We start from the raw sequence: 57,082 nt of genomic DNA, 5'->3' as shown, positions 1-57,082 counted from the left end.
CTCGGCCCCCTCCAGCCGCCGTATTACTTAACTATTAGGTATGAAAAAGCTGTTTCTACTACTGACGGCCCTTGTTACCACTCTTGCTGTTATGGCTCAGAACCAGACTGTAAGCGGCACGGTTACAAGCGCCGACGGCGAGCCTCTGATAGGCGCGACCGTATTGGGAGCCGGAACCCACACGGGTACGGCGACTGACATCGACGGTAATTTTACCCTGACCCTCCCGGCATCTGTCAAAAAACTTCATGTGTCATATGTCGGCATGAACACCAAAGAGGTCAATATCGTCCCCGGTCAGAAAATGAACATCGTCCTTGATGGCTCCAACATGCTCGACGAGGTCATCACCGTGGCCTACGGCACTGCCAAGAAATCATCATTCACCGGTGCCGCTTCGACCATTTCGGGCTCTACAATCGAGAAACTCCAGGTTTCAAACGTGTCAAAGGCTCTTGAAGGCGCCGCTCCCGGCGTCCAGGTTGCCATCCAGTCAGGCCAGCCCGGTTCGAGCGGTACTATCCGCATCCGTGGTATCGGTTCTATCAACTCAAGCTCCGCGCCTCTGTATGTGGTTGACGGTATGCCTTTTGACGGTGACCTCGCGTCGATCAACCCCAATGACATCGAATCAATGTCAGTGCTCAAAGACGCAGCTTCAACCGCTCTCTACGGCTCACGTGCGGCCAACGGTGTGATCGTCATCACCACCAAGAAGGGTAAGGAACAGAAGTCACGCGTTTCACTCGATGTGCGTATCGGTTCCAACTCACGCGGTATCAGCAACTATGACATCATGACCGATCCCGGCATGTATCTGAAGACTTACTGGAATCTTCTCAAAAACCAGTCTGACGCAGCTAATGCAAGCGCCAAACTCATCGACCGTCTTGGCTACAATCCTTATGACTGTGCCAACAATGCTGTTGTAGATGAAAACGGCAATCTCACAGACGCCCGCCTCCTCTGGAACGACAACTGGACCGATGCCGCTATCAGCAACGGTCTGCGTCAGGAATACAATCTTACTGTCACCGGCGGCAACGAGAAGAGCAATCACTTCCTCTCTTTAGGCTATCTTGAAGACGAGGGTATCATCAAGAATTCAGACTACAGCCGTCTGTCGTTCCGTGCAAGCGGCGACTATGACGTGAACCGCTGGATCAACGTGAGCGGCAACATCGCCTATTCACGCGGCGAGCAGAACGCTCTTCAGATCTCAAGCCTTTCGAACTATTCGAATACATTCGCATTCATCCAGAATATTGCCCCGATCTACCCTATCTATGCCTATGACCGCCAGGGCAACCGTCTCTACAACGAAAACGGCTCTCCCCTCTATGACTTCGGCGACGGCGTGTATGGCACTCGTCCTCTGTATTCCAACCAGAATGTTGTGGCTTCCGATGACGAAAACCAGAACCGCTATCTCCGCGACAATATCAGCAGCCGTTTCGGCGTGACTCTCAAAATCATCGACGGTCTGCAGTTCCGTGCAAACCTCGGCTATGACGTGACAAACCTGTCACGCGACCAGTTCATGACTCCGACTTTCGGTGACGCCCAGACCGTTGACGGCCGTGCCTACAAGACCCGCCAGCGCAACGAGACCTATACCATCAACGAACTTCTCTCATATGACAAGGACTTCGGCGAGAAGCATCACTTCGACGTACTTGCCGGCCATGAGTCATACAAGATGAATCTCAACTACCTCTATGGCGAAAAGTCACACTTCTTCGATTCATCAATTCCTGAGTTTGACAACGCCATCACGATGGACGAGCTTTCGTCAAGCGCTGACAAATATACCATCGAATCATGGCTCGGACGTGTCAACTACGACTATGATGACAAGTATTATCTGTCAGGATCTATCCGTGGCGACGGCTCTTCACGCTTTGCCAAGAACAACCGCTGGGGTACCTTCTGGTCAGTAGGCGCATCATGGCGCATAAGCAAGGAAAACTTCATGGAGAACCTTACCTGGCTCGACAACATGTCAATCCGCGCAAGCTACGGTAGTGTAGGTAACGATGACATCTACTACCCCAACTCTACCATAAGCAACTACTATCCGGCAATTACACAGTATCAGCTCACCAATGCCAACGGCAGCTACGCCCTCTCCCGTTACTATCAGGGAAACCCCAACATCACCTGGGAAACTTCCTATAACTTCAATGTGGGCTTCACCGCACAGCTGCTCAACAACTTGCTGAACATCGACTTCGAGTACTTCAACAAGCGTACCGAAGATATGCTCTACAACGTACCTCAGTCACCCTCGTCAGGCGTAAGCTACATTTCCGAGAATGCTCTCACAATGACCAACAAGGGCGTTGAGTTCACCCTCGGTGTCAACATCCCCATGCCCAAGGACTTCACCTGGAACTGGACATTCACCGGCACCCATTACGTCAACAAAGTTACCGACATCCCCGCCGACAAGCGTGTCGAAGGTATCACCCACGACGGTTACTACAACATCCGCGAGGGCCGCAGCGTATGGGATTTCTACTACTACAAGTTTGCCGGACTTGACGAGACAGGTCACTCTACCTGGTGGGCTGACGTGAAGAACGAAGACGGAAAGGTTGTAGGCCGTGAAGCCGTTTCCGACTACACCAACGCAACCAAGTACTACATCGGCACCGCTATCCCCGACTTCATCGGCGGCATCACCACCAACTTCACCTGGAAGGGTCTTGACTTCTCAGTAGCCATGAACTACCAGATCGGCGGCGACATCTATGACGGCATGTATGCACAGCTCATGGGCTCAAGCAACGCCGGCCACAACTGGCACAAGGACATCCTCAATTCATGGACTCCGGAGAACACCAACACCAACATCCCTGTTCTCGACGGCGACCAGAACGCCAACACATTCTCTGACAAGTTCCTCATCGGCGCCGACTTCTTCAACCTGCGCAACATCACTCTGGGCTACACCTTCCCCGGCAAGTGGCTCAACAGAGCAAGCATCGAACGTGCCCGCCTCTATGTCAACGCCGACAATGTGGCTCTCTGGTCGAAGCGCAAGGGTATGGACCCGCGCCAGTACATTTCCGGTGAGTCTGCTGCAAACTACTCGACAATCCGCACCGTATCAGTCGGACTTTCATTAACTTTCTAAAGATTACAACATGAAATTTCACAATATCGCATTAAAAGGGCTCGCACTCAGCGCCCTGATCGTGGCATCTTCATGCTCTGACGATTTCCTCGACACCAAACCCGACGGACTGATCGACGCGGAAGATGTGAATGCCACCATGCAGAAAGACCCCTCTCTTGTGCAGTCTTATCTCACCGGAGCATACATGAACTTTTACAACGGCGGCGAATGGCGCACCAAACATGATGTCTATGGCATCCAGGGTTTGAGAATAGCCCTCGACATGATGACCGACGACGTGACTCTTCCGACAAACGCCCAGTGGTTCAGCTTCGACTATCAGCTTGACAACCGCATGTCAGGCTACCGCCGCACCACCGCTACATGGCGCGAACTCTATCAGGTGATCAATGACGCCAACACCGTGATCGAGTTCCTTAAGCCGGCAGACGACTCCGAGCCCGAAGGCGATGCCCGTAAGATGCTCGGTCAGGCATATGCACTCCGCGCGCTCAACTACTATTATCTGATCAACATGTGGCAGCAGCCCTACAGCGTTGATCCGGATGCCCCCGGCGTGCCTGTCAAGACCGAAAGCGAATACCGTCCCGAACGAGTGCCTGTCAAGGAGGTCTATGACCAGATCATCTCTGACATCACAACCGCCTACAACTATCTTGAAGGACAGAACATCACTGACAAGGGCAGCATTTCAGAATATGCAGCGGCATTCATCTATGCCAATGTACTTATGTTCACCGGCGACTATGCCGGAGCTGCAGAATGGGCCGAAAAAGCAATCAAGGGCGGCCAGCTCAACTCCAATGCCGACATGCTCAGCGGTTTCAACTCGCTCGACATGCCTGAAGTGCTATGGGGCTACAAGGTGGATACAGAGAACACCTGCTACTACGCATCGTTCTTCTCTCACGTAGACACTTATATGCCGGGCTACGGCGGCCAGGTAGGCTTCCGCAAGCTCATCGCTTCGGAACTCTATGACCAGATCGCCGACAATGACATCCGCAAGAAGTGGTTCGGCTATGAGGAAAACTATAATCTTCTCGAAATAGACTTCTCATATGAAAAAGGCTACAACTGGCTTCCGTATCTGTCAAACAAGTTCCGCGACAAATACATGACCTCTCTGGGTGCCGAAGGACCGTTCACCTCTGATGTGATCTACATGCGAGTGGCAGAAATGTACTACGTGGCAGCCGAGGCCTACTACCTGAACAACCAGCCCGACAAGGCCAAGGAAGTACTGACAACCATTATGTCGAACCGCGTTCCGGGCTATACCTGCACCTCTACCGGCGAAGCCCTCTACAAGGAAATCTGTGTCAACAAGCGAATCGACATGTTCGAGGAAGGTTCACGTCTGTTTGACATCAAGCGCCGCAACGAGTCAATCGACCGTTCGCTCAGCGTCAACGCTCCTATCTCAGAACTTTCATATATCAACGCTGTGAAGTATAACGGACAGGACAACAAGATGATCTATCAGATTCCTGACGTTGAAATTCAGAACAACCCTGAAATCACTGTCCAGAATCCTTAATAAGACTGATTAATAGAGTCCGCGCACTGTCAGCGGACCGACTACACCAGAGCAATCCCCGGTTTCATTTGGCTGAGACCGGGGATTTTCCGTAGGCGGGCAAAGGCAATTCCGGTTTTGTCCATTCGATTTTTAAGTTTATATTTGCATTGACAATTGCATTCCGACAATCAAGATTTGGATTTATGACTCAAGAGGAAAAGGACGAGAAGTTCATGCGCTTGGCTCTGGCCGAGGCGCGGGAGGCTATGGAACGTGACGAAGTGCCGATAGGTGCGGTGATAGTGTCGCCGCGTGGCATGGTCATAGGCCGTGGCCACAATCTGACGGAGGCTTTGGCTGACGTGTCGGCCCATGCCGAGATGCAGGCCATAACCGCCGCGGCGCAGACGCTTGGCGGGAAGTATCTTCAGGACTGTACGCTCTATGTCACGGTGGAGCCTTGCCTGATGTGTGCGGGCACCATAGGGTGGGCGCAGATAGGCCGTGTGGTCTACGGGGCTGCGGATGAGAAGCGCGGCTACCGGACGTTCACGTCGAGATCGCCTTTCCACCCGCGGGCCACGGTCACTGCCGGGGTGCTCGGCGATGAATGCAGCGAGCTGATGCGCACTTTTTTCAAATCCAAGCGTTAAGAATCTATGAGAGGGGTCAAAACCATCATCTATAATAAAAGACCGTCTGACATAAAGACCGTCTAAACCTATAAATAAAGCCTGACAGTGAAACCGAAACTCGTAATATCGTCCGGAGCCGGAATTTCGGCAGAGTCCGGAGTCTCGACTTTCCGCGATGCGGGAGGTCTGTGGGAAAACTATCCTGTGATGGATGTGTGCAGCGCCGAGGGCTTCGTACGCAATCCGGCCCTCGTCCACCAGTTCTACAACGAGCGGCGCAAGGGTCTGATGAAATGTCAGCCCAACGCGGCCCATGCCGGCCTGGTGGAGCTTGAAAAATGGTATGATGTCTATGTCATCACCCAGAATGTCGACAATCTCCACGAGCGGGCCGGAAGCTCCAGAATACTGCATCTCCACGGCGAATTGATGAAGGTCAGATCCATGCGCGACGAGACCCGCGTCTACACCCTCGACGAGGAGCATCTTGAGACCACACCCGACACCCGCGACAGCCACGGCGATCCGGTGCGCCCCCACATTGTTTTCTTCCAGGAAGCCGTCCCAAACATCGAACGGGCCATCGAATGGACCCGCGAGGCCGACATCTTCGCCGTCATCGGCACCTCGCTCGCAGTCTATCCCGCCGCGAGTCTGCTCAACTATGTCAGACCCGGAGTTCCCGTCTACTACATCGACCCGCGCCCGGCGGCTGTGCCTGAGTATGTGACAGTCATTCCCCGCCCCGCAACGGAGGGTGTCGCAGAGCTTATCAGGCTTCTGCGGCCTGAAGAAACAGCCCGGAAATAAACAAGAAGCATGTACAAGAATCATATAAACAAATCATAAATGTGATAAATTGTTAAAGGATTAACCTAATTTTAAGAGTTTTTCCTACCTTTGCGCACTGAATCGGACCGGGCAACCGGACCAAACGAAATGGTGGGCGGAGTGTCCGTAGGCGGCGCGCTACCCATAGTGTTATATACAATATGTTGAAAAACCTCGTCATAGTAGAGTCTCCGGCCAAAGCCAAGACCATTGAAAAATTCCTCGGCAAGGACTATAAAGTCATGTCGAGCTACGGTCATATCCGTGACCTTCGCAAGAAAGATATCAGCATCAAGGTTGATTCTGACTTCCAGCCCGTCTATGAAATTCCGGCAGACAAGAAGAATCTTGTCACCGAACTTAAGAAAGCTGCCAAGGAAGCTGAAACCGTCTGGCTCGCATCCGATGAGGACCGCGAGGGAGAAGCTATCGCCTGGCATCTCTATGAGGTGCTCGGACTGAAGCCCGAAAACACGAAGCGCATCGTGTTTCACGAAATCACCAAGAACGCGATTCTTGAAGCGATCGAGAACCCGCGCGACATCGACCTTCACCTTGTCGACGCCCAGCAGGCGCGCCGAGTGCTTGACCGCCTGGTCGGCTTCGAGCTTTCGCCGGTGCTCTGGAAGAAGATCAAGCCAGCTCTGTCGGCAGGCCGTGTGCAGTCGGTTGCAGTCCGTCTGATCGTGGACCGCGAAAACGAGATCAACGCTTTCAGCTCAGAGCCATATTACCGCGTGACGGCGCTTTTCACCATCCCCGGCGGCGCCCAGTTGCGCGCGGAACTGTCAAAACGACTTCCCGACGAGCAAAGCGCCCGTGAATTTCTCGAAGCATGCAAGACAGCTGCGTTCACCGTTTCGGACATCAGCGTCAAACCGCTGAAAAAGTCGCCGGCACCGCCATTCACCACCTCTACCCTCCAGCAGGAGGCAGGCCGGAAACTCGGCTTCACCGTGTCGCAGACCATGATGGTGGCCCAGAAGCTCTACGAAGCAGGTCACATCACATATATGCGTACCGACTCGCTCAATCTCTCCAAACTCGCCATCGCGACCATCTCGAATCTCATCACCGAAGAACTCGGCGAAAAATATCTCAAGGTACGCCGTTACCACACCAATTCCAAAGGCGCCCAGGAGGCACACGAGGCCATCCGTCCGACCTACATCGACAAAGAAACCGTTGAGGGAACCTCACAGGAAAAACGGCTCTACCGTCTGATCCGTCTGCGCACAATGGCCTCACAGATGGCCGATGCCGAACTGGAAAAGACAACGATCGACATCACGCCGTCAGGCCGTCAGGAACATTTCACCTCCAGCGGCGAGGTCATCAAATTTGACGGCTTCCTGAAAGTCTACCTCGAAGGCAATGACGACGACGAAGCCTCATCGACCGAAGACGACGATATGCTTCCCGCAGTCAACGTCGGCGAGAAGCTGACGGCAGACAACATCACAGCCTCCGAACGCTTCACCCTCGCGCCGCCCCGCTACACGGAATCGTCGCTCGTGAAGAAGATGGAGGAACTCGGCATAGGCCGTCCGTCGACCTACGCGCCTACCATCTCGACCATCCAGCACCGCGAATACATTGTCAAGGGCGAGAAGGCCGGCGAAAAGCGTCCGTTCAAGGTCCTGACCCTCAAAGCCGACGGCAAAATCTCGTCGTCGTCCAAAAACGAGAATGTCGGGGCTGAGAAAGGCAAACTCATACCGACCGACACCGGCATCATTGTCAACGAATTCCTCACAGCGAATTTCCCTGACATCCTCGACTATGACTTCACAGCCGACATGGAGCAGAAATTCGACCGCATAGCCGAAGGTGAGAGCGACTGGAACAAGGAGATCGCCCGCTTCTACGGACTCTTCCACCCGGAAGTGGAGAAAGCCAACGAGATGCGCACCGAGCATAAAGTCGGCGAACGCCAGTTGGGCACCGACCCTGCAAGCGGCGAACCCGTCTCCGTGAAGATCGGCCGCTTCGGACCCGTGGTGCAGATCGGCTCGGCTGATTCCAAGGAAAAGCCCCGTTTCGCCTCGCTGCGCAAGGATCAGAGCGTGTTTGACATCACTCTCGAAGAAGCGCTGAAGCTCTTCGACCTGCCGCGCACCATCGGAGAACTCGAAGGCAAGACCGTGGTTGCCGCCATAGGCCGTTTCGGCCCCTACATCCGGCACGACGGCAAATTTGTCAGCATCCCCAAGGATCTCTCCCCCACTTCGATCACCCTCGAAGAGGCTGAAGAGCTTATCCGCGCCAAGCGCGAGGCCGACAGCAACAAGGTTGTCAAAACCTTTGCGGAAGATCCTGAAATCCAGATTCTGAACGGTCGCTACGGAGTCTACATCTCCCACAACAAGAGCAACTACAAGATTCCGAAAAGCGTCACAGATCCTGCGGCTCTCACTCTCGAAGAGGTGAAGGCGATCATGGCAGATCAGGAGAAAGCGCCCAAACGGACAGTGCGCCGCAAGAAATAAGATCCGGCTGACGCACCCTCTCGACCTCCACCACCCTATTCCAACCAAACAGATCCACCATCTACCCCATAATGGCCAAAAGAACCTATTCAACCAAACCGGGAGCCGAGCGCAACAGCTTCAAGCCCGATGTCATCGAGACCTACAAAGTGGCCGAAGCCGCCACTCTGCTTGACTTCCTCATCCAGTCAATGCCACAGCGCAAACGCACTGCGGTCAAGAATCTTTTGAGCCACAAGCAGATTGCAGTCAACGGAATCCCGTCGACACAGTTTGACATGCCTCTGAATCCGGGCGATGAGGTGAAGGCCAATCTGACACGCGAATTCCGCGTGTTCTACAACCGCCGCCTCAAACTGGTCTACGAGGACGACGACATCATCGTGGTCAACAAGGGCTACGGCCTGCTCTCAATGGGTACCGACAAGATCAAGGAGGGAACGGCCTACAACATTCTGCGCGAATATCTGAAATGGCAGGATCCGCGCAACAAGCTCTTCATTGTCCACCGTCTCGACCGCGACACCTCAGGTCTGATGGTGTTCGCCAAGAGCCAGGAGGCCAAGGAAAAACTCCAGCACAACTGGAACAATATGGTGATCGCCCGCAAATATCTCGCGGTGGTCGAGGGAAAACCCGATCCTGAAGAGGGTGAAGTGCGCAGCTATCTTGCAGAAAACTCACGTTTCGAGGTCTATTCGACCGACAAGCCTGAGGAGGGTCAGTTAGCAGTCACCCGCTACCGCACCCTGCGTTCGCGCAACGGCTATTCGCTCATGGAAGTCTCGCTTGACACCGGACGAAAGAACCAGATCCGAGTCCACATGAAAGACCTCGGACACCCCATTGCCGGAGACCGCCGCTATGGAGCCAAGAGTTCGCCGATCCACCGCATGGCGCTCCACGCCCAGACCCTGCGCTTTGTCCACCCGATCACCCGTAAGGACATGAACTTTTCGACTCCTGTTCCGGCGTCGTTCGCCCGCATGGTCGGGATGTGATTTCTCACTGCTTTCCACATTTTTATTTTCAACTGCGGCTTTTTCTTTAGCCTCACGCCTACGCCGGGCAGTCTCGCGGGCACGGCGTGAGCGGGTTACCGCTTTGTCTATTTCAGGCCGCAGCAGATAGAAGATCAGGATGACGTTCGCCGGCATATAGCCCGGCGGCTCTTTTCCACTTATCAGGTAGAAATCGATTGCCTGCATGGCTTCATAGAAAGAGACTCCGAGACCTCGCCAGGCAACGGCGCTGATGGCCGCGCGGACAGTCTCACACAGTCCGTCATAGAATTTCGCCGAAACCGGCAGCTTGCTTTTCTTTGAATTTTTCATAGTCAGGGGAATTTTGCGGGATTACTCTGCAAATATACAATCCCCCACCCCCGAAAAGAGTGCGATAATACGGCGTCAGGGCAGAAAATTAATCAGATTTATTTGATAGAAAAACCTGAATAAGCCAGAACTATATTTGACTAAAGACAGTTGATATATCAATACGCGACACATAATGCTTTCGAGATTGCCATCCGGTTAATACTCATTACTACAGACAGTTGCTTATTGCAGTCTTGATTGCAAAGATGCTGTAAGTACGTATTGATGTATGAACGTATTGACGTATGAACATTTGAACGTATGGATGTACAGACAGACGTATGCACTTTTGAACAGATGACTGAATGAACTTTTGAGCAAATGGATGTTATGCCTTATGGATGAATGACATAAAGGATTGCCGTTTGAACATTACTAACTATCTGTATTTCACTAAGCCTGCCCAAAAATCAAATTGCTTATAAATGCTAAGAAAGCAATTGCAAGTGCTGTGTATGACACAAATCTACTAATTCGTGTTGACAGTAAATTTGCCGCCAATATTTGGAACTTTTGTTCTTGATAGGATTCAAAGCCTTTCTTGCTGAGAGAGTATTTGAAGCCAAGATGTTTTTTTATCATCGAGGGCTTTGTTTTATCAAAGCAATATGCTGGATTCTCAACAGTTATTTCGCCAATATCCTCACGATCCAAAAGTTCAAGTCCATCCGACATTTCGTATAACAGACATGCTAATATTTCTTGAGTCTGAGTATGACTCAGGATATTGGATGATTTACATACAGCATCAATGATTATTGAGTCTGGTATCTGAATAATTTTAGAAAATATTGCATTCTCCGCCAAATAATCAATTACTTTAGCAATAAATAAGATTCTGAGATATGAATTGTGTAAATGTTTTCCTTTGCCAAGAGTGGGAGTTAGAATGGAAGAATGCGTAGAAATCAGTTTCTTGCGAAGTTCCAAATATTTTGATACCTCATCTTGTTCAGCCATTGTGTTTTAAATTGCGTGCTATGTGGCGAATAATTAGTTTAAAAGTAACTGACTTAGATATTCCAGCTAAAATATCTGTTTGGCAATTTCCTTGATGGCACTGATAGTATCATCTTTTGCATTTATTGCTTTTGCAAACACAAGTAACCCATCTACAAACTGCCTAACTGTAATTATTTTGAGGTCGCTGATTCTCAGTTTGGCATAATTAAGTATTGATATGAGACAACAATAATGCCCCTCTCTACCAATAGATTTTAAAGTATGGAATATAGCGTCTTTGTCATAAACGACATTCTTTCCATAAATGAACATACTTGAAGTTAGATGTGCGGCTCTAAATTTATCTATCGCATGTACGACATCCTGCTCGCTAAAGTTTTTATCCTTGACTTCAATTGCTTTGACAAGATTATTAGCATTATCATAAACATCAATATCCCCAATTTCTTTAGAGGATGAACCGCTTTGATTTACTTTGTGTGCTTCTACTCGATAATCTTTACCCAAATACATCTGTTCAAGTTGAGCAACGACTAACGGACAAATCTCTCCTTCAAATGAATGCTCGGTAATTTTATAGATATAATCAAGAACCAGCTGTGCAAATTCGCTGACATCAATAAGACTATCCCCTACAGAATATTTTGCAATATAACTTTCGTGAATAGTTACCATAACCGACAATGCGTGTTTTAGGTAACGGTAAGCATTTTGGCTGTCAGTAATAGTAGAAAGGATATCAATTACGTCTGACAATGTTTGGTAATCTTTTCCTCTTCGTACCGCATTGTCCAAAGAAAGCATTACAAAACGAGCCGGTTTATTCAAGAATGGCTCATTAGAATTTCCGAGGCATCCTTGTAGCTTCATTGTTTCAAATGGCACAACCACATTATGACATAATGAACGTGCGTCATATTTTCCATTAGTACCATCTCCTTTTTGCAAGCTTAGGGCATTGACAGATTCATTAGTAGCTTTAGCAAGCAATCCCGTAACAAGAATATAGCGATACGTTTTATGTGTCCCATTAAGCACCTTGGTAATCAGATCTGCAATGGGATCGTTGTATTCCTTAGCTTCAACCCAAGCTCGTTCAAGTATTAATGATGCTGTTTTGAAATCAATATTAGGCATATCAATTGAATAATCCAGAATAAAGGATTGGGGTTTTAGAATTTAATACATCAATAACCATTGAACAGACAGCCTTTGCAAGATTGCATGGCACAGCATTCCCAATTTGAGTGTATTGAGCACACTGACTCCCACAAAATTCATATTCTAATGGGAATGTTTGCAAAACTCTCGCTTCATCAACTGTGAGGCGTCGCATAGAGGAAGGGACAGTTTCGGTTTTTGCAATTTCAGGATTAAGCATAACCCTTTCGTGATAGCCTTCAATCCAAGGACGTTCATTATCATATAGTGCTGCCTCATCAATTATTGGTGTTTTATTACCTCCCATAGACGCTGGAAGGGTTGCGCTATATCCGTCAAGCTTAAGAGGACGTCCTAATCCATTAAAAAGCATCCCTGCATAAGGAGATTTACGCATTACAGGATTTGGTGTAAGAGTGATGCGAGCGTTACATCTCGAGGTGTTATTCCCTTCTCCTGCCCGGTCAAGTACTGATAATGCTTCACGGACATTTTGTGATTTATGTCTGTAAGGTTTAATCATAGCCAACAAATCAGGACCAGCAAAAGAATTGCCGATAAATCCAATAAAAAATACCCTTTCTCTCGCTTGCGGAACATCAAAATCAGATGCATTTAGAACCATGAAGTTGACAGAATATCCAAGTGTTATGAATTTTTCCATCAGAGCAGTCCGTATTGAAGACCATCGTTCAATAGCGCCCAAAGCTTTGACATTCTCCATTATAAATGCTTTCGGTCTCACTATTTCAATGACCTTAGCATAACTCCAAATCAGCTTGCTGCGTTCATCGTTTTCATCCATTTTTCCTGCCACGGAAAAACCCTGACATGGCGGTCCTCCTATTACTAAATCCACCGTGCCACGATATTTCTCCAACGATGGGATAAAATCATTTATATCCCCATAATGTATATGTTCACCAATATTTTTCTTGTATGATGCAACCGCCTCCTTTTTAATATCATTGGCCCAGATGATTTTGGCTCCTGCATAAATTGCACCGATATCCAAACCACCAGCTCCCGAAAAAAGGGATATGGTAGTAACTGTATTTGAGGCTAAAGTTTCCTTTATGCTTTGCATCTTAAAAGCAAGAAGCTCTTCCATAAGCTGACAGGCGACCAAACCTTTTGCAACTACGAAAGAGTTTTTAATATATGGTAAATGTATTAATTATATTTGGGTGGTCTTTGTCAGCACAAATTGCGATGGAGTACAAAGTTACGAAAAATCTTTAAATTGACAGCTATTCTGCCGAGAGAATTTATCTACAAGGAATGGGGAAGATCTGAAGAAGGGAACAAAGAGGTAAGGGTATGGACTAATGAAGCGTGAAAAGGAGCAAATCGGCACAGTTAAAAATCTCTAACGGATGATAATTATTTCAAATTCATTTGCTCCGGCTTGCCTAAATCTTCCCCCAAAGTACACTATTAGTACACTGCAATCTGTAGATGCGTCTGCCGTGGCTATTATTTTCCACAAAACCGTTTTTTTAATCCGGATAATCCAAGAAGCGATTTTGAGGCAAGGACGGCTCTGTCAATTTTCCGATTCGTAACCTTCGTAATAATAGGATTGCTCGATTCCGTGGAAAATCACGTCGCGGTCATCTGTCTCATCACTGAGTGCCCCATGAAGCAATACACGCAATTCAAGATCGTTGACCGGACTGCGTTCCATTGCCATCATGTAATCCTCACGCTTTATCCTGCGCCAGTCAATGACCTTGCCGAGCGAATGTTTGAGAATCATGTCAAGCCATATCCTTGTGGCACGTCCATTGCCCTCCATGAAAGGGTGGGCAATGTTCATCTCAACATATTTCGCCACGATTTCTTCAAAAGTCCTCTGCGGCATACGCTCGATGGCCTCAAGCGCCGGAAGAAGATAAAGCGAGTTGGCAAAACGGAAGCCACCCTTGGATATATTGAGTGTACGGATGCAACCTGCAAACGGATACAAACCGCCGAACAAAGCGGCATGAATATCCTGCAAGCCCCGCGTTGTGCCGACTTCAATCAGGTCGATGCGGCCTGAAATGAAAAGATCCTTTGCCTTTTCAAGACTCTGGCGGTCAATCTCGTTTTGTGTCAATTTCATAAAATCTGCTGATGTCCGGTTAGCGAAGCTGGAATTAGAGGCTGATGCCGTCGCGGGCGAGGAGGGCGTCGATCGAGGCGTCGCGGCCTCGGAAGCGGCGATAGAGTTCAGCCGGGTCTTCCGTGCCTCCACGCATGAGGATTTCCGAGCGGAATGAATCGGCGGTCGCGCGGTCAAAGATTCCGTGCTCCCTGAAACATGCAAAAGCGTCCGCGTCGAGGACCTCGGCCCATTTGTAGCTGTAATAGCCCGCGGCATATCCTCCGGCAAAAATATGGGAGAAGGTTGAGCCGACAACCGATCCGGGGATGTGGTCGAAAATGGCGACCGACTCTCCGGCCTCCCACTCGAAGGCCTCAGGATTGTCGACAGGGGCGGTGATGCTGTGCCAGGCCATGTCTATCAGACCGAAATTCAGCTGACGCATGCAGGCATAGGCGGCACCGAAACGCGATGAGGCGATGATACGGTCGACCTGTTCGGCAGGGATAGGCTCACCGGTCTGATAGTGGCGGGCGAATCCGTCAAGAAATTCCTTTTCGGTCAGATAGTTTTCATTGAACTGCGAGGGCAATTCGACAAAATCACGCAGCACATTTGTGCCGGAGAGGGAGGCATATTTAGTAGCGGCAAACAGACCGTGGAGGGCGTGGCCGAACTCATGGAGGAAAGTCTCGACCTCATAGGGGGTGAGCAGCGATGGCTTGGTGGCGGTCGGTTTGGTGAAATTCATGACGATGGTGACATGGGGGCGGATGCTTTCACCTTCGGGAGTGATCTCCTCGCTGCGGAACTCGGTCATCCATGCGCCGGGGCGCTTGCTCTCGCGCGGGAAAAAGTCGGTGTAGATGACTCCGAGGAATGATCCGTCGCGGTCGATGACTTCAAAAGCCTTCACATCGGGATGATAGACGGGAATTGCGGAGTTTTCGCGGAATGTGACCCCATAGAGCCGGGTAGCGAGGCCGAAAACACCGTCAATGACGTTGCCAAGTTCGAAATAAGGGCGCAGCTGCTCCTCATCGTAGGCATAGCGGGCGTTTTTGAGCTTGTTGGCATAGTAGCTGTAATCCCATGGACAGAGCACCATCCCGCGGCCTTCGAGCTGAGAGGCATAGTCGGTCAGCTCCTTCAGCTCGGTCTCCAGAGCCGGACGATAGGCATCGCGCAGGGAGTGGAGCAGAGAGTAGACCTTCTCAGGAGTCCCTGCCATTGATTTTTCCAGGCGATAATGGGCGAAAGTCTCGTGGCCGAGGAGACGGGCAATGTGCATGCGGGTTTCGGCGATCTCCTTCATGACGGGGATATTGTCGAACTCGCCGCGGACGTTGCGCCCGGTGTAGAGACGATACATCTTCTCACGCAGATCGCGGCGGTCACTGTATTTCATGAACGCCATGTAGACCGGCTGGGCGAGGGTAAAGAGATATTCCCCCTCGCGGCCTTTCTCCTTTGCGGCAAGGGCGGCAGCCTCGACCGAGCTTTCGGGAAGACCGGCAAGGTCATCGGCGGTGAGCCAGATCTCGTAGGTGTTAAGTTCTTTCAGCACGTTCTGGCCGAAGACCGTGGTCAGTTCGCTCAGGCGGCTTGAGAGCCAGGAATATGTCTCGCGGTCGTCACCTTCGAGCAGAGCGCCGCTGCGCACAAACGATTCATAGGTGCGGCGGAGAAGCATCGAGTCCTCAGGATCGAGGTCAAGGGATTCGCGGCTGTCATAGACGGCCTTGACGCGCTCCCAGAGACCGCGGTTGAGAGAGATGGATGTCGAGTAGTCCGACAGACGCGGAGTGACCTTGAGCGACAGTTCCATCATCGCATCGTCGCTCAGAGCCGACAGGAGCGGATCGAACACCATCAGCACCCGGTTGAGGTCGCGGTCGGCATGTTCGAGAGCCACGATGGTGTTGGCGAAGGTCGGAGGCTCAGGATTGGCGACAATAGCGTCGACGGCTTCAAGTCCGAGACGGAGACCGCGGTCAATGGCCGGCTCATAGTCGGCGAATGAAATACGGTCGAAAGGAGCTGTGCCGTGGGGAGTAGAGGTGAATTCAGCGAAAAACGGATTCTGTGTCTGTGACATATTCTTTGTATATGAAGGCCCTGAGGGCGCTGAGAGTTCAGTAAAAATGGGGATAGCTAAGATAGTAATCAGCCGATGCTTTGGCCGAGTTCGGAGGCACGGCGGAAGGAATCGTCGAGCAGGAGGCCGAGGGTCAGACGGTCAGGAGCGGGAAATGTCTCGAAAAGATGACGGTCGGCCTCGAAATCGCGCATGAAATCATCACGGTCGAAATTGCGCGCGGCGATCGACGAGGCATAGCGCTCGACAGCCGTCTGCAAGTTTCCGCTCAGGACTTCAAGATGGCCTGCGGCAAGAAGATCGGAGGCGGCAGGCTCGCGGGAGAGGATCAGCCCGGAATAGCGGCGCGCACGGTCGAAGTCGCCTGACAGCAGCGAGCAGCGGACAATAGGCCGCGAGGAGCGGTCCGACTCTCCGGCGAGGAATTCTACTTTGTAGAACAGCTTCAGTGCCTCTTCATAGCGACCGCAGAGCATGTGGCAACGTCCCATGTTGAGGGCGAGAGCCGCATCGTCGGGGCGCGAAGCAGCCACACGGACATAATATGACAGAGCCTTTTCCCAGTCGCCGTTCTGACGGTGGCAGAAAGCGAGACGCTTGACAGTCCATTCGCTCTGTGAGTTCAGCAGCTCGCTCTGCTCATAATAGCGGATGGCCTCGGCGAGATTGCCGCCCATCTGCATGCAGTAGCCCATCTTCTGGAAAAGTTCAGCCGAGGGGGGCATCTTGAATGACAGACGGTCGAAGAGATCGAAAGCGTCGGCATAGTGCTGGTGACGGAAATAGAACTCGCCGACCAGACGCAGGGTGTCGGCATCGTCAAACACCTCGGAAAGCTGCGGGAGAGTCACGAGATTCAGTGACGAGGCCACGGCAAAAGGATCGCGGAACTCCCCCTTGCGGCGGAAGAGCCTGAAGAAGCGGTAGATGTCCTGAACGTAGCTGCGGGCCACTCTCTCACGGTCCTGCATCGGACCGCCTGACAGATCGCCGGCACTCATGGCAGCCATCTGGGCCGAGTGGGCTTTCAGCTGCGAGGCCATCATCTCTTTCTGCGAGGCAGGCACATGGGAAAGCGACAGCACGATGGAATATTTATCGCCGTCACAGAACATCGGGGCCGAGTCCATGATCTCGCCGAGGAACCTGACCGAAGCATCGCCGCTCGAAGCGACAGCCGAATGGGAGGAGTGGAAAGGCAGGAACCAGTTGGAAATATCGTTGAAGAAGGGGAAGGTCTTGAGATTGCTGAAAGTCACCATCATGACATCGCCGCCCTCTTCCTGGATCTCCTGAAGCTCTTTCAGCTTGTCGGAAATACCTGATTTGTCGAGGAGTTCGGCCCATTCGGGATTTTCCTCCATAGCCTCCGGATCGAGGGGTTTCTTTCCGAGTTTCTCGATCTCCGGGCGGAGTTTCATCATTTCGGGGATCACCTCGTCAGTCAGCTTGCGGCCTATGCGCTCGGTGTCACGCGCGCGGATGAACTGCATGAAAGCCATGCGCACGTCAGAGTGCCAGCGCGGCTCCTCGCGCAGCGAATCGAAACGGCGCAAGAGCGAGGGGGAGAAGGGACGGTCGCGGCGCACCGACATCACGATCAGCAGCGAGCAGAGCGCGCGGACAGAGACCTCGTTGTCGTCAGCCGTATAGGCATCCATCAGCAGACGCAGACGGCGCTCGTCGTGATATTCAAGCTCGCCCATCATGACAGCGGCAATGCAGAGCAGCTTGAAATGGCGCGGAAGCGAGGGGTCGGAAATGACGTTACCGATGGCGGCGGCATCGTCGACAGTCAGCGGCGCCGTGGTCCAGATGAAGTTGAAAATCTCCTTTTCGAGCGACTCGGAACGGGCTGTCAGCTCGCGTCCGGCCTTTTCGACATCCTCGGTGAGCATCGCCATCTGAAGACGGCGGTTGACACGGTGGTACTCGCCGATCAGGGCAGCTACCGTCAGGTCACGGCGGTTGAGCTGATAGCGCAAAGTATTGAAATACAGGGTCGGCGCATCGGCTATGCGAGAACGGCGGTGAAGATCGTCGGCCAGAGAGCGCACCGAGCCGCAGAGTTCGGCAAACAGCTGCGGACGCGACGGATCCGGGAAGCCCTGGAGAGCATAGTGGGTCATCAGCCGGTAGCTTTCGCGCAGACGCGAGGTGGCGGAATTGATCTCGGCAATGACACCGAGCGAAGAAGCGGCATTGTCGATGAGGTCAATGGCATCGTTGACACGCCCTGAGGCAAGGAGACGGTCAATGTCTCCGGAAATATCTATATGATGGTTCATAGTGTTCGAATATATGCAAATTTACTATTATTCCCGCAAAAATCATGCCAAAATAAGGATTTTTCCGTATTTTTGCAGTTCTTATATGCAGTGCATCCATAACACTAAAGAAATTCTATGCCACATAATATAGCAATCCTCGGCTCTACGGGATCGATCGGAACGCAGACACTTGATGTGATCTCCCATTTTCCTGAGCGCTTCAAGGCTACGGTGCTCACGGCAGGCTCGAAAGTCGACGAACTGATCGAGCAGGCCCGCAGACACCGTCCGGCTCTCGCTGTCATTGCCGACGAGTCGAAATATTCACGCCTTCGCGAGGCCCTTGCTCCCTTAGGGATCGAGACCGCCGCCGGAGCCGATGCGATCGCCGACGCGATGGACCGCGACGATTTCGACACCGTGGTCACGGCCACTGTCGGTTACAGCGGTCTGCTGCCGACCGTCCGCGCAATCCGTTCGGGCAAAGAGATCGCCCTGGCCAACAAGGAGACTCTCGTCGTGGCCGGCGAGCTTGTCAGCCGCCTTCTGGCAGAGTCAAAATCCAAAGTCATCCCCGTCGACTCAGAACATTCAGCCATCTACCAGTGTCTTGTCGGCGAAGAGAAAGGCTCTGTCAACAAGCTGATCATCACCGCCTCCGGAGGCCCCTTCCGCACGATGGACAGCGCACAGATAGCCGGAATGACCGCCCGCGAGGCCCTTCTCCATCCCCGCTGGCAGATGGGAGCCAAGATCACGATCGACTCTGCCACCATGCTCAACAAGGCCTTTGAAATCATCGAAGCCCGCTGGCTTTTCGACATCGAGCCTGAAAGGATCGAAGCCGTCGTGCATCCGCAGTCGATCATCCACTCGATGGTAGAGTTCATCGACGGCGCCGTCAAAGCCCAGCTCGGCATCCCCGACATGCGTCTTCCGATCCGCTATGCGCTCGGCGACGCCTCGCGTCTGCCCTCCTCCGAGCGGCCCCTCAGCCTCGCCGACTACTCATCGCTGACTTTCGAGAAGCCCGATTCAGAAAAATTTCCCTGCCTGACACTGGCACCCTACGCCCTGAAACGCGGCGGCAACGCGGCCTGCATCATCAATGCGGCAAATGAAGTGGCCGTCCGGGCCTTCCTTGAAGGACGGATCACCTTCCCGGCCATCTATCGCAGCATCACCGACGCACTCGAAGCAATCGACTTCATAGCCACTCCGTCGCTCGATGACTATGTGGCCACCCACAACGCGACAATCAAATTCACCGAAGAAAATCTGAAAAAAGTCTTTGCCGGCGCATGATCCAAGACCGCGGCATCCATAATTTCAATTAAAACATAATGGAAACATTCCTCATAAAAGCTCTTCAGCTCATAGTGGCCCTGGCCTTTCTCGTGATCATCCATGAGTTCGGCCACTTCATATTCGCCCGCATTTTCGGCATCCGTGTCGAGAAGTTCTACATGTTTTTCGACCCCTACTTCTCGCTGGTCAAGTGGAAACCAAAAGCCAAAAAGGACGCCGATCCCAACAAAAGCTCATGGCGCGACACCGAATACGGCATAGGCTGGCTCCCGCTCGGAGGCTACTGCAAGATCTCTGGCATGATCGACGAGTCGATGGACACCGAACAGATGAAACAGGAACCCAAGCCCTGGGAATTCCGCACCAAACCGGCCTGGCAACGACTGCTGGTGATGCTCGGCGGCGTTCTCTTCAACTTCATCCTCGCCATCCTGATCTACGCAGGCATCGCCATGCACTGGGGATCGCAATATATCCCATTTGAAGCTGCCACAGAAGGCTTTGACTTCGCACCCGCAGCTCAGAAAGCCGGATTCCGCAACGGCGACATCCCCTATATGGCCGACGGCAAACTCCTCGACGCATCCAAAGGAGACTATCCCTATCAGATGGCTGACGCCGACGTGGTCACTGTCATCCGCAACCACCGCGACACAGTCGACATCCGCATTCCCGATGACTTCATCTTCCGCCTGAACGACGACAAAGGCTTCCTGGCCTACCGTCTGCCGGTCTACATAGACCGCATCGTCCCCGGCGAGGCCGCAGCCAAAGCCGGACTCGAAGAGGGGGACCACATTGTGGCCGTGGGACAGACCGCGACCCCGTCGTTCACCGAACTGACCCCGGCCCTTGTCGAAAGCGCCGGAAAGGAAACCACTCTGACCATCGAGCGCGACGGCAAGACCCTCAGCATCCCGGTCACTCCCAACGAACACGGCAAACTCGGCTTCCAGCTCAGACCGATCACCGCTGTCTATGAGCCTGTCACCGTCGACTACGGCTTTTTCGCATCCTTCCCCAAAGGCTGGGAAATCGGCACGACTACCCTCTCCAACTACGTAAGCTCGATGAAGCATGTCTTCTCGCAGGAAGGCGCAGAGAGCCTCGGCGGCTTCGGTGCGATCGGCAACATGTTCCCCGAACGCTGGAACTGGCTCAGCTTCTGGGAAATCACAGCCTTCCTCTCCGTGGCGCTCGCCTTCATGAACATCATTCCGATCCCCGGACTTGACGGCGGCCACGTCATGTTCCTGCTCTGGGAAATCATCACCCGCAAACAGGCCCCTGAAAAGGTGCTGATCGTGGCCCAGTACATCGGCATGGCATTCCTGCTGCTGCTCCTGCTCTACGCCAACGGCAACGACATCTTCAGAGCCTTCTTCAAATAAGAGGTTGTTTAAAAACAACCTCTAAAGGTATATCCAAGGCCTGATTCTCTCCCACTTCACCCCACCCCAACCATTGTCACGATATGTCATCATCCCAACTTAAAACAATAACACTGAAGCGCGGAAAAGAAGAATCACTCCTGCGCTTCCACCCCTGGGTATTTTCAGGAGCGATAGCCTCACTCCCTGACGGTCTTGAAGAAGGAGAGACCGTCAGAGTCGAAGCTGCCGACGGCCGCTGTCTCGGAACCGGCCACTATGAAATAGGCTCCATAGCCGTCAGAATGCTCGAAAACACCGATTCAGCCATCGACAGCGACTTCTATGCCTCACGTCTGCGCCACGCCTGGGAGCTGCGCCAGCGCCTGGGGCTCATCCGCCCCGACAACTCGACCTTCCGTCTGGTCCACGGCGAAGGCGACTTCCTGCCCGGATGCGTGGTCGACATCTACGGTGACACCGCCGTATTGCAGGCCCACAGCCCCGGCATGCACTATGCCCGCAAGACCATAGCGGAAGAACTCACCCGCCTGCCCGGAGCCGGAATCAGGAACGTCTACTACAAATCCGAGACCACCCTCCCCTTCAAAGCGCGTCTCGACCCGGTCAACGATTACATCATCGGCGGCTACAACACGAACATCGCCGTTGAAAACGGTCTGAAATTCAACATCGACTGGCTCAAAGGACAGAAAACAGGCTTCTTCGTCGACCAGCGCGACAACCGCTCGCTGCTTCAGAAATACAGCAAGGGAGCACGTGTGCTCAACATGTTCTGCTACACCGGAGGCTTCTCGGTCTATGCGATGCGTGGCGAGGCCGAACTGGTCCACTCCGTCGACAGTTCAGCCAAAGCGATCACCCTGACCGACGCCAACATCGACCTGAACTTCCCCGGCGACTCACGCCACAAATCCTACGCCGAAGACGCCTTCAAATATCTTGCCAAAGTTGAAAAAGGCGCCTATGACCTGATCATTCTCGACCCGCCGGCCTTTGCGAAACACCGCAGCGCCATCCGCAACGCGATGATCGGCTACCGCCGCCTCAACGCCGCCGCATTCGAGAAAATAGCCCCCGGAGGAGTGCTCTTCACCTTCTCCTGCTCCCAGGCCATCAGCAAGGAGCAGTTCCGCCTGGCTGTCTTCACGGCAGCCGCCATGTCGGGCCGCCGTGTGCGCATCCTCCACCAGCTCACCCAGCCCGCCGACCACCCGGTCAACATCTATCATCCCGAAGGAGAATATCTCAAAGGACTCGTAGTCTACGTTGAATAAGTAAAAAAACTCTTAACCAATCTCAACCATGTCATTAACCAAATTTTTTGTTCCAGCAATGGCAGCAATGGCAATCACAGCCTGTGGCTCCAAGGCCACACAGGAAACGGCTGACGACTTCAACTATAACGTCGACAGATTTGCCGATATCGAAATCCTTCGATACAAAGTGCCCGATTTTGAGAAACTGACCCCTCAGCAGCGCATATTAATCTACTATCTGACCGAAGCGGCCATCACCGGTCGTGACATGCTCTGGGATCAGAACGGAAAATACAACCTCGCTATCCGCGACCTGATTGAAAACGTCTACACTTCCTTTGACGGAGACCGCGAAAGCCCTGAATTCAGCGCGCTCGAACTCTATCTGAAGCAGATCGAATTTGCCAACGGCATCCATCACCACTACTCGATGGACAAGTTCACACCTGCGTTCAGCCGCGAATTCCTTGCCGCCCAGGCCGCTAAACTTCCCGCCGAGCAGCAGCCCAAAGACCTTGAGACACTTCTGACCGTCATTTTCGACCCGACAGTGATGCCCAAGCGCGTCAACCAGGCCGAAGGCCAGGACCTCATCCTCACCTCGGCCAACAATCTTTACGACGGAATCACCCAGGCCGAAGTCGAGAACTTCTACAACGCTCTTAAAGACACCACCGATGCAACTCCGGTTTCATGGGGTCTCAACACCCGCCTCATCAAGCAGGACGGCAAAGTCATCGAGCAGGTCTACAAAGTCGGCGGTCTCTATTCTGAATCAATCTCGAAAATTATCGAGCTGCTCGGAAAAGCCGCTGAATATGCAGAAAACGACACCCAGCGCGGAATCATCAACAAACTTATCGACTATTACCGCACCGGCGATCTGAAAACCTTCGACAACTACTCCATCGCATGGGTTGAAGACACCGATTCACAGGTCGACTTCATCAACGGCTTCATTGAAAGCTACGGCGATCCCCTCGGCATGACCGGCGCCTACGAATCAATCGTAAACTTCAAGAATCTTGAAGCCTCTCACCGCACTGAGGTCATCTCAGGCAACGCCGAATGGTTCGAACAGAACTCTCCGGTAGATCCCCGCTTCCGCAAGGACAAGGTCAAAGGCGTGAGCGCCAAGGTGATCACAGCAGCAATTCTCGCCGGTGACGCCTATCCCGCAACCCCGATCGGAATCAATCTCCCCAACGCCAACTGGATCCGCGCCGCCCACGGTTCAAAATCGGTGACACTTGAAAACATCACCGACGCCTATGACAAGGCTTCTCACGGCAACGGATTCAACGAAGAGTTTGTCATCGACAAGGAAACCTCCGACCTCATGGACAAATACCTCTTCATCACCGACAACCTCCACACCGACCTTCACGAATGTCTTGGCCACGCCTCAGGCCGTCTGCTCCCCGGAGTCGACCCCGATGCACTGAAAGCTCACGGATCAACACTTGAAGAAGCCCGTGCCGACCTCTTCGCGCTCTACTATCTTGGCGATCCCAAACTTCTTGAGCTCGGCCTGCTCGACAATCCTGATGCCTACAAGGCCGAATACTATAAATTCATCCTCAACGGCCTGATGACCCAGCTGATGCGAATCGAACCGGGCAAGGATGTGGAAGAAGCCCACATGCGCAACCGTCAGCTCATCTCCAAATGGGTCTATGAAAAAGGCAAAGCCGACAACGTCATCGAGATGGTCAAGCGCGACGGCAAGACTTTCGTCAAGATCAACGACTACAACAAGCTGCGCGAACTCTTCGGCCAGCTCCTCGGCGAAGTGCAGCGCATCAAGAGCGAGGGTGACTATCAGGCCGGACGCGATCTTGTGGAAACCTACGGTGTGAAAGTCGATCAGGATCTCCACAAAGAAGTCCTCGACCGCTACGCAAAACTGGACATCGCTCCTTACAAAGGCTTCGTCAACCCCGTCTACACCCCTGTCACCGACAAGGACGGAAACATCACCGATGTCACTGTAAGCTACGAGGAAAACTACCTTCCGCAGGTGCTCCGCTACTCAAAACAATATCGAACATTGAAATAAACGAATATCACGAAACAATCAAACATAAAGACTTCATATAAATGCTTATGAAACGTCTGTTCCTACTGCTGCCGCCATTTTTAATGGCGGCAGTTCTTTGGGGGGCCGCTCCCTCCGGTTACTATGACAAATGTGAAGGTAAGAAAGCCGCCAGCCTACTGTCCACTCTGTGTGAAATTGTCGGCCCTCACACCGCTGTAAGTTACAGCGATCTGTGGGATGTCTACGGCTCTTCCGACCTTGACGAAAACGGCAAGGTCTGGGACATGTATTCGACCAAACGCTGGACCTACCGCAAAGAACAGTGTGGCAACTACACCGCTATCGGCAGCTGCTACAACCGCGAGCATTCCTTCCCTAAAAGCTGGTTTGACGATGCAAAGCCGATGTACACCGACGCCTATCACATCTATCCGACTGACGGAAAAGTCAACGGGCAGCGAAGCAACCATCCCTTCGGCGAATGTGCCAACGGCACTTCAGAACCCTCGGCCAACGGAGTCAAGGCACTCGGCAAACTCGGATCTTCGACCTTTCCCGGCTACACAGGGACAGTCTTTGAACCGGTCGATGAATATAAAGGTGACTTCGCACGTTCTTATTTCTACATGGCTGCCGCCTATAACGACCGGATCGCAAGCTGGAACACCAAGGAGGCTCAGGCCATGCTCGATCAGAACAGCTATCCGGTGTTCGACGAATGGGCCGTCAAACTTCTGCTGAAATGGCACCGTCAGGACCCGGTCAGCCAGAAAGAAATAGACCGCAACGAGGCTGTCAGCAAATATCAGAAGAACCGCAACCCATTCATCGACCATCCTGATCTTGCCGAACACATCTGGGGCGACAAGAAGACCGAAGGCTGGCACTCGTCGGCCTCACAGACTCCCGTGATCAATCTTCCGACCGACGGCTCAACCATCAACTTCGGAATCACCGCTGTCAGCTATCCTCTCCAGATGCCGGTCAGAATCGAAGGCAGGAACCTGACTTCAGCCGTCAGCCTCTCTGTCAGCTCAGCAGACTTCACACTCTCGCGCTCATCCGTAGCCGCTTCGGAAATCAACGGATCAGGAGCGACAGTGATCGTGACATTCAGATCTCAGACTGTCAAGAACGCAAGCGCAGTGCTGACACTGACCTCCGGACAGCTGGTCACCAAAGTCAACCTTTCGGCCAGTGCCATTGACGGAATTCCGGCTCATGAGCCATCAGACGTGACCGAAACATCATTCATGGCCTGCTGGACCGCACTTCCCGGCGACTCTGACTATCAGCTGACCGTATGCCAAAACGGCACTCCGCTCAGCGGCTATCCTGTCGCTGTCCGCGCCGATGACGGCCGCTATATTGTCAACGGTCTCCAACCCGGAACAACCTACACCTACCAGCTCTCATCGGCCACAATGAAATCCAACATCGTGACCGTCACCACCGAAAAGCCCGAACCGTCGATCGTCATCATGCACTATGGCAGCGATGAATTCGTGATGCTGACCGCACTCCCCGGAGAGCCTTCTGCCGCCGAGGAACTCTGGCTGGAGACTGAAAATATCGAAGGCCGGATCACGATTGCGGTCAACTCGCCATTCGAAATCTCCACCGACAAAAACGAATGGTCGCAGACCCTCTCGCTCCAGCCGATGGAAGACCGCTTCTATATACGCATCGGGGCAACCGACCCAGGCCACTACGAGACCTTCATCACGGCCCGTACCGAAGGATATTTCACTGACGATGCCATGATCCAGGCCACTGTCACAGATCCGTCAAAGCCGAAATTTATCGAGACTTTCGAACCTTCCGGCAGCGGTTCCTACGGCAACCATGTCTACAACGGATCGGCAACCACCTGGAACTGCAAAGATGTGCTTTTCAACGCATCAGAAGGAGTTGACAAGACCGGTGCCGTCCGTTTCGGCAAAACATCGTCAAGCTCGATCACAACCGCCTCGGCCAAGCCTGACGGCATAGGAACAATCACTTTCTTCGCCGAACGTTTCGGCACTGACGGCAACGCGGCTGTCGAGGTGGAATATTCGTCGGACAACGGCGACACATGGCAGTCAGCAGGCTCAGCCGCCATAACCGAGACATCCTACAAGGAATTCATCTTCACAGTCAACGTGCCGGGCAACAACCTGATCCGTCTGCGTCAGACCTCAGGCTCCCGTGTGAACATCGACAACATCAGCGTGACCGACTATGTCAAGCAGTCAGGCATCGAAATCGTCGATGAGATCCAGAACTGGGAAGCCTACTCGCTCGGCGGACAGCTTGTCATCGAAAACCACGGCGAAGCCACACGCTTCATCGTCTACAACCTCGAAGGCATGATCCTCGCCGACCGCGTCATCAGCGGCAGCGCCGACATCGCCCTCACCCCCGGCTTCTATATCGTCTCCAACTTCAACGACATCCGCCGCGTGGTGGTGAAGTAAACACCGACATCCACTCCGCGAGGGCGCCAAAGCCGACAAAGCCCCGGCACCCTCCGGATATATTCTAAAAAAAGCGCCTTCAGAACTGATACCTGATCCGGTATCGCCTCTGAAGGCGCTCTTCTTATATCTATTATATTCGGTCATGCCCCGGCGTCTCCGCCTGGGCGCTGACTATTTCTTTGCCGCAGGTCTCACCTGACGGTGGCGGATTTTCCAGACAACGGCGTCATAGGGGGGGATCATCGTGCGGAAAGGTTCGGTGCTGCTCAGCTGCTTGGTGTCCTGATCGCGGGTGATAAGTTCCGTTGCCACGGCCTCGCCCTCAGGGATGCCGAACATTTCGAATGCATGACGGGGAATGTTTATGCCAAGGTCACAGGAGTCAGCCGAGAAATTCACAGCGATAATGATTGTCTCGCCATCGCAATGACGGATGAAAGCATACTGACGGTGCGGATTGAGGGTCGGATTCTGATAATTGACATACATCAGGTCAAAGAAACGGCCCTGGGAAATGGCCCGTTCGCGGTTGCAGATGTTGAGAATGGTGCAATACTTCGAGCGCAACCAGCGTTCACGGGGAGTCAGGAAGGCTCCTCCGGGCTTGCCGTCATTGTACCAGCGGCGCAGAGTGCCGACACTCCAGTAGTCGAAAATCGTGGTCCTGCCGTCGTAGCCGCTGAAGCCCTCGCAGTCTGTGGCCTGCTCGCCGAGTTCCTGGCCGGCGTAGATCATCATTGGGCCTGTCGAGATCATCGAGCTGACAACGAGCGACGGGATGACCTTTGCCGGATCTCCGGCATAGAATTTCGAGCCGAAACGCTGTTCGTCGTGGTTTTCAAGGAAGTTGAGCATGTGTTGCGAGATTCCTTCGACGGTCTGCCAGCAGTTGGTGATGGTAGCGGCGGAATGGTTGTGACACTGGATGGCACGGAGTGTATCGTAGAGGTTCACCTTGTCATAAAGGTAGTCGAAGCCGCCTTTCTCGATGAAATCGCGGTAGATGTGGATGTCATAGAGTTCGGCGATGAATCTGACATGGGGATAGCGGTCCTTGACATTGGGGATGGCCCACTGCCAGAATTCCAGGGGAACCATGTGGACCATGTCGCAGCGGAAAGCGTCGACACCCTTCGAGGCCCAGAAGCGCAGGATGTGGAGCATCTTCATCCATGTGTCGGGAATCGGAGAATAGTGGGTGCTCCAGTTGCCGGGGTCGCGTCCGTAGTTGAGCTTCACGGTGTCATACCAGTTGTTGACGCCCGGAAAAGCCGAGAAGCAGTCATCGCCGGTTGCCTTCGCCGGAAACTCGATATAGGCCTGCTTGCCGCTTCCCATATCGACCGATGGAGCGAAAAGCTGACGGGTGATATAATAATAGTTGTTGTTGGGGTCGAAAAACATGTCGGGATTGTCATCCTCGCCGAGATCCTTGATTCCGGCGGGCTTGACATCGCTGTGATAGGAGCGCGCGGTGTGGTTGGGGACAAAGTCAATGATGACATCAAGTCCGGCATCGTGTGTACGGGCCACGAGAGCCTCGAACTCCTCCATGCGCTTGCCGACGTTGACAGCCAGATCCGGATCGACATCATAGTAGTCCTTGATGGCATAGGGAGACCCGGCCTGCCCTTTGACCACATGGGGGTTGTCAGGGGTGATGCCTTCGGCGCTGTAATCGGTCTTGGTGGCGTGTTCGATCACACCCGTGTACCACACATGTGTGGCGCCGAGTTCCTTGATGCCCGAAAGGACAGCGTCGGAGATGTCGTTGAACTTGCCTGAACCGTTCTGTTTATATGTTCCTCCAGGAATGCAGTTCCTGTTCGCGTTTGTGAAAAGTCTTGGTAAAAGCTGATAGATGATTGGTTTTTTATCCATTCCGAATGTATTGTATGTGACAGTCACCTATTTCGTGGACTGTCTGATCTGATTAAACTGAACCTTTGGAGAGAGTGTGTGAGGTGCTATTTCTTTTTGCGTCTGTCGCCACGGAGAGTAAAGCCCGCATCAAGCAGGGCCTGGAGAGTGTTGTCGTAGCCCGACCTGAAGACACGGGTTATTTCCTTGAGATTGAAAACCTTGTAGGAGGCTACATCGTCAATAGTTATGGCCAGGTCGCAAAGTTCCATCTGTGACTGTGAATTGTTTTTGACAAGCAGATCGTAGGTGCGGTGAGCTATGTCCATTAGCGATTTCGGCTTGCCGCGGGCCGGCATCGGGCTGCAATTTATGCCGATAAGATATTTGCACTTGTCTCTGAGCGCCCAGGCCGGAAGATTGGCGAGAACTCCGCCGTCGACATAGGTGACACCCTTGATCCTGATCGGTTTGAAGATGATCGGGATGCTGCATGAAGCGGCCACGCAGTCGACCAGAGTGCCCTCCCAGAATGCTTCGGGGCGATTGTTGTCAAGGTCTGTGGCGCAGACCACCGCCGGCAGAGGCAGATCCTCGATATTCTCGTAGGGAATCTGCCTGCGCAGAAATTTCTTGAAACCGTCCATCGAAAAGAAACCGTCACGCGGTACTCCAAGCTCGGCAAAATCACCGAACTTGGCATTACTGAACACTTTCAGGATCTCTTCGGGGGCCATTCCGGAAGCATACATCACCGTCACCACAGAGCCGGCACTGACTCCGGCCACGATGTCGGGTCTGATGCCGACCTCCTCAAGTGCTTTCAGAGCGCCGGCATGGGCAAAACCGCGGGCTCCTCCACCACTGAGGACGAGTCCGAGTTTATAAGGCTTGCGCGAAAATTTCAACATATCAAGCATAACGGTTGCAAAGATACGCAAAACACACGACTTTTTTGCCCCTGTCAGACAAGAAAGTCGTGTGTTTTGCGTAACTTTGCCTTATCATGAAGTTCAGTCAGATTCCATCACATGAAAATGTCAAGCGCCAGTTGCGCGACATGGTGGCCGACGGCCGCATCCCACACGCACTGCTGCTCCACGGCCCAGCCGGCATCGGAAAATTCATGCTTGCCCGCGCTTTCGCCCAGTTGCTTCACTGCCAGTCTCCGACACCGGAGGGCGAACCGTGCGGCTGCTGCCCGTCGTGTCTGCAAAGCGAAAGTTTCAACCATGTCGACAGCATCTACGTCTTTCCGGTGGTCAAGACCGAGAAGCTCAAAGCCCCGGTGTCGGATGACTACATGGGCGAATTCAAGGAATTTGTGAGCGCCAGTCCGTTCATGGACTTCGACCGCTGGACAGGCTATTTCGAAAAGAAAAACGCCCAGCCGGTGATCTACGTCTCCGAAAGCGAGGCCCTTGAACAGCGCCTCGCGGTGACAACCACACTCTCGCGCTACAAGACCGTGATCATCTGGCTTCCCGAAAAAATGAACGAGCAGACAGCCAACAAACTGCTCAAACTGATCGAAGAGCCTTTTGCCGACACCATCTTCATACTTGTCTCCGACAACGCCGCCTCGATCCTGCCGACAATCTACTCCCGCTGCCGCCCGATCGAGATGAAGCGCCTGAGCGACGAGACCGTGGCCCGCTATCTCGCGGAAACACTGGCGATCGACCCGCAGGACGCCCTCTCGATGGCCCATATTGCAGCCGGTGATGTCAACAGCGCTCTGCGGGCAATGGATGCAACGAGCGTCAGCCGCATGTTTTTCGACCTCTTTGTCAGGCTCATGCGCCTGAGCTACCAGCGCGATGTCAAGGGGCTGAAGGAGTGGAGTTCCGACGTGGCGGCCCTCGGACGCGAGCAGGCCGTGAAGTTCTACGACTACTCCCAGCGCCTCATCCGCGAGAATTTCATCTACAATTTCAATGTCCCGGATCTGCTCTACCTCAACCGCAACGAGGCTCAGTTCAGCAAAAACTTCGCCCGCTTCATCACCGAGAACAACGCCGAGAAAATAATCTCGGAAATGAACCGGGCGGCAACCGACATTGCCGGAAACGCCAACGGCAAGATTGTCAATTTCGATTTTGCCATCAAAATGATCATCCTGATCAAGAATTTCTGAAAATAAGCTGTCACTCACCACTCCAGCCCCCCTCATATCCACTCCAATGATTCCATTTCTCCGTCAAGTGGCCGGAGTCTATGCGGCCAACGAACTGAACAAGCTCCAGGACTATTGCTTCGTCTTCCCCAACAAACGAAGCGGGGTGTTTTTCACCCACTATCTTGCAGCCGAAGCCGACGGACAGCCGTTTCTGATGCCTGAGATCGCGACAATCGCGGAGGTGACACGCAGTTTTTCGGCTCTGACCGAAGCGCCTCGCCTCGACCAGCTCTTCATACTCTACAATGAATACCGCAGCCTGAGCGGAGAAAATGTCGCAGACTTCGACCGCTTCCTCTTCTGGGGCGAGATGCTGCTCAACGACTTCAACGATGTCGACCTCTATCTTGTGGACCCACACAAGCTCTTCGTCAACCTCCAGCGCTTCCGCGAAGTCAGCGCCAACTATCTGACCGAGGAACAGGTCGAAATCATCAACCGCTACTGGGGCGAGAAGTTTGTCCACAGCAGTCCCGACGAATTCTGGAACCACATACACAGCACCCCCACCCCTCTCGAAAACAAATTCCTGCAACTCTGGGAAGTCCTTGACGAGCTATTCGACCGCTTCCACAAACGCCTGCTCGACAACGGCATGGCCACACGCGGCATGTTTGCCCGCAACGCCGTCAATCTTCTGAGCAAGGGGAGCGATTTCAAGCTGCCGTTCAAACGCTACATATTCGTCGGCTTCAATGTGCTGACCCTTTCCGAAATCAGGATCTTCGAGAAGCTGCGGGCGCGCGGCTGTGCCGATTTCTACTGGGACATGGCCTCGCCTGCATTTCAGGCCAAAGGCAACCGCGCGGCACTGTTCATGCAGAACAACATCCAGTGTTTCCCCTCGCTCTACGATCTTGGCGAGCACTACTCCGAAAAGCTCTCTTTCCCGAAAATCCACATCACCGGTGTGCCGAGTGCTTTCGGACAGACCAAACTTGCCGGACAACAGCTCACCCAATGGCTTTCAGAGGGCGCGGTGACGGATACAGCCGACGCTATCGACACCGCCGTGGTGCTGCCCGACGAGAATCTTTTCATCCCGATGGTCCACGCCGTGCCGCCGCAGATCAGCGCGCTCAATGTCACTATGGGTTTCCCGCTGAAAAACACGGCTGTCTCATCGCTGATGTCGACCATTGTCAATCTCCAGCTCCGCAGCTCGCTCTCACGCGGCGAATGGTCGTTTTTCTATGAGGACATGCGCGCGGTGCTTACCCACCCCATGCTCCAGAGCTATGCGCCTGAGGGCTGCAACGCACTGCTGAGACTGATGGTCGAGCGGCGCCTCTACATGGTGCCCGCAAGCCTGATCACCCGGACGGCGCCGGAACTCAGCTTCATCTTCACCCCTGTCACCGACACCAACGGCATCGAGGAGGTCCACAACTATTTCTTCACGCTCGCAAGCACCCTGCGCGGATTCACTGCCGGAGACCGCGAACGGATGATCGAAAACTACTTCCTTGACACCTATCTGATCGAACTGGAAAACATCCGCCGCTCATGCAGCCGCTGGAAGATCAGCATGAAGGACACCACCTTTATCCAGCTGCTGCAATCGACAATCTCGTCAGTCAACATACGTTTCACCGGCGAACCGCTCAAAGGCCTCCAGGTGATGGGTGTCCTGGAGACCCGCGCCCTTGACTTCGACAATCTGATCATCCTCTCGATGAACGAGCGTGTCTTTCCGCGCAAGCAGTATTCGAGATCCTTCATCCCGGACTCTCTGCGGCGCAGCTACGGAATGGCCACAACCGAACTCCAGGAGTCGATCTTCGCCTATTCGTTCTATCGGCTGATCTCCCGCGCCACAAATGTCAGACTGTTTTACGACGCGCGGACCCTCAGCGGAAAAAACAGCGAGATCTCACGCTACATCGCCCAGCTGCTCTATCTCTTTCCGGAATGCGAGGTTGACCATGATCTGGCATCGTTTTCAAGCGTCACCACCGAGGAAGAGAGTCTGACGGTCGTGAAGACTCCTGAGATCATGGCGAAGCTGAAAGAGTTTACGGTCCCAGGCGGGAAGACTCTGTCGGCCTCGTCGATCAATGCCTATATCAACTGCCCGCTCTCGTTCTATCTCAAACGCATCTGCGGACTCGACCTCGACGAGGAGGTGATGGACTACATGGACTCCGGGACCTACGGTGACATCATGCATGCCGTAGCCGAACGGCTCTACAAGGAGTTGCGCGGAAACCACAGCGAAGTGAAGATCACGGCCGAGATCCTCGACTCGTTCATCAAAAATGAGGTCAGGCTCGACACGGTGATCACCGAGCTCATCAACGAAAAATATAACCGCTATCCGGCGGGCGACCGCACTCCGCTTGTCGGCGAGTGCAAGGTGCTGGGACGGGTGATGAAACACTTCCTGATCCTCATGTTCAGAGAAGAAAAAAAGATTGCGCCCTTTGACTTCATTGACGGCGAACACAAACTGACCGGCACCATGCGCATCAGCGATTCACTGAGCGTCAACATCTATCAGATCATCGACCGAATCGACCGCGTCTATCCTTCGGGCCGCTATGCCGAGGGGGCAGGACTGCTGCGCATCGTCGACTACAAGACCGGCGGCGACCTTACGGATTTCAAGGACATGGACGAGCTCTTCGATCCGGAAATCAAAGACCGCCGCAAAGCCATCCTCCAGTTGCTGTTCTATTGCAACGCCTATGCGCAGCAGACGGGCCACAAGGATGCGATCAAGCCACAGATCTACCCATTCCGCACCCTCTCCACCTCCGGACTGACTCCACTGCGCTATGCCGGGGAGCCTCTTGAAGATTACCGTCAGGTCAACGACGGCTTCATGGAACGCTTCAGGGCTACCGTGGCCGAGATTTTCAATCCGGATGTGCCATTCACACAGGCGCTGAAAGAAGAGAGCTGCACATTTTGCAGTTTCAAGGCGATATGCCGCAAGAACCCGTCGTAAGCCCCGCCACACTCTAAACCAAAGCCGATGAAACTCTATGTCCACATACCGTTCTGCCATGCCAAATGCGCCTACTGCGATTTCTACTCCACTCCGCGCCGCGAGTGGATGGAAGCCTTTGTCGATGCCGCGGTCAGCGAATGGGCCTGCCGTTCCGAAGGCCTCGGAGAGCCGGTAGACACACTCTATTTCGGCGGAGGAACACCATCGTCGCTCCCGCCAAGGCTGCTGCGCCGCCTGCTCGACGCTCTCCCGACCGAAAATCTGCGCGAGGCTACAATCGAGGCCAATCCGGAGGATGTCACTGACGAATGGACCGCCTTCATCACTGGCGAGACCCCATTCCGGCGTGTCAGCATGGGCATCCAGTCGTTTTGCGACACAGAATTGCAGACCGTAGGGCGCCGCCACAGCGCAGCCCGTGCAGCCGAAGCCATCGACTGTCTGCGGCGCGGAGGGATCGGCAACCTCAGCTGTGACCTCATCTACGGATTGCCCGGCCAGACTCAGGAGTCATGGGCCATGTCGCTTGATCGGCTCATCGGCTTCCGCCCCGAACACATCTCGGCCTATCTGCTCTCATACGAACCCGGAACGCGCCTCGACATCATGCGTCAACGCGGTAAGGTCAGGGAGGCTGACGACGAAACGGCGGAAAAGATGTACAGCCATCTCTGCGAAAGGATGCGCGATGCGGGCTATCTCCACTACGAGATCTCCAACTTCGCTCTGCCGGGCCGCAAAGCTGTCCACAACTCTGCCTATTGGGACAATTCGCCTTACATCGGACTTGGGCCGGGCGCACATTCGTTTGACGGACGCTGCCGGTCGTTCAATCCGTCGGCGCTGAAAGACTATATCTCAGCCGGAGGCCGCAATGTGGCCGTCACAGAAGAGGAGACTGCCGACAACCGCTTCAATGATCTTCTGATCACACGCCTGCGCACCAGCCACGGACTGCATCCCGACGAAATCGGACGCTTCTTCGGTCCTGAAATCCGCGAATTTTTCCTCTCGACAGCCGGACCGCTCCTCTCCTCCGGCGACCTCGAAATCTCCCCGGCAGGCGCCTACGTCATCCCCGAATCCCGCTGGCTCACCTCCAACTCCATCCTCCTGCCACTGATAAGAGTGTAGCCGACTCTCCCTCTCAACAGTCCCCCTCCTCCTGCTCAACATCCGAATTTTTCACCACCATAAAATAATCCGTAAAAATCACATACGTCCATGAAAATTATCGCATCTCCAAGAAATATCATCGCAGCGATGCTGCTCTCAGCCACCATGACTTCACTTTCAGCCTCCGAACCGGTGATGATCGGTCGGCGCGGCTGCGGTTATGCGGTCGAAAACACCGCAGATGCCTATCTCGAAGGCGCCCGGCGCGGTTTCACTATGATGGAGGCTCACGTGAGGGCAACAGCTGATTCTGTGTTCGTCACTTCTCACGACGGCAAGACTGACCGACTCGGCGGCCACATGAAGATTGCCTCGTCGACCATAGCTGATCTCCGCAACGAAGCCTACACCCAGCAGCGCGACAGCGCGACATACAGAGCCAAAGGAATCTGCACGGTCGGAGAATTTCTTGACATCTGTGCCGACAAGGGTGTGGCACCGCTCCTGCATCTCAAGACATTCTCTAAAGACACCAAGGACTGCGGCCACCTTTCGCCGCTTGTCAGCCTCATCAGGGAGAAGGGCATGGCCGGAAAGTGTGTGATCCTCACATCGGAACCTGACTATATCGACTATCTGATGGCGAACCACCCGGAAATCAAACTCCAGTTTCAGGCCGATGCAAAATGGAAGGAGATGTTCGACTGGTCAAACTCCCGCAGACTCGACGTGCAGATCAGAGCCGATCTTGTTGACGCAGACTGTGTCAGACGCTACCATGAAGCCGGAGTCAAGGTCAATGTCTGGACTGTCAACACCTCCGAGGACTACACCCGCCTGCGCAACCTCGGTGTCGATTACATCGTCACCGACTATCTCTCCCCGGAAGCACTCCCTCTTATCACAAATTAACTTCCCGAAGCAAGTGTTTTTCGCGGTATATGCGTATCTTTGCATGATTAAAGAGTGTAGTTACCGAGCATAAATATTGTCCTATGGGCCTTTTCAGTTTTCTTTCAAAATCGAGTGAGCCAGTAAAGCTCCCGTTTGCAACAGACATCCATTGCCATATCCTTCCCGGAGTGGACGACGGCTCTCCCGATGCCCAGACTTCAGCCGAACTTGTGGAGCGGATGCGTTCGTGGGGCATCAGCCGCATCATCGCGACCCCGCATATCACTGAGGGTACTTTTGAAAACACTCCTGAAGATCTTGACGCCGCTCTCGAAAGCCTGAAAGCCGAGCTTGAGAAACGCAACATAGATATGCCGCTGAGCCGCGCGTCAGAAAACCGTATCGACGACTACTTCCGCTGTCAGCTGACGGCAGGAAACATCACGCCCTATCCCAACAACTACATTCTGGTTGAAAATTCGTTCATTCAGGAGCCGTGGCAGCTCGATCAGTTCCTGTTTGACCTGAAGCTGAAAGGCTACCGTCCTATTCTCGCTCACCCCGAACGCTTTTTCTACTATTTCGAGGAACATCCCAACCGCTACGACGAACTTCACCGCGCAGGAAATTTGTTTCAGATAAATGTGCTTTCACTTGCCGGTGCTTATACCAAAAAGGAGAAAAAGACGGCTGAGAAGCTGATTGAAAAGGGCTATGTGGATTTTCTCGGCACCGACCTGCACAATCACCGCCACGCGGACACAATCGAGGCATATCTCAGTTCCAAAGACGCGACCCGCCATTTCGCAGCCCTCCAGGGCCGACTATTCAACGACAGAGTATTCGTCTGAACCGCTGCCGCCATCAGGCTGCGAGGCCGGATCTTCCGACAACTCATCCGACTCTTCGCCAAAAAGTCGGGCCATGAGCTTTTCAACTCCGAAATAGTCCAATATAAACAAGGGGAAGGCGCTCAGGACTGCGACTTCCGGACAGCGGCGGCTTATATATCCGCTCAGCTGACGGTCAAAAATAGTCTGCTGGCTTATAAGTTCTTCCGGCATATCGAAACGACCGTTGACCAGATAGTTAGCCTTGCATAGATGTGCGATGATCAGTTCTTTCCAGACTTCGAAGGTATAGGAATTAATATTCGACAATGATTTGCGGTTGTCGGTCGATACGAAATTCTTATAGTGAGGTTCTGCAAGACAACTTTCTACGGTCTCACACTCCTGAAGCCAAGGGCAGTTTGCGCGTTTGCATTTGACAGTAAGATCCCTGAAGCTTTCCATATCACGATAATGGCGCAAGGCCTCTACCATCGGATAGCTGATAAACATCTGTCCGTTGGCAGTATCGTTGTCAAAAAAATCCAGAAGCTCAATAATCTTCCCGTCATCGGCAAGAGAAGAATGCCCGTCGTAATCGAAAAACAGATAGATGAAAGCAAAACTGTCACGGTCATAGTCTTTCAATTCCTCGGCAATGCGCGGACTGCGTTCTTTGAGAAGGTTCACTATATCAAGGGCAAAATCATCGGTACTCAATTGCTTGTAGAGCTGATAGACTTCCGCATCATAGACACACTTTATGGCATGTTTCCGGCCCAAAAAGTTCTGTTCAAGCTTCTTGAAGATCTTATCCTCAGCCTTAGCACCTTCGAAAATGAAGAGATGGCGCGCCTTATCGTCCGACATTGAAAGCTCCTGATTTATAGATTTTCTCAATGTTATGAGCCTCACGCAGTTCCCGGTCAGTGCATTTTGACAGCGGCAGCAACCTGGTCTTATAGATAAGGAAATAGCAATCCGGACGCATCAGATCATTGCTCATGATGGAGATGTTATGGGTTGTCAGAACAAACTGCACTCCGGATTCCTTAAGTTTCTTAACCACGAGGCGTGAAAGTTCGTGGTGATAGAAAGCGTCGAATTCGTCAATAAAAACAAATGAAACCTCAGAAGCTATTATATGCTGATACCAGCAATAAAAAAGCATCAGCGCGCTTGTTCCTGTCGACATAATGTCACGGAAGAGTATTTTTTTATCCCCAAAATCAAATGCCAGATCCTGCTCGTCCATCACATTGACAACAGCAAGCCTGCAATCGACATTGGCTTCTCTCAGAAAATCCTCAAAATCCTTGACTTTGTCACTTTTGATTATATAGCTCGAAAGAGATCCCTGATGTTTGTCAAGCCCGATATAGGTCCTGTCCTCAAGCGATCTGAAAAACAACATCCGGTCAACAAACGAGAAAAAGTCAAGCAGAGTCCGGTTGATGTCATTCTCCTCCAGCGAGGAATTGTTCCTGATATATTTCAACACCGAAATCTGCGGATCTTTCAGAGTGGTGTTGAGAGATTCAGTCCCTTTCAGAAGAGATTTGAAATTTTCATTGCCGTTACGGCGGTCAAAACAGACCAACAGTTCACCGTCAATCCATAATGATTCATCAACCAAAGTCCTGTAATCGGTCTTGGAGTACTCATATCTTACAGTCTTGCCATTGATCTGAAATTCATAGGCAAAGCGGGCTTCCGGAGATGAGTTGGCGGCATTGGTGTAGTGTCTGTAAGGATGTTCAAGACGGATACGGTCAGTCAGATGCTCAATGATGTCGAAAATCGCCCAGCCAAGATTAGATTTACCGGAACCATTGTAACCGTAGACCATCGCACAATTTATATTTCCGTTCTTTATACAATCCGGATTAAATGTGTAGCCGTTGGTTGCCGAAAGGTCGAATTTCAAGGCGCCGTCGAAACATTTAAAATTAGATACTTCGAATTTGGTGAGCATATAAGAGGTTGTTCAGAATGTGTTTAATTGCACAAAGTTAGTGAATAAATCCATTTTCCCGTAATTTTTTTACGGTTATTTCATACTCGATGATCAATGATTTTTCAGTCCGCAAGAAATTGTCGGAGGGCGGGGAGAAGTGAGAGGCAGGTGCGGCGGCCTGTGGCGTAGACCTGCTCCATCTTGCGGGGATTCATCTCGACACGCCCTATTGGGAGCGGTTCGGCGGGGGCGATGACAAAGGTGTTGCCTGCGGCGACCTGGGCGGCTACATAGTCAAGCTGTGAATTATACATTTCGTGACGCCGGGCCATCGCCTGGGCTATTTTCGGACAACGTGGAAGCAATAGTTTCCAAAGCCATGCCGGGGAGGGTGTCTTGCGATAGTCACGCGGCTGGGTGAGCACCACGACATTGCGGCCATAGCCGATGGACTGAAAATATTTCAGCGGGATCGAGTCGCTGATTCCTCCGTCGAGCAGACGCTGACCGCTGTCGACCCTGACCGGACGGGTGACTACCGGCATCGAGGCCGAAGCCCTGAGCCATTCGAGCGAATCATAGTTGACACGGTCCATGCGATAGTAGACCGGAGATCCGGTGGCCACGTCGGTGGCGACAAGACAGAACTCCATCGGATTGCTCTCGAATGTCGGGATGTCGAACAGATCAAGTTCAAGGGGAAGTGTATGGTAGGCGAATTCAGCACCGACAAGATTGCCAGTAGTCAGCAGTGATCGCAGCCCCATGTAGCGCGGATCGCGACCGAAGCGGAGATTGTAGCGCAACACGCGCCCTGGCTGCCTCGACTTGTAGTTGCAGCCGAAGTTCGAACCGGCGGAGACTCCGATCAGTCCGTCAAAATCAATCCCCTCTTCCATCATCACGTCGATGACTCCGGCTGTAAACAGTCCGCGCATCGCACCACCTTCAAGAACAAGTCCTTTCTTCATAAGTAACTCTTAAAAAATTAAGCGTAGTCTGTTTCTGCAAAGTAACATCCTTACGTATTTTTTTGCTGTGTAAAGTTACGGATTATTTCTGCATTTCGGTGAGATATTTCCAATATCTTACGGGCATGTCCTGACGCTGTTTGCGCGGGTTGAGGCGCTCCATGATGGCGGTCGACTTGACGTAGATGCGCCAGAGGTCCTGAAAAAGCCGCTCCTGAGGGTCCATCAGGTCATCCGAGAGAAGGCCGGTCTGCATGTGGTAGCTGTCAGGATCAATCGTCAGTCGGTGCAGACCGCTTGAGTCGGAGTGATAGCCATAGCCGCGCAGGCGGTCATAGATGATGAACGGCTGGTCTGAAAAGCGGTCGGCAAAATGACTGACGGCAAAGGGGAGCACATCGAAAATCGGCTCGATCATCGAAAAATAGGTCCCGTCAGAGGCTTTCTGAAATCTGACGAACTGCAACAGACGGTGGGCCTCGCCGCGGACGCGCCGGCATTCCTTGAGTACGGCCAACACCGACGGATCTGAAAAGTCGTTCTCGATCCGCACCTCAGAGGTCACTGCGCGGCTGACAAAACGGAGAGCATGGAGCGGAAAGTCAGGGCTGTCGGTCAGAAAAGCAGTGGTCAGCGCCGATCGGGCACCATGAGAGACCACCTTGCAGAGCTTGCGCCAGACCCTGAGACTCTTCTCCTCATCGGCAGTCACGTCGTGGACCAGATCATAGAACAGCGGCAGGTTCCCTCCGGGAGCCAAGAGCAGACCGGGACTCTCCTTGCGGGCAAAGGAGTCGAAGACGGCTGTCAGGAGTCCGTCGAAGCTGCCGTCGAAACGATAGACGATCATGAGAAATCCAATGAAAGTTGCAGCGGATTGTCGAGACGGCCTTTTCGCGCTGTCAGCTGCCGGCGGACATATTCCGGCGAGGTGTCGGCAATCGAAGGGGCTACGAGTTCGCCACAGGTAATGAAATATTTCGCCCTCTTCATGGCAACCCCGATTTTCGAGAGATGGGAGGAGTTGAGATGGCGGTAGCGGCGAGCGTTAACGATCAGAGCGGCTGACTTGACACCGATGCCCGGCACCCGCAGGATCATCTCGTAAGGCGCACGGTTGACATCGACCGGAAACGCCTCCGGATGGCGCAAGGCCCAACCGAGTTTCGGATCCACCTCAAGGTCGAGATTGGGGTTGCTCTCGTCGGCGATCTCCTCGGCCTTGAACTGATAGAACCTCATGAGCCAGTCGGCCTGATAGAGACGGTTCTCGCGCACGAGCGGCGGCTGTTTCAGTGCGGGCAGACGCGTGTCATAGGCGTTGACCGAGACATAGCCGGAATAATAGACGCGGCGCATGGTCGGCATCCCGTAGAGCGCCGATGATGTCAGCAGTATGTCACGGTCGGTGTCAGGCGAGGCGCCGACAATCATCTGAGTGCTCTGTCCTGCCGGGACGAAGCGCGGGACATGGCGCATCCGCTTCTTGTCCTCCTGACACTGAAGCACCCCCTGCCGGATGAACCCCATCGGTTCGTAGACGCTCTTATGGTCCTTTTCAGGCGCAAGATATTTCAGCGACTGTTCGCGCGGAATCTCGATGTTGACACTCATGCGGTCGGCATAGCGCCCGGCCTCGTTGACCAGCTCACGCGATGCGCCGGGGATGCTTTTGAGATGAATGTAGCCGTTGAAGCGGTGGATCTCCCGCAGGTCCTTGGCGATGCGGGCTATGCGTTCCATCGTGTAGTCAGGATTGCGGACCACTCCCGAACTGAGAAAGAGCCCCTCGATGTAGTTGCGCCGGTAGAACTCCATCGTAATGTCGACAACTTCGGAGACCGAGAGAGTGGCGCGGGGGATGTCGTTGCTGCGGCGGTTGATACAATAGGCGCAGTCATACATGCAGTAGTTTGTAAGCATCACTTTCAGCAGAGCGATGCAACGTCCGTCAGCGGCAAAACTGTGGCAGATGCCCACTCCGCCAACCGTATTGCCCACCCCCTTGCCGTCGTTGCGCCGCACAGTGCCGCTTGACGAGCATGACACGTCATATTTTGCAGCCGCAGCCAAGATTTTTAGTTTTTCGAGAGTCGCTTCAGTCATAACATTGCAAAATTAATATCGCGATGAGCCGTAGCGATGCACAGTAATGTTAAAAATAGTTTAGCCGCATCACACAATCTGATTGTTTTACAAAAATAGACTATTTTTGTTCCAAAGCATTATTTTGTTTCATCATTCTGCCAACAATGTCTACGTCTTCCACCAAACATCCCTCCGTCAGCATCATTATGCCTGTCTACAATGCCGAAAAGTTTCTCAATGATTCTGTCGGCTCGGTTCTCAGGCAGACAGAAATCGATTTTGAACTTATCTGTTTCAATGACGCTTCGACCGACGGGAGCCTTGCGCTGCTCAAAGAATTGGCCGACAAAGATTTTGCCCGGACCGGCATACTCGGCCACATGCGCGTCATCGACTCTCCGGTCAACATCAAGCAGGGGGGCGGGCGCAACCGGGCGCTGCGCGAGGCCCGCGGAGAATATGTGATGTTTGTGGACGCTGACGACGCTCTGCGAGAAGATGCGGTGGAAACTTGCCTGAAAACAGCAAAGAAAGAAAATGCCGACATGGTCATTTTCGACTATGCCCGTTTTACATCATCGCCCACAAACCTCGGCGAGCGCATATGCCAGCTCGCCGACGACGCTGCCGGACTTCGCGGAGAAGAGCTGAGACGCAGAGTGATGCAGCGGTCCACTCCTGTGTGGTCGGCAATGTATCGCAAAGAACTTATCACTGCCAACAATCTGTTTTTCCCTGAGAAAGTCTTCTATGAGGACAATGCCGTGGCGCTCGCCATTCAGCTTTCAGCTCAAAATCCGGTGAAAATCAACGAGGCGCTCTATCTCTATCGCTTCGACAATGCCTCGGTCACACGTTCGACCAACAATTACCGGTTCTTTGACCGCCTTTCCTCAGCCGTGATGCTGATGGAAAATCTCAAACGGCTCGGCCTTTATGAGCGCAACAAGGATGAGCTGGATTTCATCTTCATCAACCAGTATTTCACCCACAGCATATTCGGCTGCATCTACCGTTTTGACCGTGTGCCGATGCTGCGCCACAACTATATCCGCAAGACTATCTCACGCCATCTGCCCGACTACCGCTCGAACCCCCACTATAAGGCCCGGCCACTGAAACTGCGCTTCAAGATATGGACCCATGTCAGATTCCCGCAAGTGATCAAACTGCTGTCAGACCTCAGCCGACGCCTACGCGGCTAATGCGGCGAAGCACTGCTTTCATGCTCATTTTTGAGGCTAAATCGCGCAATTTCCCCTCAAAGGGGACAAAATCACGCAAATCTTTCCCCTCAAAGGGGACAAATTTCGCAAAATCTTTCCCTTTTGAGGGGAAAATGATTATCTTTGCAGAAACACAATACTGCAATGATTGATTTAAAACTTATAGCATATATGGAAGAGGAGCTGAAACGCACACCGTTGCAGTTCCAACGCTATATGTACGACCGCATTCTATGGAATGACCGCATGATCGGAATCATCGGCCCAAGAGGTGTGGGTAAATCCACAATGGTCAAACAATACCTCCTGAGCCATGATGACCGCAAAGGATGGCTTTATGTCTCCGCCGATCATACATATTTCGCCAACAATACCATCAGCGATCTTGCCGATGACTTCGTTAAAGAAGGAGGCAAACACCTGATTATTGATGAAATACACAAATATGACGGATGGTCAAGGGAATTGAAACAGATTTATGATGTGCACAGCGACCTCCAGGTCATTTTTACAGGCAGTTCGATTCTTGATATCCGGAAAGGGAGTGCCGACCTCAGCCGCAGAGCACTGATATTTGAAATGCAGGGACTTTCGTTCCGCGAATACCTTGAATTGTTTCAAGGAATCAGATTTCCGGTCTACTCTCTTGAAGAAATCATTGACCACAAAGTTCAATTTCCTGACGGCATCCACCCTTTGCCGCTGTTCAGAGACTATCTTTCCAAAGGCTATTACCCGTTCTGCAATCTGGAGGGCTATGATATCAGGCTGCAACAGATAGTCGCGCAGACCATCGAGGTAGACATTCCCCAATATGCGGGAATGAATATCTCTACCGCCCGCAAACTGAAACGAATGTTGGCCATAGTATCGGAACTCTCGCCTTTCAAGCCAAGTGTCATGAACCTCAGCACCGAACTGAAAGTCAGCAAAAACGATGTTCCTGACTATATGCTTTATCTGGAAATGGCAGGAATGATCGGACAGTTGCGCGATGAAACCGGAGGACTGCGCGGTCTTGGGAAAGTTGAGAAAACCTATGTCGACAACCCGAATCTGATGTATGCGATTGCCGAGACAAGTCCGAATATCGGAAATATCCGCGAAACGTTTTTCTTTAACCAGATGAGAGTCAACAACGATGTTGTCTCCTCTAAAGTCTCTGATTTCCGTATCGGGAAATATACTTTTGAAGTCGGAGGTGCAAAGAAAGGGAAAAAGCAGCTTGATGGTGTCAGCAACGGCATCATAGTGCGTGATGATATTGAATATGGCCACAATGAATTCATCCCGCTCTGGCATTTCGGACTTAACTATTAACCGAAACCAATTCGTTAAAAATCAAGGCGGTCCCGAACTTCAACCAGCCGGGGACCGCCTCTTTATGTATATTTATATTACTTAGAGGTTGTTTAAAAACAATAGTTAAAATCTGAGCGACGGTATTATCTTTTTCCCTTTTAATAATTTCATATCTGAGAATTTTTAAAGTTACCTTAGCCTTGGTGTCTCTTTTGCTAAATTGTTGAAATTCGTCAGTCGCATAGCTCGCTATGCTCCTTTCTCATTTACAACAATTTATCTAAAAGATACACCACTCAGATTTTAACTCTTGTTTTTAAACAACCTCTTAACTGCGATTTAGCGGCAGTGTTGCCGGGCTACTTTTTCAGGGTGACGTAGATGGCGTCTTTTTTCTCTCCCTTGCCTTTCTCGACTCTGATTTCCTGAATTGTGTTCGGATCAATCTCATCCATACGGCCTTCGAAAATCTTACCGTCAACATATACGTCGACAGCTACATTCTCTCCGGCAACCATAACCACCGGGCGACCGTTGACAAGCACAGCGGCTGCACGGCTGCTGAGTCCATCATCTTCCCTCCCTGTATCCATTCCTTTCAGCTTGAAAGTAATGGGCAAGGAGTACCAGACTGCGACAGCTTTGCCGTTCATCTTACCGGGAGTAAAGACAGGGAGTGAGCGGACCACACGTTCAGCCTCCGCGTCAAGTTCGGGATCTACGCTGCGCTGGATTTTAGTCTCCCCGATGGTTCCGTCTTTCTGAATGACGAAACTGATCACCACACGCCCCTCAATCTTATTGTCATGAGCATTCTTGGGATAGCGGATGTTTTCAGAGAGATATTTCAACAGAGCAGCTTCGCCGCCGGGAAATTCAGGCTTCTGTTCACACTCAAAGAAAATCGATTTGTCTGACTGATTGTCAGCTGACGTCTGCGGCTCATCGGTGATGGCGGCGGGAGTCTCCTGAGGAGCCGGAAGGGTTTCATTTTGCGAAATTCCGGCGTTTTCACTATCTTTGCGTCCGATTGCCTCCGCAACAGTCTCACGGGCTTGTCCGCCGTAAAGAGCCGCATCGCTTTCCTTCAGGACTGCAACAGTTTCATCGGAAGACTTCTGAGTTGTCAGAAGAGTTTCTTCGGCCAATGGTATGACCATTTCGGCGGACGAGAGATCTTCAATTACCGAAGCAACGGCTTCGACATCAGTGACTGCGATGGCTGCGACGAGCGCAGGAACCAGGGCCAGACCGCGCAGACGGCGGGAGGCCGACGAATTTTGATTGTACATCATGGTGATACGTTTTTTAAGTTTACTATGATTCAGGCTGTTGGCAAGTGACGGGAATCTCGCGCCGACAGCCTTTTTTATTAACAACATCTGATAGTCACGGGCAGGAATGCCGGAATCGAGCACAGCCTTGTCGGCCTGATATTCATGGACGGTTTTAAGTTCCTCACGCATCAGCCATGCGGCAGGATTGTACCATTGGAAAATGCCGACAAGCTGAGCCACAAGCAAGTCAATCCAGTGGTGCAGGCCGAGATGCTTCAGTTCATGTGTCAGAATCATCTGTCCGCCTTCCTCCCAGTCGCGACGGCTCATGACCACATAGCGGCACCAGCTGAACGGGGCTATCCCGGCTTCATCGGTAAGCACAACCTTAAAACGGCCTTCGCTGACAAATGTACCCGCAGCGATTATGCGCCAGAGCCGGAAGCCGATCCACAGAGTGTAAGCCGTGACAGCTGCAATCCCCACAAGATAGATCCAGAGCAAGACCGTCAGCCACAAAGGCGGTCGGGCAGCCGCCACTTCATCGGCCATATAGCTGATGCCGATCTCTCCCACTTCGATCTCCGGCATCGCAACAGGGGCCTGAGCCGAGAGCGAGCCGAGAAAACCGATGACAGGCAAGGCCAACAACGATGCGGCATAGATGAGCCAGAGAGCCGCGCGATTGTAGGTGTGCTGATTTTCTCCGGCAAGCACCCATTTGTAGGACAGATACAACAGGGAGAGGAGAATGGAGCTATAAAGCGAATAGGAAAAAATTGCGCCCATAAAAGGAGGGGAGGTTGGTTAACGAAACAATTGCGTTTTTTTATAGGATTTCTGATCCGGATCTTACCTGTCGCTGTTCTTGCGCTCGACCAGGTCAATGATCTCACGAAGCTCTTCAACCGAGATCTTCTCTTCTTCGACAAGTGCGGAAACGGCATTCTTGTAGGAATTGTTGAAATAGTCGCTGACCAGGCGTGCAAGAGATTTTTTGCGGAAATCTTCCTGGCGGGCCACTGCATAATAGCGGTGTGAGCCACCGAAGACTTCATGGCTGACATGGCCTTTCTCTTCGAGAATACGCACAATGGTCGAGATCGTGTTGAAATGTGGCTTTGGTTCGGGATAGATTTCAAGCATCTCGCGGACAAACATAGGCCCGCGCTCCCAGAGCATGCGCATGATGACAGTTTCTTTTTCCGTCAGAATCTGAGGTTTTCTTCCTGGTTTCATAATCAAGAGAATATTGTTAGGGGGGTGTTTCTAACTAATACGTTAGTTGACATGGCAAAGATATAAACTATTTTTTAAGTTCCAAAACTAAACAATCAGTTCATCGCGTTAATTTTCTTTAATTTCAGGCAAGATACCCGGTAGTTCTCTTGCGGCCCCTTTACCAACTCAATTTTCAGCAGAGCTTTTTATATCTTTGCAATCAAGAAATCAACCAGACCATGATCCATGCACCCTACTCCCCCGCTGCCGACAGATATGACAGCGGAATGAAATACCGACGTTGCGGACGCAGCGGCATACTGCTGCCTGAAATATCGCTCGGCATGTGGCACAACTTCGGGGATGTCAACCCGCTGGCCAACTCAATCGCCATGACCCACTATGCCTTTGACCACGGCATCACCCACTTTGACCTTGCCAACAACTACGGCCCTTCATACGGCTCGGCGGAAGAGACCTTCGGCCTGATCATGAAAAAGTCATTCGCCCCTTACCGCGACGAGCTTTTCATATCGACAAAGGCCGGCTATGACATGTGGCCCGGCCCTTACGGCAACTGGGGTTCCAGGAAATATCTGACGGCGAGTCTTGACCAGAGCCTGCGGCGGATGAATCTCGACTATGTCGATCTTTTTTACAGCCATCGTTACGATCCTGAGACTCCGCTGGAAGAGACTCTTCAGGCCCTGGTCGACATTGTGCGCCGGGGCAAGGCTCTCTATGTCGGGATCTCGCGCTGGCCCTATGAGGCTGCCCGGACCGCCTATGACTATCTCGCCGCCCGCGACGTGCGCTGTCTGATCTATCAGGGGAAATACAATATGCTTGAGCGCTCTGACGAAAACGGCGGAATCATCGGCTGTGCGGACGAAAACGGCGCCGGATATATCGCGTTCTCCCCTCTCGCCCAGGGGCTGCTGACCGACAGGTATCTCCACGGCATCCCTGAAGATTCGCGCATCGCCAACGGAGGCCATCTGAAAAAGGAGGCTCTGACCGAGGATATGATCGGCAGGATCAGAAGTCTTGATGAAATCGCAACCCGACGCGGACAGTCACTGGCTGAGATGGCGCTTGCCTGGATTCTGAGAGACCGGAAAGTGACAAGCGTCATTGTCGGCGCAAGCTCGACCGCCCAGTTGCAGAAAAATCTCAACGCCCTGCGTTCTCCGGCTTTCAGCGAGGAGGAACTCCGACTGATCGACTCCGCCACACAACTTTGACATCCCCGCGGATGTTGAACAAGAGAACGTTCAGACAAGTTTCATCAATCAGACATACAACAATATGACAAACCACGAAGCCACAATTTACTTTGCCGGAGGCTGTTTCTGGGGCACCGAGCACTTTTTCAGACAAATCGACGGGGTGACCGATACAGAGGTGGGCTATGCCAACAGCCGCATCCCCCACCCGACCTATCAGGACGTATGCACCGGGCGCACAGGAGCCGCCGAAGGGGTCCGTGTGACCTACGATACTGACAAAGTCGATCTCCGCTTTCTGATCAGCCTCTATTTCATGACGATAGATCCGACTTCCGTCAACCGCCAGGGAAATGACACAGGCACTCAATACAGGACCGGGATCTATTACACCACACCGGACCAACAGCGCATAGCACTGGAAGAGGTCGGCAAAGAGGGCGCGAAGCACCAGGCTCCGATTGCCGTCGAGGTGATTCAGCTCCGGAATTTCTATCAGGCCGAAGACTATCATCAGGACTATCTCGTAAAGAACCCTGAGGGCTACTGCCACATTGATCCGCGGCTGTTTGAAATAGCCCGGAAGGCAAGGATGAAGACTGCTGAAAAATTTCCGGTCCCCACGGATGAGGAACTGCGGAGCCGGCTGACTCAGATGCAGTATGCCGTCACTCGTCAGAACGCAACTGAACCGCCGTTTCTCAACGAATATCACGACGAACACCGCAAGGGGATCTATGTCGATGTCATAAACGGCGAGCCGCTCTTTGTCTCGACCGACAAGTTTGACTCCGGATGCGGATGGCCGAGTTTCTCGCGCCCGATCAGCAAGGACCTGATCTCAGAAACGAGGGATCTGTCACACGGCATGGACCGCATCGAGGTCAGAAGCATCAGGAGCAATTCGCACCTGGGCCACGTCTTCCCCGACGGCCCGCAGGAAAGCGGCGGACTCCGCTACTGCATCAACAGTGCCTCACTCCGTTTCATCCCTCTCGAAGAGATGGCTGCCAACGGCTATTCCGGCTATATGGATCTGGTCAAGTAGGTCTGAAAAAAAGAATCCCGGAAAGCGTTTAAGAGGTTGTTTAAAAACAAGAGTTAAAAACGAAAAGCTATCACATAAAATCAAGACCGCCTGCTCCGGTTTGGAGCAGGCGGTCTGTCTCATATAGAAAACTTCGTTAGATCTTTCTATGTAAAGAGAATCGAGATTGGCGTCAATTATTTGTCAGCCTCGATTGTTACGGCGCGGTCGAGAGATACGAACTTCTCGCCCATGTCGTTGAGGTTGCCGTTGTTAACGGTTACGTTGAGCTGAGAAGCGTTAACACCGTTGCGGAGAAGAACGCGTTCAACACCCTTGGCACGAGCGTTACGGAGACGGTCGTTAACCTGGTCGGTACCGGTGTAGTTGTCAGCCCAGCCTGTTACAGTGTACTTCTGGTCAGGGTTCTGCTTCATGATTTCAGCAACAGCGCCGAGCACCTTGTTGTCAACACGAGAGATGTTAGACTTGCCGATAGTGTAGTAGATGGTGCAGAGGGGGCCTTCCTTGGCTTCAACCTTTTCAACAGGACGGTTGAGGCAGTCGCGGAGCTGACGTTCGAGGTCAGAGATGCGGGCGTTAGCAGCCTGGAGACGAGCTTCAACAGCGTCGCAGTTGGTGGGTTCGGGACATACAGGAACGATAGGAGCAGACCAGGTAGTCTTGTTGAAGTTGTAAGTAAGACCGAGGTAAGCCTGGAGGTCCATGTACTGCTTCTGCTGGAATGCTTCAGCTGAACCGGCCTGACGGAGGTCGTCAGTCAGAAGAGCTGCACGAACGTCGAGGTAGAGGCTGAGGTGCTTGTTGAGAGCGAAGTTGTTGATAAGACCCACGTGGGCAGTGAGGTTCTTGTTGCCGCCGTTCTTCCAGCCGTCACGTTCGCCGTTAGCTTTGAAGTCGGGAACATACTGCCAGTTGAAGCCTGCACCACCGTAAACGATTGCGTTGTAAACGCGACCCGGACGATAGCCGCACCACCAGTTGGTGAGGTTCAACATAGCGTCGAGGTTGATGCCGAATTCGTTACGTTTGTACTTGCCGAATTCATCGAAAGTTCCGTAGTAACCAACACCACCGTCTTTGCTGAGGCCTTTGACCTGAGTGAAGTTACCGCCTGCACGGAGACCTACGATGGGTGAGAACCATTTACCTACCCAGATACCGGCGTTGGGTGAGAAACGGTCAAGGAAGTCACGTTCTGAATTGTGGTTGCGGAAGTAATAGTTCATACCACCTTCAACTGACACGAACCAGTTGTTTGAGAAGCTATTGAAAAGATAGCCCTGAGCGGGATCTTCAACATAGCTAATTTCTTGGTTGCTCTGGGCCATTGCGCTATGACCGATGAAAAGAGCAGCTACCAAGCTAAGGATAGCACTTTTTTTCATAATAATTTAAATTATTGGAATAGTTGAAAAATGTTTGTTTTAAGACTGTGTCTATTTATTAAGGTGTATAGCCATTCCTAAGACTGCGGCATAGATGAAGAATCCATACCTATCTATGGAAATTATCGTCAAAGGTATAACTTTTTTTTCATTCTATCTAAATTTTAGCTAATTTTTCTTTAACAAACGCTAATTTTCTTCCTTTTTGACCAAAAAAGAAGAGTTTTCATGGTCTTTACGTGGAAATCATGGTTCAAAATACCAAAAAACATCGCTTCCAAGCCGATGTCAATGACGAAACCGAGCAGCAGAAGCGATGTTTCTTATTGTTGAATACCGGTCACAGATCTGCGTTCAGACAGCCTGACCGATTATCGGGACCTTGTTTCAGGCGCCGATGAATTTTTCTACGAGGCCTTTGACATGGTCGACTGTGAAGCCGAATTTCTCGTCAAGGACTTTATAGGGTGCGGATGCGCCGAAGTGGTCAAGACCGAAGACCATGCCGTCGGCACCGACAACCTCACGCAATGTTGAGGGCAGACCGGCTGTGAGACCGAAAGCGGGAACACCGGGAGTGATGACGGCCTTGCGGTAGTCGGCATCCTGAAGGAAGAAGAGACCGATCGAGGGCACGGATACCACGCGGGCCTTCTTGCCCTGCTCTGCGAGACGTTCTGCGACTTCGCAGAGGAGCGATACTTCAGAACCGTTGGCAACGAGGATGACATCGGGGTTTTCAGCCTCGACAACCACGTAACCGCCGCGGCGGCAGCCTGCGTTGGCTTCTGCGAAACGGTCGCCTGATGCAGCGGGCAGATCGGGGATGTTCTGACGGGAAAGGATGAGTGCCGAGGGGGTCTTGAAGTTTTCCATCGCCATAGCCCATGCCACAGAGGTTTCTGCTGCGTCACCGGGACGGAGAACGAGCATCGAGGGCTCACCGTTGAAGTTGCGGAGTTCTTCCATGAGACGGAGCTGGGCTTCCTGCTCTACGGGTTCGTGGGTGGGACCGTCTTCGCCGACACGGAATGCATCGTGTGTCCAGATGTATTTCACGGGAAGTTCCATGAGGGCGGCCATGCGGACTGCCGGTTTCATGTAGTCGCTGAATACAAAGAATGTTCCGCAGGCGCCGATGACTCCGCCGTGAAGGGCGATACCGTTCATGACAGCGGCCATTGTAAGTTCCGACACACCGGCATGGAGGAAGGCTCCTGAGAAATCGCCGTTGGTGAAAGGACGGGTCTTCTTGAGGAAGGCGTCGGTCTTGTCAGAGTTGGCAAGGTCAGCCGAGGATACGATCATGTTGTTGACCTTTTCGGCGAGCACTCCGAGGACATCGGCCGATGCCTGACGTGATGCGATTCCCGGCTTGTGGGGAATAGCCTTCCAGTCGATTTCCGGAAGTTTGTTGTCAAGGAATGTGTGGAGTTCTTTGGCAAGTTCGGGATTTGCAGCTTCCCATGCAGCCTGCTCCGCGCGTTTGGCTTTGACGATTTCGCGAAGCTCTTTGCGGCGTTCGTCGTAGAGAGCCTTGACGTCATCGAAGATAACCCAGGGGTTTTCGGGATCAGCGCCGAGGTTCTTCATTGTTGCTGCATAGTCGGCACCTGAAGCGCTCAGAGGCTGACCGTGGGTCGAGCACTGGCCTTCGAAATTGGAGCCGTCGGCCTTGACAACGCCACGGCCCATCACGGTGTTGCCGATGATCAGCGTGGGGCGTTCTTTCTCACCCTGTGCGGCGATGATGGCCTGTGCGATTTCCTGAGGATCGTTGCCGTTGATTTCAAGCACATTCCAATGCCATGCACGGTATTTTGCGGCTACATCCTCACGGTCGACAGCATCAACCATTGTTGAAAGCTGAACGCGGTTGCTGTCATAGAACATGATGAGGTTGTGGAGGCCGAGATAGCCTGCAAGACGGCCTGCGCCCTGGGAGATTTCTTCCTGAATACCGCCGTCGGAGATGAAGGCATAGGTCTTGTGACTCATCCATTCGCCGAAACGTGCAGTCATGAAACGCTCTGCGATCGCACATCCGACAGCCATTGTGTGGCCCTGGCCCAGAGGTCCGGATGTGTTCTCCACACCGCGTTCGGGATGAAGTTCAGGATGGCCGGGAGTCGGAGAGCCCCACTGGCGGAACTGTTCAAGTTCGGCCAATGTGTAGTGACCGAACAGAGCCAGGACACTGTACAGCATCGGAGACATGTGGCCGGGATCAAGGAAGAAACGGTCGCGGCCAAGCCACTTGCCGTCATCAGGATCGGTCACAAGGAACTGGGAGTAAAGAACGTTGACGAAATCAGCGCCACCCATGGCGCCTCCGGGATGGCCGGACTTGGCTTTTTCAACCATTGATGCAGCGAGCACACGGATATTGTCGGCTGCATGGTTAATTGCTGTTAGATTCATGGGGTTATTATATGTATAAGATAATAGTTTCCAGCGGAGGTTGATTGGTACACTCGATATTGATATGACAAACGAGGTGATGCAAATTTACAAATTAAAAACGAATTCCCTGCCATAAACGGCAAGGAATTCGACACACAATAGTAACAAATAAAATAGATGCACCCGCTTTTCCCAAAGAGGATTACCATCTATGCGGGCAATCCGGAATCTGCCATGCTTATGACTGAAAACAATAAGCCCGACATGGCTTATCGCCATACAGATTTCGGATCTATACGGTCAGGAGCCACGTCTTTTACAGACACAGCTCAAGTCAATTTGAATCTGGAATATGGAATGCTTATAATACAAGCGGTAGTTTTTATATGTTTTTATGTTGTTAATCCGTAAGCGGGCGGTACTGATCCGCAGACCAATAGCCGCAAACTATCCAGCACAGAAAGCACGCTCATCAAACGGGCCGGCTGAATACCATTTTTTTATAATCTGAAGAATTGCGTCACAAAATTATGGAATATTATCGAAATGGCAACAAAAAACCATGACATTTTTTCCAAAAAACTTCCTTTGGGCATATTCCGAGCCTCAAAGGACATATTGTAGAGAAAGAGCGTTTTCTGCCGGCGAAACCACACTGTCAAAATTACAATAAGCCTCTCCGGTCCATACGCTTAAATGGAAAATCCGATTAAATCAATCCCAAAATCCATAATTATCCGCAATCTGGCAATTTTATTTAAAAAGAATGTTTATCTTTGCTGAGTAATGAAACTCAGGTGACAGACCCGACACCTTTCCAACAACAAATTCTAAGGATCTAAAACAAATATATTTTTAAATAAATCTTCTTCTACCAAAAATCAAAAAATGGAAACTACTGCAAAGAACAACGGGCGGATAGTGGCCATCGTGGCAATGTTCTTCCTTTTTGCCATGATTTCGTTTGTCACCAATCTCGCCGCGCCTCTGGGCACGATCTGGAAAAACAATTATGACTGGTCCGGAATGCTCGGCAACATGATGAACTTCCTCGCCTATCTCTTCATGGGCATTCCCGCGGGAAATCTTCTGACAAAGATCGGATACAAGAAAACTTCACTCTATGCAATGATCGTAGGCCTCGTCGGTCTTGTTTTCCAGTGGCTCTCAGGCATTGTAGGTGCCGAGACAAGCGTGTTCACTGTGAGCGGACAGGCTGTGACACTCAATTTTATCATCTATCTTTTGGGTGCGTTTATCTGCGGTTTCTGCGTCTGCATGCTAAACACAGTAGTCAACCCGATGCTCAACCAGCTTGGCGGCGGCGGCAACCGCGGCAATCAGCTCGTGCAGATCGGCGGCTCGTTCAACTCTCTGGCCGGCACTCTGACCCCGCTGTTTGTCGGCATGCTGATCGGCCAGGTGACAAACACCACCTCTATGGGTGATGTCGCTCCCCTGCTCTACATCGCAATGGGTGTCTTCGTAGCCGCATTCATCATCATCAGCTGCGTCTCCATTCCTGAGCCTCACCTGAAACAGGGAGCACAGAAATCCGTATCAAAAAAATCGCCATACAGCCCCTGGAGTTTCCGCCACACCACTCTCGGTGTGATCGGCATCTTCTTCTATGTCGGCATCGAGATCGGCATTCCCGGTGTGCTGATTTTCTATCTTAGCGACAGCAGTGTTTCCGGAATCACCGAAAACGCGACAGCCGTAGCCGGCGGTATCGCGGCGATCTACTGGCTGCTTATGCTCGTAGGCCGTCTGGTTTCAAGCGTGATCTCAGGCAAAGTCTCCAGCCGCGCCCAGCTTATCGTGGTTTCAACAACAGCCATCATCCTTATCGCAATCGCAATCTTCATGCCAAGCTCAATCCGCATGTCAATGCCTGCTTACAGTGCTGCTGACGGCTTCTCGATGGCTCTGGTTCCGACCAAAGCTCTCCTGCTCGTGCTCTGCGGCCTGTGCACCTCTGTTATGTGGGGCGGCATCTTCAATCTTGCAGTCGAAGGTCTCGGCAAATACACAGCCCAGGCATCAGGCATCTTCATGATGATGGTTGTCGGCGGCGGCATCATGCCTCTCATCCAGAACGCTATCGCAACCAATGTCGGCTACATGGCTTCATACTGGCTCGTAATCGCCATGCTTGCCTACCTGCTTTTCTACGGTCTTGTCGGTTCCAAGAATGTCAATACAGACATTCCTGTTGACGAAGATGCAGATCCGCGCAATCTATAACAACCGCTTGGTGTCTGAATCACATTCGTGACCTCAGGCTCCAACAATGGGTTCATTCATAACAAACGCCCGCACGGCCTTCAGCGACCGAGCGGGCGTTTTTAATATGCCGTCAATGAGCCTGGACCGTTGCCGAATATTCCACTCCCCCTACCCTACCTCACAACTAACAGGTTGTTTAAGAAGCCGCCTCTGGAAGCGGTCTGCATGAGCCTATGCGCCCTTGTTGCGGGAGTGACAAATCTGATAGCTCAAGTGAAATAATACCGCCGACAGCGGCCCTCCTGCATTCAGTTCAAAGGCTGATCCAATGGCTGACGTGGAGCGGGAAGAGGTGCGCTTTTACGGGCTTTACCCGATGATTTCCGCTTTGACTTACGCGGTGCTTTGGCTGAGACCTCACTTACTCGGCGGGAATCCGGGGAGGTTTTTCGGGCCAACACCAACGAATCTCCGGCAGATTCCGACGCTGCCGTTCCTGCGCCTCTCTTCAATGAATCGTCAGCTGATTCCACACGAAGCGGCAGACCGAGGCTATCGTCAGCCCTAACCGTTGTCTCAGCCGCTTCCGCATCACCTGAGGCTTCGGTTGAGCGCCACCTGAGGTCACGGCCTGCCAGAATGACGGCAAGCGCCACAAGGAAGCAGGCGAGCACGATCAGCCCTCTTCGTTCTCCGGAGGTAAAGTAAGCCATAGGGAAATGCTTTTCAGATTCTAATTTTTGTTTTAAGACCCTCTCAGAATTCAATATTCCGCACGGGAATTTTTTTCGCCGCAAATTTCGCAGGGAAAACGCCGTAAATATAATAAAAAAATTTCACCGCAGGTCCCGTTGATGGGACTTACGGTGAAATTTTTATAAATGAATCTCGTTGTCAGCTTTGAATTATTCAGCTGCGGGAGCTTCAGAAGCAGGAGTTTCAGCCTGAGCGGAAGCCTCAGCTGCGGGAGCAGCGTTCTTGCCACCGCGACGTGAACGGCGAGTGCGGGTCTGCTTCTTGCCGCCGTTGTCCTTGAGCATGTTTTCGTTGTAGTCAACAAGCTCGATGAAGCAAGTCTTGGCGTTGTCACCGAGACGGTTGCCGGTCTTGAGGATACGGGTGTAACCACCGGGGCGGTTTGCGATCTTCTGAGCGATTTCGCGGAAGAGTTCAGTCACAGCCTCCTTGTTCTGGAGATGAGCGAAAACCAGACGGCGGTTGGGAGTGCTGTCTTCCTTAGCGCGGTTGATGAGGGGCTCAGCATAGACGCGGAGTGCTTTAGCCTTAGCGAGAGTTGTGAAAATGCGTTTGTGCATGATCAGGGAAATCGTCATGTTGGCGAGCAGAGCGTCGCGATGAGCCTTCTTGCGACTGAGGTGATTGAATTTTTTATTGTGTCTCATCGTTATAATTACTCTTTATCAAGTTTATATTTGGAAATATCCATTCCGAAGGAGAGATTGAGGTTTGCAAGAAGCTCATCGAGTTCGGTGAGTGATTTCTTGCCGAAGTTACGGAATTTCAGGAGGTCGGTCTTGTTGAAGACCACGAGTTCACCAAGGGTTTCAACCTCGGCGCTCTTGAGGCAGTTGAGAGCGCGGACAGAGAGGTCCATATCCACGAGCTTGCTCTTGAGGAGCTGTCGCATGTGGAGCACTTCTTCATCAAATTCTTCTTCACCGTCAGTTTCGTCCGTTTCAAGAGTGATCTTTTCATCGGAGAAGAGCATGAAGTGATAGATAAGAATTTTGGCTGCTTCCTTGAGAGCGTCTTTTGGCAGAATTGATCCGTCGGTGGTGATTTCAAGTGTGAGCTTGTCGTAGTCGGTCTTTTGATCAACGCGGAAGTTCTCCACTGTGTATTTCACATTCTGAATC

The 57,082-nt window shown here is 52.4% G+C and carries 41 protein-coding genes; 21 read left to right on the top strand and 20 right to left on the bottom strand.

All coding sequences use genetic code 11. The features are described 5' to 3' along the window. Positions 1-40 precede the first annotated feature (40 nt). From K2H17_RS05650 to K2H17_RS05625, 6 genes are all read left to right on the top strand, one after another. Positions 41-3,139 (top strand): TonB-dependent receptor, encoded by a 3,099-nt coding sequence (locus K2H17_RS05650; RefSeq protein WP_300132414.1) that lies wholly within the window; start codon positions 41-43, stop codon positions 3,137-3,139. A gap of 10 nt (positions 3,140-3,149) precedes the next feature. After that, entirely contained in the window at positions 3,150-4,682 is a 1,533-nt protein-coding gene (locus K2H17_RS05645) for a RagB/SusD family nutrient uptake outer membrane protein (RefSeq protein WP_300132411.1), read from the top strand. A 185-nt stretch (positions 4,683-4,867) separates the two neighbouring features. Continuing rightward, complete coding sequence (locus K2H17_RS05640; RefSeq protein WP_300132408.1) at positions 4,868-5,317, top strand: nucleoside deaminase; 450 nt, start codon at positions 4,868-4,870, stop codon at positions 5,315-5,317. Positions 5,318-5,404: 87 nt separating this feature from the next. Beyond that, positions 5,405-6,109 (top strand): NAD-dependent deacylase, encoded by a 705-nt coding sequence (locus K2H17_RS05635; protein ID WP_300132405.1) that lies wholly within the window; start codon positions 5,405-5,407, stop codon positions 6,107-6,109. A gap of 182 nt (positions 6,110-6,291) precedes the next feature. Further along, positions 6,292-8,619 carry a type I DNA topoisomerase gene (gene topA / locus K2H17_RS05630; RefSeq protein WP_300132404.1) on the top strand — a complete coding sequence of 776 codons (2,328 nt, stop codon included), beginning with the start codon at positions 6,292-6,294 and terminating at the stop codon, positions 8,617-8,619. Positions 8,620-8,690: 71 nt separating this feature from the next. Beyond that, positions 8,691-9,620 carry an RluA family pseudouridine synthase gene (locus K2H17_RS05625; RefSeq protein WP_300132402.1) on the top strand — a complete coding sequence of 310 codons (930 nt, stop codon included), beginning with the start codon at positions 8,691-8,693 and terminating at the stop codon, positions 9,618-9,620. Positions 9,621-10,388: 768 nt separating this feature from the next. Here the strand turns inward: K2H17_RS05625 and K2H17_RS05620 are convergent. From K2H17_RS05620 to K2H17_RS05595, 6 genes are all read right to left on the bottom strand, one after another. Then, the gene (locus K2H17_RS05620) at positions 10,389-10,955 is read right to left on the bottom strand and encodes a hypothetical protein (RefSeq protein WP_300132400.1); all 567 of its coding nucleotides are present in this window, start codon (positions 10,953-10,955) and stop codon (positions 10,389-10,391) included. A gap of 66 nt (positions 10,956-11,021) precedes the next feature. Beyond that, a complete protein-coding gene (locus K2H17_RS05615; RefSeq protein ID WP_300132398.1) occupies positions 11,022-12,095 on the bottom strand; it encodes a restriction endonuclease, SacI family in 1,074 nt (357 codons plus the stop codon). 1 nt (position 12,096) lies between these two features. Continuing rightward, positions 12,097-13,230, bottom strand: a complete 1,134-nt coding sequence (gene dcm / locus K2H17_RS05610) for a DNA (cytosine-5-)-methyltransferase (protein WP_300132396.1) — start codon at positions 13,228-13,230, stop codon at positions 12,097-12,099. Between the two features lie 435 nt (positions 13,231-13,665). Beyond that, complete coding sequence (gene fic, locus K2H17_RS05605; protein ID WP_300132394.1) at positions 13,666-14,226, bottom strand: protein adenylyltransferase Fic; 561 nt, start codon at positions 14,224-14,226, stop codon at positions 13,666-13,668. A 34-nt stretch (positions 14,227-14,260) separates the two neighbouring features. After that, positions 14,261-16,306: a M3 family metallopeptidase gene (locus K2H17_RS05600; protein ID WP_300132392.1), complete on the bottom strand. Its 2,046-nt coding sequence runs from the start codon at positions 16,304-16,306 to the stop codon at positions 14,261-14,263. 68 nt (positions 16,307-16,374) lie between these two features. Continuing rightward, positions 16,375-18,594 carry a tetratricopeptide repeat protein gene (locus tag K2H17_RS05595; protein WP_300132389.1) on the bottom strand — a complete coding sequence of 740 codons (2,220 nt, stop codon included), beginning with the start codon at positions 18,592-18,594 and terminating at the stop codon, positions 16,375-16,377. Positions 18,595-18,711: 117 nt separating this feature from the next. On the opposite strand from K2H17_RS05595, the gene K2H17_RS05590 reads away from it, so the two are divergent. The 5 genes from K2H17_RS05590 (at position 18,712) to K2H17_RS05570 (ending at position 27,034) form a co-directional block, all read left to right on the top strand. After that, the gene (locus tag K2H17_RS05590) at positions 18,712-19,881 is read left to right on the top strand and encodes a 1-deoxy-D-xylulose-5-phosphate reductoisomerase (RefSeq protein WP_300132386.1); all 1,170 of its coding nucleotides are present in this window, start codon (positions 18,712-18,714) and stop codon (positions 19,879-19,881) included. A gap of 38 nt (positions 19,882-19,919) precedes the next feature. After that, the gene (gene rseP, locus K2H17_RS05585; RefSeq protein WP_300132383.1) at positions 19,920-21,275 is read left to right on the top strand and encodes an RIP metalloprotease RseP; all 1,356 of its coding nucleotides are present in this window, start codon (positions 19,920-19,922) and stop codon (positions 21,273-21,275) included. Between the two features lie 83 nt (positions 21,276-21,358). Then, positions 21,359-22,552 carry a class I SAM-dependent rRNA methyltransferase gene (locus K2H17_RS05580; protein ID WP_300132381.1) on the top strand — a complete coding sequence of 398 codons (1,194 nt, stop codon included), beginning with the start codon at positions 21,359-21,361 and terminating at the stop codon, positions 22,550-22,552. A gap of 58 nt (positions 22,553-22,610) precedes the next feature. Next, entirely contained in the window at positions 22,611-24,593 is a 1,983-nt protein-coding gene (locus tag K2H17_RS05575; RefSeq protein WP_300132420.1) for a dihydrofolate reductase, read from the top strand. A 47-nt stretch (positions 24,594-24,640) separates the two neighbouring features. Next, entirely contained in the window at positions 24,641-27,034 is a 2,394-nt protein-coding gene (locus tag K2H17_RS05570) for an endonuclease (protein ID WP_300132378.1), read from the top strand. A 174-nt stretch (positions 27,035-27,208) separates the two neighbouring features. Here K2H17_RS05570 and K2H17_RS05565 read toward each other — a convergent pair whose 3' ends face one another. Together K2H17_RS05565 and K2H17_RS05560 are read right to left on the bottom strand one after the other, a co-directional pair. Continuing rightward, a complete protein-coding gene (locus K2H17_RS05565; RefSeq protein WP_300132375.1) occupies positions 27,209-28,918 on the bottom strand; it encodes an alpha-amylase family glycosyl hydrolase in 1,710 nt (569 codons plus the stop codon). Between the two features lie 86 nt (positions 28,919-29,004). Then, the gene (locus K2H17_RS05560) at positions 29,005-29,808 is read right to left on the bottom strand and encodes a patatin-like phospholipase family protein (protein ID WP_300132373.1); all 804 of its coding nucleotides are present in this window, start codon (positions 29,806-29,808) and stop codon (positions 29,005-29,007) included. 95 nt (positions 29,809-29,903) lie between these two features. On the opposite strand from K2H17_RS05560, the gene K2H17_RS05555 reads away from it, so the two are divergent. From K2H17_RS05555 to K2H17_RS05535, 5 genes are all read left to right on the top strand, one after another. After that, the gene (locus tag K2H17_RS05555) at positions 29,904-31,034 is read left to right on the top strand and encodes a DNA polymerase III subunit delta' (protein ID WP_300132370.1); all 1,131 of its coding nucleotides are present in this window, start codon (positions 29,904-29,906) and stop codon (positions 31,032-31,034) included. A 46-nt stretch (positions 31,035-31,080) separates the two neighbouring features. Further along, positions 31,081-34,026: a PD-(D/E)XK nuclease family protein gene (locus tag K2H17_RS05550; RefSeq protein ID WP_300132369.1), complete on the top strand. Its 2,946-nt coding sequence runs from the start codon at positions 31,081-31,083 to the stop codon at positions 34,024-34,026. 27 nt (positions 34,027-34,053) lie between these two features. Next, positions 34,054-35,163 carry a radical SAM family heme chaperone HemW gene (gene hemW, locus K2H17_RS05545; RefSeq protein WP_300132367.1) on the top strand — a complete coding sequence of 370 codons (1,110 nt, stop codon included), beginning with the start codon at positions 34,054-34,056 and terminating at the stop codon, positions 35,161-35,163. A gap of 90 nt (positions 35,164-35,253) precedes the next feature. Beyond that, a complete protein-coding gene (locus K2H17_RS05540) occupies positions 35,254-36,057 on the top strand; it encodes a glycerophosphodiester phosphodiesterase family protein (RefSeq protein ID WP_300132366.1) in 804 nt (267 codons plus the stop codon). 83 nt (positions 36,058-36,140) lie between these two features. Continuing rightward, positions 36,141-36,890, top strand: a complete 750-nt coding sequence (locus K2H17_RS05535; RefSeq protein ID WP_300132363.1) for a CpsB/CapC family capsule biosynthesis tyrosine phosphatase — start codon at positions 36,141-36,143, stop codon at positions 36,888-36,890. Here K2H17_RS05535 and K2H17_RS05530 read toward each other — a convergent pair. The 5 genes from K2H17_RS05530 to K2H17_RS05510 all read right to left on the bottom strand — a co-directional run bounded on the left by K2H17_RS05530 (position 36,864) and on the right by K2H17_RS05510 (position 41,903). Continuing rightward, positions 36,864-37,739: a hypothetical protein gene (locus K2H17_RS05530; RefSeq protein ID WP_300132361.1), complete on the bottom strand. Its 876-nt coding sequence runs from the start codon at positions 37,737-37,739 to the stop codon at positions 36,864-36,866. The genes K2H17_RS05535 and K2H17_RS05530 overlap by 27 nt on opposite strands. After that, positions 37,726-38,844: an ATP-binding protein gene (locus K2H17_RS05525; protein WP_300132358.1), complete on the bottom strand. Its 1,119-nt coding sequence runs from the start codon at positions 38,842-38,844 to the stop codon at positions 37,726-37,728. The genes K2H17_RS05530 and K2H17_RS05525 overlap by 14 nt, the downstream gene beginning before the upstream one ends. Positions 38,845-38,948: 104 nt before the next feature. After that, positions 38,949-39,797 (bottom strand): patatin family protein, encoded by an 849-nt coding sequence (locus tag K2H17_RS05520; protein ID WP_300132355.1) that lies wholly within the window; start codon positions 39,795-39,797, stop codon positions 38,949-38,951. 82 nt (positions 39,798-39,879) lie between these two features. Beyond that, a complete protein-coding gene (locus K2H17_RS05515; RefSeq protein ID WP_300132352.1) occupies positions 39,880-40,647 on the bottom strand; it encodes a TIGR03915 family putative DNA repair protein in 768 nt (255 codons plus the stop codon). Further along, complete coding sequence (locus K2H17_RS05510; protein ID WP_300132349.1) at positions 40,644-41,903, bottom strand: putative DNA modification/repair radical SAM protein; 1,260 nt, start codon at positions 41,901-41,903, stop codon at positions 40,644-40,646. Before K2H17_RS05510 ends, K2H17_RS05515 begins: the two co-directional genes overlap by 4 nt. Before the next feature lie 146 nt (positions 41,904-42,049). Here K2H17_RS05510 and K2H17_RS05505 point away from each other — a divergent pair, with 146 nt between their 5' ends. Beyond that, on the top strand, positions 42,050-43,090 hold the full coding sequence (locus tag K2H17_RS05505) for a glycosyltransferase family 2 protein (RefSeq protein ID WP_300132346.1): 1,041 nt from the start codon (positions 42,050-42,052) through the stop codon (positions 43,088-43,090). A 168-nt stretch (positions 43,091-43,258) separates the two neighbouring features. Beyond that, on the top strand, positions 43,259-44,431 hold the full coding sequence (locus K2H17_RS05500) for an AAA family ATPase (RefSeq protein ID WP_300132417.1): 1,173 nt from the start codon (positions 43,259-43,261) through the stop codon (positions 44,429-44,431). Between the two features lie 341 nt (positions 44,432-44,772). On the opposite strand, the gene K2H17_RS05495 is transcribed toward K2H17_RS05500, so the two are convergent. Then, the gene (locus tag K2H17_RS05495; RefSeq protein WP_300132344.1) at positions 44,773-46,479 is read right to left on the bottom strand and encodes a M56 family metallopeptidase; all 1,707 of its coding nucleotides are present in this window, start codon (positions 46,477-46,479) and stop codon (positions 44,773-44,775) included. A 63-nt stretch (positions 46,480-46,542) separates the two neighbouring features. Continuing rightward, a complete protein-coding gene (locus K2H17_RS05490; protein WP_300132341.1) occupies positions 46,543-46,929 on the bottom strand; it encodes a BlaI/MecI/CopY family transcriptional regulator in 387 nt (128 codons plus the stop codon). 221 nt (positions 46,930-47,150) lie between these two features. On the opposite strand from K2H17_RS05490, the gene K2H17_RS05485 reads away from it, so the two are divergent. After that, positions 47,151-48,155 (top strand): aldo/keto reductase, encoded by a 1,005-nt coding sequence (locus K2H17_RS05485; RefSeq protein ID WP_300132338.1) that lies wholly within the window; start codon positions 47,151-47,153, stop codon positions 48,153-48,155. Positions 48,156-48,219: 64 nt separating this feature from the next. Next, positions 48,220-49,185: a peptide-methionine (R)-S-oxide reductase MsrB gene (msrB, locus tag K2H17_RS05480; RefSeq protein WP_300132335.1), complete on the top strand. Its 966-nt coding sequence runs from the start codon at positions 48,220-48,222 to the stop codon at positions 49,183-49,185. 176 nt (positions 49,186-49,361) lie between these two features. Here msrB and K2H17_RS05475 read toward each other — a convergent pair whose 3' ends face one another. Continuing rightward, positions 49,362-50,573: an OmpA family protein gene (locus tag K2H17_RS05475; RefSeq protein ID WP_300132332.1), complete on the bottom strand. Its 1,212-nt coding sequence runs from the start codon at positions 50,571-50,573 to the stop codon at positions 49,362-49,364. Positions 50,574-50,960: 387 nt separating this feature from the next. Beyond that, entirely contained in the window at positions 50,961-52,994 is a 2,034-nt protein-coding gene (locus tag K2H17_RS05470) for a transketolase (protein WP_300132329.1), read from the bottom strand. A gap of 870 nt (positions 52,995-53,864) precedes the next feature. On the opposite strand from K2H17_RS05470, the gene K2H17_RS05465 reads away from it, so the two are divergent. Further along, positions 53,865-55,223, top strand: coding sequence for an MFS transporter (locus K2H17_RS05465; RefSeq protein ID WP_300132327.1), 1,359 nt, complete (start codon positions 53,865-53,867; stop codon positions 55,221-55,223). Positions 55,224-55,513: 290 nt separating this feature from the next. Here the strand turns inward: K2H17_RS05465 and K2H17_RS05460 are convergent, their stop codons facing one another. The 3 genes from K2H17_RS05460 to K2H17_RS05450 all read right to left on the bottom strand — a co-directional run. Continuing rightward, a complete protein-coding gene (locus K2H17_RS05460) occupies positions 55,514-55,918 on the bottom strand; it encodes a hypothetical protein (RefSeq protein WP_300132324.1) in 405 nt (134 codons plus the stop codon). 192 nt (positions 55,919-56,110) lie between these two features. After that, positions 56,111-56,608 (bottom strand): 50S ribosomal protein L17, encoded by a 498-nt coding sequence (gene rplQ / locus K2H17_RS05455; RefSeq protein WP_300132322.1) that lies wholly within the window; start codon positions 56,606-56,608, stop codon positions 56,111-56,113. A gap of 8 nt (positions 56,609-56,616) precedes the next feature. Continuing rightward, on the bottom strand, positions 56,617-57,082 hold a 466-nt coding region (locus tag K2H17_RS05450), incomplete at its 5' end, for a DNA-directed RNA polymerase subunit alpha C-terminal domain-containing protein (RefSeq protein ID WP_300132320.1).

It is taken from the genome of Duncaniella sp. (assembly GCF_029054785.1).
In the GTDB taxonomy this organism is placed as follows: Bacteria; Bacteroidota; Bacteroidia; order Bacteroidales; family Muribaculaceae; genus Duncaniella.
This window is presented reverse-complemented; position numbering and strand designations above follow the sequence as displayed.

Bases quoted from the DNA above. Each gene is read 5' to 3' on its own strand.
- K2H17_RS05650 (WP_300132414.1), top strand. From the start codon at position 41: ATGAAAAAGCTGTTTCTACTACTGACGGCCCTTGTTACCACTCTTGCT.
- K2H17_RS05645 (WP_300132411.1), top strand. From the start codon at position 3,150: ATGAAATTTCACAATATCGCATTAAAAGGGCTCGCACTCAGCGCCCTG.
- K2H17_RS05640 (WP_300132408.1), top strand. From the start codon at position 4,868: ATGACTCAAGAGGAAAAGGACGAGAAGTTCATGCGCTTGGCTCTGGCC.
- topA (WP_300132404.1), top strand. From the start codon at position 6,292: ATGTTGAAAAACCTCGTCATAGTAGAGTCTCCGGCCAAAGCCAAGACC.
- K2H17_RS05625 (WP_300132402.1), top strand. From the start codon at position 8,691: ATGGCCAAAAGAACCTATTCAACCAAACCGGGAGCCGAGCGCAACAGC.
- K2H17_RS05620 (WP_300132400.1), bottom strand. From the start codon at position 10,955: ATGGCTGAACAAGATGAGGTATCAAAATATTTGGAACTTCGCAAGAAA.
- K2H17_RS05615 (WP_300132398.1), bottom strand. From the start codon at position 12,095: ATGCCTAATATTGATTTCAAAACAGCATCATTAATACTTGAACGAGCT.
- dcm (WP_300132396.1), bottom strand. From the start codon at position 13,230: ATGGAAGAGCTTCTTGCTTTTAAGATGCAAAGCATAAAGGAAACTTTA.
- fic (WP_300132394.1), bottom strand. From the start codon at position 14,226: ATGAAATTGACACAAAACGAGATTGACCGCCAGAGTCTTGAAAAGGCA.
- K2H17_RS05600 (WP_300132392.1), bottom strand. From the start codon at position 16,306: ATGTCACAGACACAGAATCCGTTTTTCGCTGAATTCACCTCTACTCCC.
- K2H17_RS05595 (WP_300132389.1), bottom strand. From the start codon at position 18,594: ATGAACCATCATATAGATATTTCCGGAGACATTGACCGTCTCCTTGCC.
- K2H17_RS05590 (WP_300132386.1), top strand. From the start codon at position 18,712: ATGCCACATAATATAGCAATCCTCGGCTCTACGGGATCGATCGGAACG.
- rseP (WP_300132383.1), top strand. From the start codon at position 19,920: ATGGAAACATTCCTCATAAAAGCTCTTCAGCTCATAGTGGCCCTGGCC.
- K2H17_RS05580 (WP_300132381.1), top strand. From the start codon at position 21,359: ATGTCATCATCCCAACTTAAAACAATAACACTGAAGCGCGGAAAAGAA.
- K2H17_RS05575 (WP_300132420.1), top strand. From the start codon at position 22,611: ATGGCAGCAATGGCAATCACAGCCTGTGGCTCCAAGGCCACACAGGAA.
- K2H17_RS05570 (WP_300132378.1), top strand. From the start codon at position 24,641: ATGAAACGTCTGTTCCTACTGCTGCCGCCATTTTTAATGGCGGCAGTT.
- K2H17_RS05565 (WP_300132375.1), bottom strand. From the start codon at position 28,918: ATGGATAAAAAACCAATCATCTATCAGCTTTTACCAAGACTTTTCACA.
- K2H17_RS05560 (WP_300132373.1), bottom strand. From the start codon at position 29,808: ATGTTGAAATTTTCGCGCAAGCCTTATAAACTCGGACTCGTCCTCAGT.
- K2H17_RS05555 (WP_300132370.1), top strand. From the start codon at position 29,904: ATGAAGTTCAGTCAGATTCCATCACATGAAAATGTCAAGCGCCAGTTG.
- K2H17_RS05550 (WP_300132369.1), top strand. From the start codon at position 31,081: ATGATTCCATTTCTCCGTCAAGTGGCCGGAGTCTATGCGGCCAACGAA.
- hemW (WP_300132367.1), top strand. From the start codon at position 34,054: ATGAAACTCTATGTCCACATACCGTTCTGCCATGCCAAATGCGCCTAC.
- K2H17_RS05540 (WP_300132366.1), top strand. From the start codon at position 35,254: ATGAAAATTATCGCATCTCCAAGAAATATCATCGCAGCGATGCTGCTC.
- K2H17_RS05535 (WP_300132363.1), top strand. From the start codon at position 36,141: ATGGGCCTTTTCAGTTTTCTTTCAAAATCGAGTGAGCCAGTAAAGCTC.
- K2H17_RS05530 (WP_300132361.1), bottom strand. From the start codon at position 37,739: ATGTCGGACGATAAGGCGCGCCATCTCTTCATTTTCGAAGGTGCTAAG.
- K2H17_RS05525 (WP_300132358.1), bottom strand. From the start codon at position 38,844: ATGCTCACCAAATTCGAAGTATCTAATTTTAAATGTTTCGACGGCGCC.
- K2H17_RS05520 (WP_300132355.1), bottom strand. From the start codon at position 39,797: ATGAAGAAAGGACTTGTTCTTGAAGGTGGTGCGATGCGCGGACTGTTT.
- K2H17_RS05515 (WP_300132352.1), bottom strand. From the start codon at position 40,647: ATGATCGTCTATCGTTTCGACGGCAGCTTCGACGGACTCCTGACAGCC.
- K2H17_RS05510 (WP_300132349.1), bottom strand. From the start codon at position 41,903: ATGACTGAAGCGACTCTCGAAAAACTAAAAATCTTGGCTGCGGCTGCA.
- K2H17_RS05505 (WP_300132346.1), top strand. From the start codon at position 42,050: ATGTCTACGTCTTCCACCAAACATCCCTCCGTCAGCATCATTATGCCT.
- K2H17_RS05495 (WP_300132344.1), bottom strand. From the start codon at position 46,479: ATGGGCGCAATTTTTTCCTATTCGCTTTATAGCTCCATTCTCCTCTCC.
- K2H17_RS05490 (WP_300132341.1), bottom strand. From the start codon at position 46,929: ATGAAACCAGGAAGAAAACCTCAGATTCTGACGGAAAAAGAAACTGTC.
- K2H17_RS05485 (WP_300132338.1), top strand. From the start codon at position 47,151: ATGATCCATGCACCCTACTCCCCCGCTGCCGACAGATATGACAGCGGA.
- msrB (WP_300132335.1), top strand. From the start codon at position 48,220: ATGACAAACCACGAAGCCACAATTTACTTTGCCGGAGGCTGTTTCTGG.
- K2H17_RS05475 (WP_300132332.1), bottom strand. From the start codon at position 50,573: ATGAAAAAAAGTGCTATCCTTAGCTTGGTAGCTGCTCTTTTCATCGGT.
- K2H17_RS05470 (WP_300132329.1), bottom strand. From the start codon at position 52,994: ATGAATCTAACAGCAATTAACCATGCAGCCGACAATATCCGTGTGCTC.
- K2H17_RS05465 (WP_300132327.1), top strand. From the start codon at position 53,865: ATGGAAACTACTGCAAAGAACAACGGGCGGATAGTGGCCATCGTGGCA.
- K2H17_RS05460 (WP_300132324.1), bottom strand. From the start codon at position 55,918: ATGGCTTACTTTACCTCCGGAGAACGAAGAGGGCTGATCGTGCTCGCC.
- rplQ (WP_300132322.1), bottom strand. From the start codon at position 56,608: ATGAGACACAATAAAAAATTCAATCACCTCAGTCGCAAGAAGGCTCAT.